General features: G+C 67.1%; 52 protein-coding genes and 2 tRNA genes (1 of these 54 cut by a window edge). 34 read left to right on the plus strand and 20 right to left on the minus strand.

Annotation, left to right across the window (positions count from 1 at the left end):
• Window positions 1-51: 51 nt before the first annotated feature.
• The 3 genes from ROR02_RS17540 to ROR02_RS03730 are packed head-to-tail and all read right to left on the minus strand — an operon-like array spanning window position 52 to window position 2,862.
• Complete coding sequence (locus tag ROR02_RS17540; RefSeq protein WP_170244944.1) at window positions 52-567, minus strand: YgjV family protein; 516 nt, start codon at window positions 565-567, stop codon at window positions 52-54.
• 40 nt (window positions 568-607) lie between these two features.
• Window positions 608-1,894, minus strand: a complete 1,287-nt coding sequence (locus ROR02_RS03725) for an aldehyde dehydrogenase family protein (protein WP_147162672.1) — start codon at window positions 1,892-1,894, stop codon at window positions 608-610.
• Window positions 1,894-2,862 (minus strand): radical SAM protein, encoded by a 969-nt coding sequence (locus tag ROR02_RS03730; RefSeq protein WP_147162673.1) that lies wholly within the window; start codon window positions 2,860-2,862, stop codon window positions 1,894-1,896. Before ROR02_RS03730 ends, ROR02_RS03725 begins: the two co-directional genes overlap by 1 nt.
• Before the next feature lie 251 nt (window positions 2,863-3,113).
• Between ROR02_RS03730 and ROR02_RS03735 the strand changes: the two genes are divergently transcribed.
• The 6 genes from ROR02_RS03735 to ROR02_RS03765 all read left to right on the plus strand — a co-directional run bounded on the left by ROR02_RS03735 (window position 3,114) and on the right by ROR02_RS03765 (window position 9,486).
• Window positions 3,114-3,590 carry a MarR family winged helix-turn-helix transcriptional regulator gene (locus tag ROR02_RS03735; protein WP_147162674.1) on the plus strand — a complete coding sequence of 159 codons (477 nt, stop codon included), beginning with the start codon at window positions 3,114-3,116 and terminating at the stop codon, window positions 3,588-3,590.
• 172 nt (window positions 3,591-3,762) lie between these two features.
• Window positions 3,763-5,043, plus strand: a complete 1,281-nt coding sequence (locus ROR02_RS03745; RefSeq protein ID WP_170244945.1) for an HlyD family secretion protein — start codon at window positions 3,763-3,765, stop codon at window positions 5,041-5,043.
• A gap of 15 nt (window positions 5,044-5,058) precedes the next feature.
• Window positions 5,059-6,594 carry a DHA2 family efflux MFS transporter permease subunit gene (locus ROR02_RS03750; protein ID WP_147162675.1) on the plus strand — a complete coding sequence of 512 codons (1,536 nt, stop codon included), beginning with the start codon at window positions 5,059-5,061 and terminating at the stop codon, window positions 6,592-6,594.
• A 226-nt stretch (window positions 6,595-6,820) separates the two neighbouring features.
• On the plus strand, window positions 6,821-8,518 hold the full coding sequence (locus tag ROR02_RS16795) for an anti-phage dCTP deaminase (protein ID WP_147162676.1): 1,698 nt from the start codon (window positions 6,821-6,823) through the stop codon (window positions 8,516-8,518).
• Between the two features lie 24 nt (window positions 8,519-8,542).
• A complete protein-coding gene (locus ROR02_RS03760) occupies window positions 8,543-9,133 on the plus strand; it encodes a hypothetical protein (RefSeq protein ID WP_147162677.1) in 591 nt (196 codons plus the stop codon).
• Between the two features lie 125 nt (window positions 9,134-9,258).
• On the plus strand, window positions 9,259-9,486 hold the full coding sequence (locus tag ROR02_RS03765; protein WP_147162678.1) for a hypothetical protein: 228 nt from the start codon (window positions 9,259-9,261) through the stop codon (window positions 9,484-9,486).
• 197 nt (window positions 9,487-9,683) lie between these two features.
• Here the strand turns inward: ROR02_RS03765 and ROR02_RS03770 are convergent, their stop codons facing one another.
• The gene (locus tag ROR02_RS03770; RefSeq protein ID WP_147162679.1) at window positions 9,684-10,871 is read right to left on the minus strand and encodes an acyl-CoA dehydrogenase; all 1,188 of its coding nucleotides are present in this window, start codon (window positions 10,869-10,871) and stop codon (window positions 9,684-9,686) included.
• Window positions 10,872-11,303: 432 nt separating this feature from the next.
• On the opposite strand from ROR02_RS03770, the gene ROR02_RS03775 reads away from it, so the two are divergent.
• The 6 genes from ROR02_RS03775 (at window position 11,304) to ROR02_RS03800 (ending at window position 19,441) form a co-directional block, all read left to right on the plus strand.
• Entirely contained in the window at window positions 11,304-12,989 is a 1,686-nt protein-coding gene (locus ROR02_RS03775) for a DEAD/DEAH box helicase (RefSeq protein WP_147162680.1), read from the plus strand.
• 134 nt (window positions 12,990-13,123) lie between these two features.
• Window positions 13,124-13,984, plus strand: coding sequence for an SDR family oxidoreductase (locus tag ROR02_RS03780; RefSeq protein WP_147162681.1), 861 nt, complete (start codon window positions 13,124-13,126; stop codon window positions 13,982-13,984).
• A 40-nt stretch (window positions 13,985-14,024) separates the two neighbouring features.
• A complete protein-coding gene (gene folB, locus ROR02_RS03785) occupies window positions 14,025-14,444 on the plus strand; it encodes a dihydroneopterin aldolase (protein WP_147162682.1) in 420 nt (139 codons plus the stop codon).
• Between the two features lie 202 nt (window positions 14,445-14,646).
• Window positions 14,647-16,713, plus strand: a complete 2,067-nt coding sequence (gene uvrC, locus ROR02_RS03790) for an excinuclease ABC subunit UvrC (protein ID WP_407672575.1) — start codon at window positions 14,647-14,649, stop codon at window positions 16,711-16,713.
• Window positions 16,714-16,804: 91 nt separating this feature from the next.
• The gene (gene pgsA, locus ROR02_RS03795; protein WP_147162684.1) at window positions 16,805-17,410 is read left to right on the plus strand and encodes a CDP-diacylglycerol--glycerol-3-phosphate 3-phosphatidyltransferase; all 606 of its coding nucleotides are present in this window, start codon (window positions 16,805-16,807) and stop codon (window positions 17,408-17,410) included.
• A 420-nt stretch (window positions 17,411-17,830) separates the two neighbouring features.
• Entirely contained in the window at window positions 17,831-19,441 is a 1,611-nt protein-coding gene (locus ROR02_RS03800) for a GAF domain-containing protein (protein ID WP_170244947.1), read from the plus strand.
• Between the two features lie 217 nt (window positions 19,442-19,658).
• Here the strand turns inward: ROR02_RS03800 and ROR02_RS03805 are convergent, their stop codons facing one another.
• Together ROR02_RS03805 and cutA are read right to left on the minus strand one after the other, a co-directional pair.
• Window positions 19,659-19,997 (minus strand): DUF4236 domain-containing protein, encoded by a 339-nt coding sequence (locus ROR02_RS03805; RefSeq protein ID WP_147162687.1) that lies wholly within the window; start codon window positions 19,995-19,997, stop codon window positions 19,659-19,661.
• Window positions 19,998-20,163: 166 nt separating this feature from the next.
• Window positions 20,164-20,484, minus strand: a complete 321-nt coding sequence (cutA, locus tag ROR02_RS03810) for a divalent-cation tolerance protein CutA (RefSeq protein ID WP_147162688.1) — start codon at window positions 20,482-20,484, stop codon at window positions 20,164-20,166.
• A gap of 231 nt (window positions 20,485-20,715) precedes the next feature.
• Between cutA and ROR02_RS03815 the strand changes: the two genes are divergently transcribed.
• The 4 genes from ROR02_RS03815 (at window position 20,716) to scpB (ending at window position 24,019) form a co-directional block, all read left to right on the plus strand.
• On the plus strand, window positions 20,716-20,925 hold the full coding sequence (locus ROR02_RS03815) for a hypothetical protein (protein WP_147162722.1): 210 nt from the start codon (window positions 20,716-20,718) through the stop codon (window positions 20,923-20,925).
• Window positions 20,926-21,125: 200 nt separating this feature from the next.
• Window positions 21,126-21,662 carry a response regulator gene (locus tag ROR02_RS03820; protein ID WP_170244948.1) on the plus strand — a complete coding sequence of 179 codons (537 nt, stop codon included), beginning with the start codon at window positions 21,126-21,128 and terminating at the stop codon, window positions 21,660-21,662.
• A gap of 90 nt (window positions 21,663-21,752) precedes the next feature.
• Window positions 21,753-23,129, plus strand: a complete 1,377-nt coding sequence (locus ROR02_RS03825) for a ribulose-bisphosphate carboxylase (protein WP_147162690.1) — start codon at window positions 21,753-21,755, stop codon at window positions 23,127-23,129.
• Window positions 23,130-23,335: 206 nt separating this feature from the next.
• On the plus strand, window positions 23,336-24,019 hold the full coding sequence (scpB, locus tag ROR02_RS03830; RefSeq protein WP_147162691.1) for an SMC-Scp complex subunit ScpB: 684 nt from the start codon (window positions 23,336-23,338) through the stop codon (window positions 24,017-24,019).
• A gap of 4 nt (window positions 24,020-24,023) precedes the next feature.
• On the opposite strand, the gene ROR02_RS03835 is transcribed toward scpB, so the two are convergent.
• From ROR02_RS03835 to ettA, 3 genes are all read right to left on the minus strand, one after another.
• Window positions 24,024-24,824 carry a PaeR7I family type II restriction endonuclease gene (locus tag ROR02_RS03835; protein ID WP_147162692.1) on the minus strand — a complete coding sequence of 267 codons (801 nt, stop codon included), beginning with the start codon at window positions 24,822-24,824 and terminating at the stop codon, window positions 24,024-24,026.
• Window positions 24,821-26,488, minus strand: a complete 1,668-nt coding sequence (locus ROR02_RS03840; RefSeq protein ID WP_218032760.1) for an Eco57I restriction-modification methylase domain-containing protein — start codon at window positions 26,486-26,488, stop codon at window positions 24,821-24,823. Before ROR02_RS03840 ends, ROR02_RS03835 begins: the two co-directional genes overlap by 4 nt.
• A gap of 101 nt (window positions 26,489-26,589) precedes the next feature.
• Complete coding sequence (gene ettA, locus ROR02_RS03845) at window positions 26,590-28,269, minus strand: energy-dependent translational throttle protein EttA (protein WP_147162693.1); 1,680 nt, start codon at window positions 28,267-28,269, stop codon at window positions 26,590-26,592.
• Window positions 28,270-28,500: 231 nt separating this feature from the next.
• Between ettA and parA the strand changes: the two genes are divergently transcribed.
• The 5 genes from parA to ROR02_RS03870 all read left to right on the plus strand — a co-directional run bounded on the left by parA (window position 28,501) and on the right by ROR02_RS03870 (window position 33,177).
• Window positions 28,501-29,136, plus strand: a complete 636-nt coding sequence (gene parA / locus ROR02_RS03850; RefSeq protein ID WP_147162694.1) for a ParA family partition ATPase — start codon at window positions 28,501-28,503, stop codon at window positions 29,134-29,136.
• Between the two features lie 95 nt (window positions 29,137-29,231).
• Entirely contained in the window at window positions 29,232-29,840 is a 609-nt protein-coding gene (locus ROR02_RS03855) for an NUDIX domain-containing protein (RefSeq protein WP_147162695.1), read from the plus strand.
• Between the two features lie 340 nt (window positions 29,841-30,180).
• Window positions 30,181-32,277, plus strand: coding sequence for a methyl-accepting chemotaxis protein (locus ROR02_RS03860; RefSeq protein WP_147162696.1), 2,097 nt, complete (start codon window positions 30,181-30,183; stop codon window positions 32,275-32,277).
• Between the two features lie 286 nt (window positions 32,278-32,563).
• Window positions 32,564-33,010, plus strand: coding sequence for a cupin domain-containing protein (locus ROR02_RS03865; RefSeq protein WP_147162697.1), 447 nt, complete (start codon window positions 32,564-32,566; stop codon window positions 33,008-33,010).
• A gap of 80 nt (window positions 33,011-33,090) precedes the next feature.
• Window positions 33,091-33,177, plus strand: a tRNA-Leu gene (locus tag ROR02_RS03870).
• A 329-nt stretch (window positions 33,178-33,506) separates the two neighbouring features.
• On the opposite strand, the gene petA is transcribed toward ROR02_RS03870, so the two are convergent.
• On the minus strand, window positions 33,507-34,061 hold the full coding sequence (petA, locus tag ROR02_RS03875) for a ubiquinol-cytochrome c reductase iron-sulfur subunit (RefSeq protein ID WP_147162698.1): 555 nt from the start codon (window positions 34,059-34,061) through the stop codon (window positions 33,507-33,509).
• A 427-nt stretch (window positions 34,062-34,488) separates the two neighbouring features.
• Here petA and ROR02_RS17355 point away from each other — a divergent pair, with 427 nt between their 5' ends.
• Window positions 34,489-38,355, plus strand: coding sequence for a PAS domain S-box protein (locus ROR02_RS17355; protein ID WP_147162699.1), 3,867 nt, complete (start codon window positions 34,489-34,491; stop codon window positions 38,353-38,355).
• Between the two features lie 79 nt (window positions 38,356-38,434).
• On the opposite strand, the gene ROR02_RS03885 is transcribed toward ROR02_RS17355, so the two are convergent.
• A complete protein-coding gene (locus tag ROR02_RS03885) occupies window positions 38,435-38,926 on the minus strand; it encodes a PaaI family thioesterase (RefSeq protein ID WP_147162700.1) in 492 nt (163 codons plus the stop codon).
• 344 nt (window positions 38,927-39,270) lie between these two features.
• Between ROR02_RS03885 and ROR02_RS03890 the strand changes: the two genes are divergently transcribed.
• Window positions 39,271-39,357, plus strand: a tRNA-Leu gene (locus ROR02_RS03890).
• Between the two features lie 148 nt (window positions 39,358-39,505).
• Here the strand turns inward: ROR02_RS03890 and pufA (ROR02_RS03895) are convergent.
• The 4 genes from pufA (ROR02_RS03895) to ROR02_RS03910 form a co-directional block, all read right to left on the minus strand.
• A complete protein-coding gene (gene pufA, locus ROR02_RS03895) occupies window positions 39,506-39,658 on the minus strand; it encodes a light-harvesting antenna LH1, alpha subunit (protein WP_147162701.1) in 153 nt (50 codons plus the stop codon).
• A gap of 89 nt (window positions 39,659-39,747) precedes the next feature.
• Window positions 39,748-39,897, minus strand: coding sequence for a light-harvesting protein (locus ROR02_RS03900; RefSeq protein WP_147162702.1), 150 nt, complete (start codon window positions 39,895-39,897; stop codon window positions 39,748-39,750).
• Window positions 39,898-40,314: 417 nt separating this feature from the next.
• Window positions 40,315-40,467: a light-harvesting protein gene (pufA, locus tag ROR02_RS03905; protein ID WP_147162703.1), complete on the minus strand. Its 153-nt coding sequence runs from the start codon at window positions 40,465-40,467 to the stop codon at window positions 40,315-40,317.
• Between the two features lie 90 nt (window positions 40,468-40,557).
• On the minus strand, window positions 40,558-40,707 hold the full coding sequence (locus tag ROR02_RS03910; RefSeq protein WP_147162704.1) for a light-harvesting protein: 150 nt from the start codon (window positions 40,705-40,707) through the stop codon (window positions 40,558-40,560).
• 487 nt (window positions 40,708-41,194) lie between these two features.
• Between ROR02_RS03910 and ROR02_RS03915 the strand changes: the two genes are divergently transcribed.
• Window positions 41,195-42,916, plus strand: a complete 1,722-nt coding sequence (locus ROR02_RS03915; protein WP_170244949.1) for an NAD-dependent epimerase/dehydratase family protein — start codon at window positions 41,195-41,197, stop codon at window positions 42,914-42,916.
• Window positions 42,917-43,103: 187 nt separating this feature from the next.
• Here ROR02_RS03915 and ROR02_RS03920 read toward each other — a convergent pair whose 3' ends face one another.
• Entirely contained in the window at window positions 43,104-44,456 is a 1,353-nt protein-coding gene (locus ROR02_RS03920; RefSeq protein ID WP_147162706.1) for a benzoate/H(+) symporter BenE family transporter, read from the minus strand.
• A 95-nt stretch (window positions 44,457-44,551) separates the two neighbouring features.
• On the opposite strand from ROR02_RS03920, the gene ROR02_RS03925 reads away from it, so the two are divergent.
• Together ROR02_RS03925 and fldA are read left to right on the plus strand one after the other, a co-directional pair.
• Entirely contained in the window at window positions 44,552-45,994 is a 1,443-nt protein-coding gene (locus tag ROR02_RS03925; protein WP_147162707.1) for an aminotransferase-like domain-containing protein, read from the plus strand.
• Between the two features lie 185 nt (window positions 45,995-46,179).
• A complete protein-coding gene (fldA, locus tag ROR02_RS03930) occupies window positions 46,180-46,662 on the plus strand; it encodes a flavodoxin FldA (protein ID WP_147162708.1) in 483 nt (160 codons plus the stop codon).
• A gap of 106 nt (window positions 46,663-46,768) precedes the next feature.
• Here the strand turns inward: fldA and ROR02_RS03935 are convergent, their stop codons facing one another.
• The 3 genes from ROR02_RS03935 to ROR02_RS03945 form a co-directional block, all read right to left on the minus strand.
• Window positions 46,769-47,119, minus strand: a complete 351-nt coding sequence (locus ROR02_RS03935) for a hypothetical protein (RefSeq protein WP_147162709.1) — start codon at window positions 47,117-47,119, stop codon at window positions 46,769-46,771.
• 447 nt (window positions 47,120-47,566) lie between these two features.
• A complete protein-coding gene (locus tag ROR02_RS03940) occupies window positions 47,567-48,529 on the minus strand; it encodes a bifunctional riboflavin kinase/FAD synthetase (RefSeq protein WP_147162710.1) in 963 nt (320 codons plus the stop codon).
• A 232-nt stretch (window positions 48,530-48,761) separates the two neighbouring features.
• The gene (locus tag ROR02_RS03945; RefSeq protein WP_147162711.1) at window positions 48,762-49,205 is read right to left on the minus strand and encodes a MaoC family dehydratase; all 444 of its coding nucleotides are present in this window, start codon (window positions 49,203-49,205) and stop codon (window positions 48,762-48,764) included.
• 551 nt (window positions 49,206-49,756) lie between these two features.
• On the opposite strand from ROR02_RS03945, the gene ROR02_RS03950 reads away from it, so the two are divergent.
• Complete coding sequence (locus tag ROR02_RS03950) at window positions 49,757-50,323, plus strand: BLUF domain-containing protein (RefSeq protein ID WP_147162712.1); 567 nt, start codon at window positions 49,757-49,759, stop codon at window positions 50,321-50,323.
• Here the strand turns inward: ROR02_RS03950 and ROR02_RS03955 are convergent.
• The gene (locus ROR02_RS03955; protein WP_147162713.1) at window positions 50,262-51,206 is read right to left on the minus strand and encodes a DMT family transporter; all 945 of its coding nucleotides are present in this window, start codon (window positions 51,204-51,206) and stop codon (window positions 50,262-50,264) included. The genes ROR02_RS03950 and ROR02_RS03955 overlap by 62 nt on opposite strands.
• 246 nt (window positions 51,207-51,452) lie before the next feature.
• Here ROR02_RS03955 and ROR02_RS03960 point away from each other — a divergent pair, with 246 nt between their 5' ends.
• The 7 genes from ROR02_RS03960 to rplI all read left to right on the plus strand — a co-directional run.
• Window positions 51,453-51,899, plus strand: coding sequence for an HIT domain-containing protein (locus ROR02_RS03960; RefSeq protein ID WP_147162714.1), 447 nt, complete (start codon window positions 51,453-51,455; stop codon window positions 51,897-51,899).
• A gap of 37 nt (window positions 51,900-51,936) precedes the next feature.
• Complete coding sequence (locus ROR02_RS03965; RefSeq protein WP_147162715.1) at window positions 51,937-52,548, plus strand: hypothetical protein; 612 nt, start codon at window positions 51,937-51,939, stop codon at window positions 52,546-52,548.
• A 45-nt stretch (window positions 52,549-52,593) separates the two neighbouring features.
• Window positions 52,594-54,051: a cryptochrome/photolyase family protein gene (locus ROR02_RS03970; protein ID WP_147162716.1), complete on the plus strand. Its 1,458-nt coding sequence runs from the start codon at window positions 52,594-52,596 to the stop codon at window positions 54,049-54,051.
• Window positions 54,052-54,278: 227 nt separating this feature from the next.
• On the plus strand, window positions 54,279-54,737 hold the full coding sequence (gene rpsF / locus ROR02_RS03975; RefSeq protein WP_147162717.1) for a 30S ribosomal protein S6: 459 nt from the start codon (window positions 54,279-54,281) through the stop codon (window positions 54,735-54,737).
• The gene (gene rpsR, locus ROR02_RS03980) at window positions 54,734-54,970 is read left to right on the plus strand and encodes a 30S ribosomal protein S18 (RefSeq protein ID WP_147162718.1); all 237 of its coding nucleotides are present in this window, start codon (window positions 54,734-54,736) and stop codon (window positions 54,968-54,970) included. Before rpsF ends, rpsR begins: the two co-directional genes overlap by 4 nt.
• Before the next feature lie 41 nt (window positions 54,971-55,011).
• A complete protein-coding gene (locus ROR02_RS03985; RefSeq protein WP_147162719.1) occupies window positions 55,012-55,953 on the plus strand; it encodes a YybS family protein in 942 nt (313 codons plus the stop codon).
• Between the two features lie 87 nt (window positions 55,954-56,040).
• A protein-coding gene (rplI, locus tag ROR02_RS03990) for a 50S ribosomal protein L9 (protein ID WP_170244954.1) crosses the window boundary here: on the plus strand, window position 56,041 shows a 1-nt sliver of it. 572 nt of this gene lie beyond the right edge of the window; just 1 of its 573 coding nucleotides falls inside the window; only part of the start codon is in view: it crosses the right edge, with 1 base visible at window position 56,041; the stop codon falls past the right edge of the window.

Below are 56,041 nucleotides of genomic sequence, written 5' to 3' on the forward strand. Positions count from 1 at the left end.
GGGCGGGGGCAAGGAGGCGGCAGCCCCCCCCCCCCGTTGGGTCATGCTCTGTCATGCTCTGCCATGATCCCCCAAGTGGCCCCTGATGTAATGTCGGTAATAACCGATTATGTTGCTGGTCAGAAAGAGTCCCTCAAGAACAACGGCCATTGGCGATTCGATCAGGATATTATAGTATATATATGAAGATGTTCCGATCATCATGAGTATTCTCATGGTTTTGTTGTTTTTTTGAAAATTTCCGATCATGAAAATCATCGTGCCCGCAAAAATAATTAAATCTATCGATGACTGGTAGGTAAAAAATATCGATACAAAATTTAAAAATAAAAATAAAATCAAAAATTGCTTATTTGTTGTGTAATAGCATACGACAAAGCGACAAACTGTTAAGGCAACTATGGTTCCGGCCGCAATGTTTCCTAGAAGAAAATAATGAATACATATCAATGAGGCTGATATTATAAGGCAAAAATATGTCTTTTTCCTCTCTTTGTACTGAAAGCTCATGAAATCAAATAAAATTGCTATTGAAACAAATATTTGTGATAATAAAAAAGATGACATAATGACCTCTGGGTTGTTTTCTTTCGATTGTTTCTCGTTATTAAAGACGGAGCGGGATCGTCGCTTCGCGCGCGGTTGCCTTGGGGCCCTGGTAGAGCTGGTCGCGGTCCCAGATCCAGCCAGACTTGCCGTACCCGCCGAACGCAGGAGATCCGACCGAGTCCGCGAATGAGTCGACGGACCCAATGCCGAATTTGCCATATGTGATTTCCGCGACCGGCTCGGCATAATCGGTTCCCAGGAGCTGGTCGATCACACGCCGGGCCCCCACGCCTCCCGCCGAGACACGAAGGCCGAACCGGCTGTCGCGCGCAAGCGCGATCGCTTCCTCTTCCGAATCAAAGACACAGATGGCGAAGACCGGAGCAAATGTTTCGTCGCGGAAGATCCGCATTGCGGGCGTCACGCCCGTGACCACCGTTGGATAAACATAGGCTCCTTCCACCCGGCCGCCCAAGAGGATCTCGGCGCCCTTCGCCACGGCGTCGGAGAGCTGAGTTTTCACCAGCGGCGGGATTTTGGGGCTCATCATGGGGCCGACGTCAACATCTTGCTCTCGTGGGTCGCCGACCCGCCGTTGCCCGGCCGCCGACACGAGCAGTTCGACAATCTCGTCGTGCACGCTGCGGTGGATGAGCAGGTTTTCGGGGGCGGTGCAAGTCTGGCCGGAGTAGGCAAATTTGGCGCTTATCAGCGCCGCCGCCACTTCGCGAGGGTGCGCGCCGGGCAGGATAATCGCCGGGTCTTTTCCCGGGCCCTCGAACACGATGCGTTTTTGCTTGCCCCGAGGCAGGCGGGCCAGCAGCTCGTCGCCCAGGGCCTCGCCCCCCCAGGCCATGAAGAAGGGAACGTCGTCGGAGTCCAGGGCACGGGTGACGAAATCCGGGCCGCTCAGAGAGCGTTCCATGTGAACCCGTTCGGGAAGAACCTCGTTGAAGATGCGTTGTATCAACGCGCTGACCAGGCGCGCCCGGCGGGTCATCCGGGCGCGCACCGGGTTGCCACTGAGGGCGGCGCGGGCGATCTCGACGATTGCGTACACGGTGGTGTTCGCGGGGAGCATCATCCAGGCTTCCTTGCCCGCCGGAGCAATCGGGGCGCGTGCGCGCGTGTGCCCGATGACTTCGTTCGCCAGGTGCGCGTCGAGATGATGGATCGTCGCGCTTACTTCATGCGCGGCGTCCGCAGGCAACAGATCCAGATCCTCAACAATCGCCGCGATCATCCGGGCGCCATGCTCCTGCAAATGACGGGCAAGATCCGACGCGATGGATCGCAAGGCAGACGCCGAAGGAAGAGGGGGGTATTCGTTGAAGGAAGACATCATCACCCCGCCAGGGACATGTTCATGGAAATCGCTTGCTTGAGTGATTCTTTTGTATGGCCGGGGTGGGCCTTGTATGTTGTGTTGTTGGTCGCGCGACCTTCCGAGGTGAGCCCAAGATAAACGGGAATGCCACGGGCACGCTTTTCCTTGGCCACCTCGACGACATCCGACAAAAGGGGAGGGGAGTAGGCGTCGCCCGCCGCCATGGCCTCGTCGTGCCAGGGGGTGCCCGTCGCCGCGTACATCGGGTTGAGCCGGATGGTCAGATTGACCCCGTTGCGCTTACAGGCGGCGGCGAGAAAGTCTATGGTGGTGGATGCCTCGATTCTCGCGGCCGAATCCGTCATCAGCGGAGACGGTTTGTAAAGAACATAGGCAATCAGATCCGTCTTGCTGCGCCCCAGGACCTCAATTCCTGATTCAAAAATAGAAACATCCTGGCGCCGACCGAGAATGTTGGATCGTATTTCGGGATCCAGGGTCTCGAATCCGGCGAGAATAGCGATTTTTCGGCGCGTTTTACTTTTTATGTTATTCAGGATTTCGTCGTTGACGAACTCCATGCGCGTTTCCAGGACGATTTTTTTGAGCCCAAGAATTTCTTCTGAATATGTAATGATTTTCTCAAGGGCTTCGCGTGGAAATGTATCAAAATCAAGAACAGATCCTTCATTCGCAATCGTAATGCGGTTTAAGACGCCAAGGGCGTGCCGTGCCTCGTTTATGACATATAAAAATTGAGAAAGAACTTTGTCTTCATCGATCCATGTCAGGCTCGATTGCGCGGGCAAAGCGCAAAACCGGCATTGGTAACGGCACCGCTTTGTGTTAAAAAGAATGGCCAAATCTACTTCGTTGAGAAATTGTCTCACAAGAAAGAAAAGAGGGTGGGCATCGTCAATTGGAGTCACGCCCATGGATTTTGGTGGTCCGAACGTTCTGTATAGGGTCCGTATTTCATCTCTCATCGTCCGGGTCTCCTGCTTTGTTCGCGCGCGAAAATCCTCTGGGGTTCTTTTCTCGTAAAAAAGGATTGTGGCGATAATTCTAGCGTTTAAGGTGTCGTGTTTCAATTAAAAAGTCATTGAGTCAGATAACAAACTTAAAAAGATAAAAATCGTGCCATCCGGAATCCGTCTCCGGCTCGCGTCATCCCATCCTTGTCGATCCCTGCCTGGGCTGCTAATGTAGACGCAGCAAAAACAAAGGCGGTTTCTCCATGTCCTCTTCCCTTGCCGATCCCTCGCCCGTCGATGGCGCGAGGGCCGCGTTTTCCAGCCGGTGCGTGGGGCGCTACCTGGGCGAGGCGAGCGCGCGCATGATGGAAACGCTGGACCGGCAGGCGCGTGGCCTGGGAATCAGTGCCGCCCAGTGGCGGGTGCTGATCCGCATCGCGTTGGACCTCGACAGCACCGCCGCCGACCTGTGCCGCAGCCTGAACTACGACAGCGGCTCAATGACCCGCATGCTCGATCGCCTGGAAAGCCTGGGCCTGATCGAGCGCGAGCGCTCGGCGGAGGATCGCCGGGTCGTGCGCTTGCGCCTGAGCGGGGAGGGCGAGGCCCTGCGCCCCGCCTTGCAACAGGTGGGCGAGGTGGTGCTGGATCATTTCCTGCGCGACTTCACCCCCGCCGAGGTGGCGCTTCTCACCGAATTCCTGAAGCGCCTGGCCTCGGTGCCGCCACTGCCCGACTGAAGACCGCCCCGGGGGCGCCCGGTCCACGGAGGCGTTTCGCGTCGCGAGGTTTTGGCTTGGCCGGAAGGCTGCCAAGGCTGTCACAGCAAGGGCAGGTTTATGGGATCCATTCTCCCGCCGCTTCGGGTTTGTCCGGCCCGGGCGGGGGCCTGCGAAATGGGATTTGTTCGTCATGGCTTCCCCTCCTTCCCCTCCGTCCGCCCCTGGTTCCGGTCCCGGCCCTGGTCCTGGTCCTGGCCCTGGTCCCGGCCCTGGTCCTGGTCCTGGCGGCGCGCCCGGCCCCGGCCCCACGCCCGAGCAGCGCAAGCGGCGGCGGGTGGTGGGGCTGGTGGTGGCAACCGTGCTGATCGCGGCGGCGGGCGCGGGCTACGGGGCCTATTGGCATTGGATCGGGCGGTTCGTGGTTTCGACCGAGGACGCCTACGTGGCCGGCACCCGGATCCAGGTCACGCCCCAGGTTTCGGGCACGATCATCGCGGTGCATGCCGACGACACGGACCGGGTGGCGGCCGGCGATACCCTGGTGATGCTCGACGACACCGACGCGCGGGTGGCCCTGGACCAGGCCCAGGCCACCCTGGCGCAAACGGTGCGCGAGGTGCGGGCCCTGTTTGCCCGGCCCCGGGTGCTGGAAGCCACGGTGGCCGAACGCGAGGCGGTGCTGAAACGGGCGCTTGATGACCTCGACAGCCGCGACTACCTGGCGCGAACCGGGGCGGGATCGAAGGAAACCCGGCGTCATGCCGAAAACGACGTGGCGCAGGCCCGGGCCAGCCTCGCCATGGCAAAGGAGGAGGTGGCGGCGGCCCGGGTGCTGATCGACGCCACCACCGTGGCCGACCATCCACGCGTGCGCCTGGCCGCCGAACGCCTGCGGGCCGCCTATCTCGACTGGCGCCGCACCCGGGTGCCGGCCCCGGCCGGGGGACAGGTCGCCTTGCGCGCGGCCCAGGTGGGCCAGCGGGTCCAGCCGGGCACGGCGCTGATGACCCTGGTTCCCCTGCATGACCTGTGGGTGGACGCGAACTTCAAGGAAGCCCAATTGCCCCGGGTCCGTCTGGGCCAGCCCGTGACCCTGAGCGCCGACCTGTACGGGGGATCGGTGGTCTATCACGGCACCGTGGTGGGGCTGTCGGCGGGCACCGGATCGGCGTTTTCCCTGCTGCCGGCCCAGAACGCGACCGGCAACTGGATCAAGGTGGTGCAGCGCGTGCCGGTGCGCGTGGCCCTGGACCCCGACGAACTGGCGGCGCACCCCTTGCGCATCGGGCTTTCCATGCGGGTGGCGGTGGATCTGCGCGACCAGACCGGCGATACCCTGGCCCCCGTGCGCCCCGACACGCCGGTGGCCGAAACCTCGGTCTACGAGGCCCTGGACCACGATGCCCAGGACCTGATCGACCAGGTGATCGCCCGGAACCTGGGCGAGTCCGCGCCTTCGGGCCTGCGCTAGGGGAGGGCTGATCGCATGGCTCCTCCCCCCGGTGGTCCGCCCTTGCACCCGCCCTTGTCTGGCACTCCCCTGGTGCTGGCGACGGTCGCCCTGTCGCTCGCCACGTTCATGAACGTGCTCGATACCACCATCGCCAACGTGTCGTTGACCCCCATCGCCGGCGATCTGGGGGTGAGCCCCAGCCAGGGGACCTGGGTCATCACCTCGTTCGCGGTGTCGAACGCGGTTTCCGTGCCGCTGACCGGCTGGCTGACCCAGCGCCTGGGGGCCTTGCGCCTGTTCTTGATTTCCACCTCGTTGTTTACCGTGGCCTCGCTGCTGTGCGGGCTGTCGCGCAGCCTGGAAATGCTGCTGGTGTTTCGCATCATGCAGGGCCTGGTGTCGGGGCCGATGATCCCGCTGTGCCAGACCTTGCTGTTGCAGGCTTACCCCCGCGAGAAGGCCGGCATGGCCCTGGCCTTCTGGGCGATGACCACCACGATTGCCCCGGTCATGGGCCCGATCCTGGGCGGCTGGCTGACCGATAACTGGTCGTGGCCGTGGATTTTCTACATCAACATCCCCGTGGGGCTGGCCTCGGTGTGGCTGACCGCCGTGGTCTTGCGCGGGCGCGAAACGCCCACCCGCCTCGCCTCCATCGATTACGTGGGGCTGGTCTTGCTGGTGGTGTGGGTGGGGGCCACCCAGATCATGCTCGATCGCGGCAAGGAACTGGACTGGTTCAATTCCGGGGAAATCATCGTCCTGGCCCTGGTCGCCGGGATCGGCTTCGTCTTTTTCCTGATCTGGGAACTGACCGAGGCGCACCCGGTGGTCGATCTGTCGCTGTTCAGGCTGCGGAACTTCACCGCCGGCAGTCTGGCGCTCAGCCTGGGCTATGCCACCTTTTTCGGGATCCTGGTTCTGATCCCCATGTGGCTGCAACGCTTCCAGGGCTACACCGCCACCTGGGCCGGGCTGGTGACCGCGCCGATCGGCCTGCTGGCCCTCGTGCTCTCGCCCCTGATCGGGCGGTTGCTGGGCCGGGTGGATCCGCGCTGGTTCGCCACCTTGTCGTTTTGCGTGTTCGTGGTGTGCATGCTGTGGCGGGCCACCTTCTCGCCCGACGTGGACGCCGGCACCATTGCCGCCACCCATCTCTTGCAAGGCGTGGCCATGGCGGCGTTTTTCCTGCCCCTGACCGCGATCATCCTGTCGGGGCTGGAGCCGCAGCGCATTCCGGCCGCGTCGGGCCTGTTCAACTTCATGCGCCTGATGGCCGGGGCGTTCGCGGCCTCGATCTGGACCACGATGTGGGAAAACGGCGCCATCCGTCACCACGCGGTGCTGACCGAGGCTCTGACCCCGGCCTCGGCGGCGACCACGCAGGCGGTGCACGGCGCCCAGGCGCTGGGCCTTTCCCCGACCCAGGCCTACGCCCAGATCAACCAGACCGTGACCACCCAGGCCTACATGCTCTCGATCCTCGACATGTTCACCCTGGCGGCGGCGCTGTTCGCGGCCCTGATCGCCCTGGTCTGGCTGGCCCGTCCTTCCCGCCCGGGCAAATAACCGGGCCCCTTCCGTGGGGCCGGAGTGGCGCATGTCCAAGAAGCGTTCAACCGGGAATGCTTGCATCGCGCAAGAAAATCGATTCTTGTGGAGGTTCCACCGCTGCGGCATTTTGCGCAAAAGGGCGTGCACTTTTGCGATTTAAAAATGCAAAAAAAGAAACAGCGGGGCGCGTCGCCTCGTTCTGATCCCCGGCGGCGCGCCGTGGCCGGCAGGAGGATCCACGATGGCCGCAAGCAAAGCCCTGGCCATGCCCCGCACCTTTGGCGCGCCCGCGCCCCTTTCCCCGGGCTATCAGGAAATCGTGATCGGGCTGGTGTACTACGCCGGGGCGACCGGATCGACGTTTTGCGACGACGTGCGCACGCTGCTGGCGGACCACGGCTATCCGGCCTCGGACGTGATCAAGGTCAGCGCCCTGATCGCCGAACGCGCCCCCGAGGGCACGGTGCCGCCGCTCAAGACGGAAGGGCGGGCCCGGGGCCGGCACCGGCTCAAGCGGGTGTTCGCCTTGCAAGATCAGGGCGACGCCCTGCGCCAGGGGAACCCGGCCGTGCTGGCGGCGCTGGCGATCGAACGGATCCGGCTGTTGCGCGGCGGCCCCCCGACCCCGGACGGGCGGCGCGCCTTCATCATTGATTCCCTCAAGCACCGCGACGAAGTGGAACTGCTGCGCCTGGTGTATGGCAGCAATTTCCGCCTGATCGCCATTCATTGCAGCCGCGTTCACCGCAAGGAACGGCTGCTGCGCGAAAAATTTCGCTCGGCCAAGAGGGAGGATGTCGAACGCTTCCTGGACCGCGACGAGCAGGACCGCACCCGCGACTGGGGCCAGGAGGTCAACAAGGTTTTCTATCAGGCGGATTATTTCATCGACAACAACCACCCCCAGGAAGGGGTGAAATACCTGCCCGACCTGAAGCGCTTCATGCACCTGTGCGTGGGGGGCGCCATGGCTCGCCCGACGGTCGAGGAAACCGGCATGTACCATGCCCAGGCCTCGGCGCTGCGCTCGGCGTGTTTGTCGCGGCAGGTGGGGGCGGCGATCCTGAGCCCCGAGGGCCGCTTGCTGGCCCTGGGCACCAACGATGTCCCCAAAAGCGGCGGCGGCCTGTACCACGACGGCGATTCCCCCGACCATCGCTGTTTCCGCTGGGCCGAGTGGTGCGCCTGCCCCGACGATCCCCGTTGGACAACCCTGTACGACGAGTCGCCGGTGGGCACGCCCCACTGCCACAATTCCCGGCGCAAGCACGAGCTGCGCCGGACCATCGGCGACTGGCTGGCCGACCGCCTGGCCCCGGTGCTGGGCGAGCGCGTGGCGCGGGAGATCGGTTCCGGCGGGGGGGGATTATTTGTCAGCAAGGAAAAAGCCCGGATCGAGGCCCTGGTGCGCGAAATCCTGCACGATCCAGCCTTGTTGCGCGACATGCCGGGGATCCAGGATCTGATCGAATACTCGCGCTCCATCCATGCCGAGATGGACGCGTTGATGAGCGCGCTGCGCTCGGGACTGTCCACGGTGGGGGCCACGTTGTATTGCACCACCTACCCCTGCCATCATTGCGCCCGCCATATCGTCGCGGCCGGGATCGGCACGGTGTATTACATGGAGCCGTTCATCAAGAGTCTGGCCCTTGAACTTCATCACGATGCCCTGGTTCATGACGCAGAGGAGGTTCCCGGCAAGGTCTCGATCCTTCCTTTTACCGGGGTGGGACCGCGTTTGTATGGGGAACTGTTCTTGAAGGAAGGCGAGTGGAAAACCGAAACCGGCCGCTTCCAGCCGCCCCGGGGCGCGGGCTTGCGCCGGACCATTCAGCTCGATAGTCTCGACGCCGTGGAGCAGCGCGCGGCCCGTCTGGCCCGCCCGGCCTCCGGGGGCGCCGTGCAACGGATCCCGGGCCGCAAGCCTTCCGCCTGACGTTCTTGCCCGGGACATCGTGTCATGACGGCCTTGCTTTTTTCCTGGCCGGGCCGGAGCCTTTCCGGTCGGGCCGATGAATGGCCCCCCGTTCAGCTCTCGTTGCCCCTGGAACCCCGCGATTTCGTCGGCCGGGTCTGGTATTGCCCCGCCCGGGCCCTCGACACCAACCGCTTCGACCGTCTGGTGCGCTTGCAGGGCGTGCAGACCCTGGTGGACCTGCGCGACACGCCGGTTCTGGGGCCCGCGCGTGCCCGCCACCGCGCCCGCTGCGCGAGCCTGGCCCGCTGGGAGATCGCCTATCTCCGGCTGGACGGCCTGCTGCGCAGGGCCGAGGCAACGGGGCTGGCGCCGTTCGAGGTCCCCGGGGTCCTGGCCGACCTGCTGCAAGCCGATGCCCCGCGCCTTGAGGCCCTGCGCGAGGCTTCCGGGCACGGGGCCATTCTCGTCCTTCATCCCGACCACGGCCCGCGCCTCGCCCATTTCCAGGGGGCTTGCCGCCACCTGGACCTGAACGCGTTCGGCCAGACCTCGGTCCCCCTCCTGGACGGGCGCTTCCCCGGGCCGGTCGGAGAGGAAAAACCCCAGGAAGCGGTGGGAGAGGCCGGGGCCTGAGCCGCGAGGCAGGGGACCCCGGCCGGGGGCGCGTCGTCCTGGCCCAGGGGGCGATCAGAGGGGGCGATCAGGTTGCCCCTCATGGTCTTGAAGATCGCGATCCCGTCTCTTTGTGAATGAAGCGTATGAGCCTGATTCAAAACGAGCGGACCAAGTTGCTGGCAACCGCGCTCAATAACATCGGCGTCGCCATCATTGTCACGGGGGTGGTGGCTCCCGCCGTGGCAACCTTGTACGGTGGCACCTTGCCAGGGGCCGGGCATTGGTGGTTCGTTGTCGCGGCTGGCTGGTTGCTGGCTGGGATCGGCCTCCATATATTGGCACATATAAACCTTGGGAGGCTTAAACCATGACGGCTCTTCAAGCCTACATGCTCGCCGTTCCCTTCGTTTTGCTTGGCCTGGGTGCCGTGGCGACCTGGTGGTGGGGGCGTCACCTCGGCAGGCGCTGACACTCCCCAAAATAACACACCCCGGGAGACAGGGTGTCTCCCGGGGCATGGCGGGCCGGATAAAGGGATCCGGCGCGGGCGTTCGAGGCGGGCCCGGCGTTACCCTGAAAAGGCGTTGAGCCCGGTCATGGCGCGGCCCAGGATCAGGGTGTGGATGTCGTAGGTGCCTTCGTAGGTGTTCACCGCCTCCAGGTTCAGCATGTGGCGGATGACGGGGAAGGCGTCGGAAATGCCGTTGCCGCCCAGCATGTCGCGGGCGGCGCGGGCGATGTCCAGGGCCTTGCCGCAGCTGTTGCGCTTGATCAGCGAAATCATCTCGGGGGCCGCGCGGTTTTCGTCCATCAGGCGCCCGACCCGCAGGCAGGCGTGCAGGCCCAAGGTGATCTCGGTTTGCATGGTGGCGAGCTTGGCCTGAATCAGCTGATTGGCGGCCAGGGGGCGGTCGAACTGGCGGCGCTCCAAGGTGTAGTCGCGCGCGGCGTGCCAGCAGGCTTCGGCCGCGCCCAGCGCGCCCCAGGCGATGCCGAAGCGGGCCCGGTTGAGGCAGCCGAACGGGCCCTTCAGGCCGCTGACCCCGGGCAGCAGGGCGCTTTGCGGCACGAAGACATCGTTCATGACGATTTCGCCGGTGATCGAGGCGCGCAGGCTGAATTTGCCCTCGATCTTGGGGGCGGAAAGGCCGGGCATGCCTTTTTCCAGGATGAAACCGCGAATCACCCCGTCGTCGGTCTTGGCCCACACCACGAACACGTCGGCCACGGGGGCGTTGGTGATCCACATCTTGGTGCCGTTCAGGCGCCAGCCGCCTTCGACCGCGTGGGCCCGGGTGCGCAGCGAGCCCGGATCCGATCCCGAGTCGGGCTCGGTCAGGCCAAAGCAGCCGATCCATTCGCCCCGGGCGAGGGGGGGCAGGTAGTGGCGGCGCTGTTCGTCGCTGCCGTAGGCGTAGATCGGGTACATGACCAGCGAGGATTGCACGCTCATGGCCGAGCGGTAGCCGGAATCGACCCGCTCGATTTCCCGCGCGATCAGGCCATAGGCCACGTAGTTGACCCCGGCGCAGCCAAAGGCCTCGGGCAAGGTGGGGCCCAGGAAGCCCAGATCGCCCATTTCGGTCATGATGGTGGGGTCGAAGGTCTCGGCGCGGAAGGCCTCGGTCACGCGGGGCGCCAAGCGTTCCTGGCAGTAGGCGCGGGCCGTGTCCTGGATCATCCGCTCTTCCTCGCTCAACGTTTCATCGAGCAGCAGCGGATCTTCCCAGGCAAAGGGGGGCTTGGCGGCTGACATTCTTGGCTCTCCGGACTGGATCATCCTCGACGTTCCCGGCCAGGCACGGCGGCCCCCGGGAAAGGGGCGATGGTTACGCCCCCGCGCCTTCGGGTCAACCGCCGTCGCGGGGTTTTCACGGCGAGTATCTTGATGCATCGCACAGAAAAACCCTTTCCATCGGGCGCCGGGCGGTGCATGGTGCACGTGGTCCGGCGCCCCGCGTGGACCGCCCGCGTGCTTTCGTGAAAGCAAAATGGGCAGGGGAGGGGTGCCGGCGGGTGGGTGTGTTCCCAGTGGGACGTGTGTTCCCAGCGGGACAGGCACCCGTCCCCGTCGCGCCCTTTTGGGCGCTTTGCCGGGCGGCTTTTCCATGCAGGCTCCCTTGTTTCGTCCCTTGCGCGCCTCGCAAGGAGTGCCTGCCCGTCCCGGGCCCCAACCGAAAGACCGACGTTGACCGATTTTGCCGCTCTCGGCCTTGCCGAGCCCCTCCTTCGTGCCGTCGCGGCCGAGGGATACTCCGAGCCCACCCCCATTCAGGCCCAGGCCATTCCCCCCCTGCTGGAAGGCGCCGACGTTCTGGGCATCGCCCAGACCGGCACCGGCAAGACGGCGGCGTTCGTCCTGCCCTTGTTGCATCGTCTGGCCACCCACACGGAACGGCCGCCGCGCGGGTTCTGCCGCGCCCTGATCCTGGCGCCGACCCGCGAACTGGCAAGCCAGATCAATGATTGCGTGCGGTCCTACGGCCGTTTCCTGCGCGTGTCCTCGACCGTCGTGGTGGGCGGCGTGCGTCCGGGCCCGCAGATCCGGGCCTTGAATGCCGGGATCGATGTGGTCGTGGCCACGCCCGGTCGCCTGCTCGATCACGTGGGCGCCGGGGTCGTGCGCCTGGAGGCGGTTGAAACGGTGGTGCTCGACGAAGCCGACCACATGCTGGACCTGGGCTTCATTCCCGCCATTCGCCGCCTGATGGGCCGCCTGCCCTCGACCCGCCAGACCGTCCTGCTGTCGGCGACCATGCCGGCGCCGATCCGCACCCTGGCCGACGATTTCCTGCGCGATCCGCGCGAGATCGCCATCACGCCGGCGGCGCGGCCGATCGAGCGCATCGAGCAAACCGTGATGATGGTGGAAAGCGCCGCCAAGCGCTCGGTGCTGACCGAGCTGCTGCGCGAGAACAGCGAGGGGCGCTCGATCATCTTCACCCGCACCAAGCGGGGCGCCGACCGGGTGGCCGACCACCTGTGCGCGGCCGGCCTGCCGGCCGAGGCCATCCACGGCAACAAGAGCCAGGTTCAGCGCGAGCGTGCCCTGGCCTCGTTCCGGGGGGATCGGGTGCGCATCCTGGTGGCCACCGACATTGCCGCGCGCGGCATCGACGTGGACGGCATCACCTTTGTGTATAACTACGAGCTGCCCAACGTGCCCGAGGCCTATGTCCACCGCATCGGGCGCACGGCGCGGGCGGGCGCCAGTGGCAGCGCGATTTCCCTGTGCGACGATACCGAACGGCCGTTGCTGCGCGATATCGAGCGTCTGATCGGCCGCTCGCTGACCGGCGAGGCCGATCCCGAGCCCCGGCGTCGGCCGCGTGGATCGGGACGCCCGGCCAAGGGACCCGGGGCGCGCCCGGCCCCGGCCCGCGACGGCGAGGCCGCCACCCAGGGGCGTCCGCCCCGGGGGCATAACGCCACGGTTTCCCCGCGCGGGGTCCGGGATTCGTTCGAGTCTCGTGCAAACGGTGAGTCCCGTGGGACCGGCGAGGCCCGCGGGGCCGGCGAGGCCCGTGGGGGACGCGACGAGCGCGATACCCGCGACAACCGGGGCTTCCGCGAGAATAACCGGGGGGGACGCGACAACAACCGGGGCCCGCGCGAGGCGCGCGGAACCGGCGGCGATCGGGCGCCGCGCGCGCCGGGTCGGGGTCCTTCCGACCAGGGGAACGCCGAAATCCGGGCTACCCGTGAAGGCGGCGAGGCGCCGGTGCGCCGCTCGCGTCGTCCGGCCCCGTCCCAGGCCGAGGCCCAGTCTGGCGCCGGCCCGCGTTCCGCCGCGCCCCGCGACGGATCGGGCGGACCCAAGCGCTCCCACAACCGGCCGCGCCGGCGCTCGGGTGCGTCGTTCTCGGCGGCGTGATGGATTTTCCGGCCGGGGCGGTCTTATCGTCCCGGCCGACGCTTTTCCCCCCGGGGCGCGCCCCGGGGAGTGACGCACTGCCGGAGGACGGTGGCCCCTTCTTTCGGTTCCGACAGATTGGCGGACGGTGACGCATGCCGGCATCCCCTGAATCCTTCCCCGGTCCTGCCGCGGACGCGTTTTCGGACGACCCCCAGGCCGACCCGCTCATTCCCACGCCGCCCGCGTTGGAAACCCGGCCCCGCGCCGCGCTGGTGACCGGGGCGGCCCGCCGTCTGGGCCGGGCCGCCGCGCTGGAACTGGCGGCGCTGGGCTACGACGTGGCGGTGCACCACCGCGATTCCCCCGACGAAGCCAGGGAAACGGCCGCCTTGATTCAAGCACTCGGGCGGCGTGCCGTCCTGGTGCAAGGCGACCTGAGCCGGGAAGAGGAGGTGGACGCCCTGGCCCAGGCGGCGCTCGCGGCCCTGGGGCCGCTGGGCGTGCTGGTCAACAACGCCTCGGTTTTCGAGCTGGACATGTGGGACTCGGCCACCCGGGAGTCCTGGGATGCCCACATGGAAACCAACCTGCGCGCGCCGTTCGTGCTCAGCCAGGCCATGGCCCGCGCCCTGCCTCCCTCCGCCACCGGTGTGATCATCAACCTGCTTGATCAGCGGGTTTGGAATCTGACGCCCTATTTCATCAGCTATACCTTGTCCAAGGCCGGCCTGTGGACCTTGACCCAGACCCTGGCCCTGGCGCTGGCTCCGCGTGTGCGCGTGGTGGGCATCGGGCCGGGTCCGGCCTTGCCCAGTCCGCGCCAGACCCCCCAGCAGTTTGCCGCCCAGGCCGCTTCGGTGCCCCTGGGTCATGGCACGTCGCCCGAGGAAATCGCGCGCGCCGTGCGTTTCGTGCTGGAGGCGCCTTCCCTGACCGGCCAGATGATCGCCCTGGATGGCGGGCAGCATCTGGGCTGGGCCCAGGCCGGCCCCGTGCGCCGTCTCGATGAATGAGGCCCGGCGTTTCTCCGTCTTGCTTCGAAGGATCTCCCCGTTGACCAAGCGCAAGAATCCCGTCATCGAGCCGTTGCACATCGCCGATGCCCGCAGTGGCTTGCGCCATGTCTTCGTGCGCGACCTCACCGTGACCGCCAGCATCGGCGTTTACGCGCACGAGCATCTGACGCCCCAGCGGGTGCTGATCAATCTCGACCTGGGCGTGCGGGAAGACGGCGCGCCCCTGGAGGACCGCCTGGACAACGTGGTCTGCTACGAGGCGATCATCGTGCGGGTGCGTTCGGTGGTGGCCGATGGCCATGTCAACCTGGTTGAGACCCTGGCCGAGCGGATCGCCGGCTTGTGCTTGCAAGATGCCCGCGTGGTGTCGGTCCGGGTTCGGGTGGAAAAGCTCGATGTGTTCGAGGATGCCCATAGCGTTGGCGTGGAAATCGAGCGCTTCAATCCCCGCGCCTGAGTGTTTTTTCCCCAGCGGCGCGAAGGCCCGGCCCGGCATTGGGTCGGGCCTTCGCGCCGTTTGGTTTTGCACATGAATCCCGACACGGAACGAGAGTCACGAAACCGTCGCGTGCGGCCCGGCCGGAAGCGCGAGGAACCGGGACGCCAAAGATTTTTTCATTGTGGATCAAAGAGATAATCTTTTGCCTATTTTGTAGGCAATGACGGGCAACGCCCCGGAAACCCTGGCTTGCCTCCCTTTGCCCCCGGGGTTGCCCACAGAGTTATCCACAGGGAGCGGGGATTCTTCCTCCCTTGACAGGGGGCCGCCGGCCCTGATCGATTCGAGCGTGCCCGTCTCCTGGAGTTCCCCCTTGTCCGAGCCTGCCGCTCCTTCTTTTTCCGCGCCGGCCCCAGGCGCCGATTCGGCCGAAAGCCTGCCCTTGACCGGTGCCGCGTATCTGCGTTCCCAGATCCGCCTGCTGCCGCTCAGCCCCGGGGTCTACCGCATGCTTGATGCCCAGGGCGCGGTGCTGTACGTGGGCAAGGCGCGGGTGCTGCGCCGGCGGGTGGTTTCCTATACCCAGACCCATCGCCTGCCCGTGCGGCTGCAACGCATGGTGGCGGCCACCGTCGCGCTGGAGGTGATCACCACCCACACCGAGGCCGAGGCCCTGCTTCTTGAATCGAACCTGATCAAGAAACTGAAGCCCCGCTACAACATCCTTCTGCGCGACGACAAGAGCTTCCCCTACATCGAGATCACGCCCGGCCACCCGTTCCCGCGCCTGATCAAGACCCGGGGCGGGCGTCCGCAGCCCGGCACCCACTTCGGGCCCTTTGCCTCGGGCCGGGCGGTCAGCGAGACGCTGGCCGCCTTGCAGCGCGCCTTCTTGCTGCGCACCTGCGCCGACGCGGTGTTCGCGAACCGCACCCGGCCTTGCCTGCTGTTCCAGATCAAGCGCTGCTCGGGGCCGTGCGTGGGGCGGATCGAGCCGGCGGCCTACACCGCCCTGGTCGAGGAGGCCCGCGCCTTCCTGTCGGGGCGCAGCACCTCCTTGCAGCGCGAGCTGGCCCGGCGCATGGAGGAAGCCTCGGCGGCCCTGGCGTTCGAGGCGGCCGCCGTGTACCGCGACCGCATCAAGGCCCTGACCAACGTCCAGGCCCACCAGGACATCAACCTGCCCACCCTGGGCGAGGCCGATGTCATCGCCTTGCACAGCGAGGGCGGCCAGACCTGCGTGCAGGTGTTCTTCTTCCGGGGCGGGCGCAACAACGGCAACCGGCCCTTTTTTCCCGCCCATCCCGCCGACCTGACCACGGCCGAGGTGCTGGAAGGCTTCGTGGGCCAGCTGTACGCCCGCCTGCCGCCGCCGCGCCTGATCTTGCTGGATCAGCCCCTGCCCAATCAGGAACTGGTGGAAAAGGCGCTGGCCTTGCGTGCCGGTCATCGGGTGACGCTGGGGGTGCCCCGGCGCGGCAACCGGCGCAAGCTGGTGGAGCACGCGGCGTTGAACGCCCGCGAGGCCCTGGGCCGGCGGATGGCCGAGGGCAGCGCGCATCGCCGCTTGCTGGAAGGCGTGGCCCGGGCCTTTTCCCTGAAGGCGCCCCCCGAGCGGGTGGAGATCTACGACAACAGCCACATCCGGGGCGCGCACGCGGTGGGGGCGATGGTGGTGGCCGGCCCCGAGGGGTTTGTCAAAAACGCCTATCGCACCTTCACCATCCGTGATCCGGAAACGGTGCCGGGTGATGACTTCGCCATGATGCGCGAGGTGCTGCGCCGGCGGTTTGCCCGCGCGCAAGGCGAGGACCCCACCCGCGAGCGCGGACTGTGGCCCGATCTGGTGCTGATCGACGGCGGTCAGGGGCAGGTGAGCGCGGCCGGGGCGGTGCTGGCCGAACTGGGGATTGACGACCTCGCGGTGGTGGGGGTGGCCAAGGGGCCCGACCGCGACGCGGGGCGCGAGCGCTTCTTCCCCCTGGCCGGGGGGCCGCCGCTCAGTTTTCCGCTCAACGATCCCGTGCTTCATTATCTCCAGCGCCTGCGCGACGAGGCCCACCGCTTTGCCATCGGCACCCACCGCGCCAAGCGCTCGCGCGCCATCGGGTCCTCGCCCCTGGACGCGGTGCCGGGGATCGGCGCGCGGCGCAAAAAGGCGCTGCTGCACCATTTCGGATCGGCGCGTGCCGTCGCCCAGGCCGGGCTGGCCGACCTGGAGGTGGTGGACGGCATCAGCGCGGCCCTTGCAAAAAAGATCTACGAGCATTTTCATGACGCCGGATAGGGTCCCTGGCACCGTCACGCCGCCCGGGTTCCTTCCGGACCCTCTCCCCCTCGGCCGGACCTTGGGGGGCCGCCGCGAAAGGACGTCCTCCGTGCTCACCTTGCCCAACCTCCTGACCTTGGCGCGCATCGTGGTCATTCCGCTGATGGTCGCCTTGTTCTATGTCGACGCCCCCATGGCGCGCTGGATCAATGGCGGCTTGTTCATCGCCGCCGCGATCACCGATTTTTTCGACGGCTGGCTGGCCCGGCGCAGCAACCAGGTCTCGCGCCTGGGGCGCTTTCTTGATCCCATCGCCGACAAGCTGCTGGTGGCCGCCGTTTTGATGATGCTGGTGGGCGTGGGGCACATCAGCCCCTGGAGCATTCCCGCCGCCGTTGTCATCTTGATGCGCGAAATCCTGGTGTCGGGCCTGCGCGAGTTCCTGGCCGAGATCCAGGTGGGCATGCCGGTCACCCGGCTGGCCAAATGGAAGACCACGGTGCAGTTGATCGCCCTGGCCGTGCTGATCATCGGGCCCTTGCCCGGGCTTGATGTCCCCATGAGCCTGCTGGGCGAGTTGCTGTTGTGGGGCGCGGCGGGGATGACCCTGGTCACCGGCTACGACTACCTGCGCGAGGGGCTGCGCCACATGGGGCCCGAGTCCGAAACCCCGGGCGCGCCGTCGGCGGTGCCGGTTCCCCCCTCCCGAGCCTGAGCCCGGATTTCGCTCCTTCGGCCCCGTGGGCCCACCCTGTGCAGAAACTCAAGGCGGTATTGGGTCCATCCGAAAGGGGTTGTCGGGTTTTTCAAACCGTGCCTATGCTGATTGGGAATACGCGGTCGGCGTTTGAGGCAACCGCGAAATAAAAGGTGCGCGACAGGGTTCAAGGGGATGGTGGAGCGACAGCCGCGGCCGGGAGAGAGCCGGCCGCCCGAGGAGGGAGTGCCTGCCGCTCCCCCCCCCAGGCCGGAAGAGCCTTCGCACGGTGAAGGCCCGTGCGCGTGCGCGTCGGTTCAGGCCCCGTGTCCGTCGTCCGGGCAGGGCGTGCCGTTGCCGCCTCCCTTGCCCGCATGGTCGCCCGTGTCTTCCCGTGAATCCGATGGGGTGCCGCCGCGCCTGTTGCGGGAAACAAAAATGGACGCCCAGACTTTTCTCGTCTGGCAAAAGCGTATCTTGGCGTCCATCCTGCAAGGGGCGAACATCCATGCCGCCCTTGACGCCCTGGTGCGCTTCATCGAGGAGATGAACCCCGGTCTGATCTGTTCGATCATGCTGTTGCGCGGGGGACGCTTGTATTTCGGGGCGGGGCCCAGCCTTCCCGAGTTCTATCACAAGGCCGTGGACGGGGTGGAAATCGGGGAGGGGGTGGGCAGTTGTGGCACCGCCGCCTTTCGGGGCCAGACGGTGGTGGTGCCCGATATCCTGGCCCATCCGTATTGGGCCGCGTTCACCGAGCTCATGCGCCCGACGGGCCTGGCGGCCTGTTGGTCCGAACCCATCCGCGCCACCGACGGGTCGGTTCGGGGCACCTTTGCTTTGTATTACCGGACCATTCACACTCCAAGCGTCCAGGAGCTGGAGCAGATCCGGGTGCTTGCCGATCTTGCCGGGACCCTGGTCGAATACTGCACCCATATCGAGGCCCGGCAGATCATTGAGGAGCGTCTGAGCACGCTGGCGGCCAGCATCCCGGGCGCGGTGTACGAACTGCGCGTGAACCCGAACGGCACCATGAGTTTTCCGTTCATCAGCGCGGGGATCCGTGCCCTGCTTGGCAAGCCGTTGGGACCGGTGGTCCCCGACGCGCGGGTGATGCTGGACCTGATCCCCGCGACTCACCGGCCAACCTTGCTCGACAGCCTTCAGCAATCCTCGATAACCCTGGAACCCTGGCGCCACGATTTTCCGGTGGAGGTGGGGGACAAGCTGGGCTGGGTGCGCGCGCATGCCTTGCCCCGGCGCACGCCCGACGGCGCCACGGTATGGTCCGGCCTGATGGTGGATGTCTCGGGCGAAAAGGCGGTTGAAGCCGCGCTGGCCCATGCGCAGGGCGCGCTGGCGCGGGCGGCACGGGACGTGCGAACCTTGTCGGGAGCGGTCGCGAGCCAGCTTCAAGACCCGGTCCGGGTTCTGGCCGGGGTCCTGGCCCTGCTCCACCGGCGCCTTGAGGGGGCGATGGGCCGCGATGATCTGGACCTGCTGGATTATGCCGGCACCGCGACGACCCGCCTGAAGGAGCAGTTGGACGCGGTTCAGACCCTGGCGCGGGTCATGAGCACCACCGCCCCAGGCGAACCGGTCGATCTCGGCCGGGCCCTGGCCGAGGCGACCGAGGCGTGGGCTTCCGAAATGAACCGTCTGGGCGCGGAAGTGGTCGTGGCGGCCGGCCTTCCCACCCTGAACGGGGTGGAAAGCGCCCTGGTCGAGATGTTTCGCAGCCTGATCGGCCTGGCCCTGGACCGCGTTCACCCGGATCGCCCGCTTCGTCTGATCGTCGACACTCGGGAAACCGCCGGGACATGGGAAATATCCCTTGTCGATAATGGAACCGGCCTGTCTCCCTCGCGCCCGGACGAGGTCCCCCTGGAGGCCGACGCGCCCTTTGCGCCGGCCGCGTGGGGGGGGCAGTACCTGGGCTTTGCCCTGGTGGAACGGGTTGCCTGCGGCCACGCTGGCACGCTTCGGGTCGAGCACCGCCCCGGCGAGGGCACCACCGTGACCCTCGCCTTTCGCCGGCCATCCTGAACAAAAGAGGGGCTTGAGTCCGTCCGTTTCACGTTGAAGCGGACAGACTCAAGATCCCTTTATTTGAGTTTGTCTTTTCTGGAAAAGCGATGCCCACTTTTCCCGGGCAAACTCCAGAGCATTTTCAGCCGAAATGGACACCATTTCGGCGGTTCGAAAATGCGATAATTCAAAAAACCAGAGCGCATTCACTGATCCATTTCGATCGGAATGCGCTCTACTGGAGAAGGGCAGGGAGGTGGAGGAGGGAGGAAAGGTCGATCCCCAGCTTTTCCATCACGCTGCTTGCGACGAGGCCGGCGGCCAGCAGGAAAAACACCCCTTGTCCCAGGCGCCGGACCCATCGGGGCAGGGTTCCCGTCGCGCCGCCCAGGGGGCGGACCTTCGTGCTGTACGAAAGACCGGTGCCGGGCAGGCCCACCGTGGCGCGCGCACCCTGGCGGCCCAGGTTGACGCTGGCGCCCGGTCGTCCCACCGTCAGGCTGGTGCCGCGCTTGCCCAGGTTCAGGCGAAGACCCGGAGCAAGCCGGATCGACTGGCGAAAACGAAAACCCATGAGACATTCTCCGGAGTCAGGCAGGGGATCACAAGGCCGTGGTTGCGTTGAACGGGGCCGGATTCTAGAACCAGACCCGAGAAGCGGGAACCGCTTCTCGGATAAGCTGAAAGCAAAAACAAAGAGTTAAAGCATCGTGCCTGAATCAGGTTCAACACACGATGCTCTATGAAAGGGCGGTCTGGCAGGAGATCCAGGCCAGGAAATCGGGCGCGCCCGCCTGAATCGGCAAGGCGACCACGCAGGGGCATTCGTAGCTGTGCAATGCCGTGACCCGCTCGGTCAAGGCGTCGACCCGCGCTTCGTCGGTCTTGGCCAGGAAGGCGATCTCGGTTTCCTCTTGCAGCGTGCCTTCCCAGCGGAAGATCGAGCGGATCGGGCCCAGGATGTTCACGCAGGCCGCCAGCCGCTCCTCGACCAGGGTTCGCCCCAGGCGGAGCGCCTCGTCCTCGCTGGCGGCGGTCATGTAGACCAAGCATTGGGTCATGGACTCCCCTTCCCTAGCTTCGTACCATGGCCCCCCGAGTGTGGACGATCCGGGCCGGTAGAGGCAACCATGAGCGACACGGGCGAGGGGACGCAGCGAGCCGTCGTCAAAACGCACGACGGCCCCGCGCGCCCCGGAAGCGACGACGATTCCGCCAGGCCGGACAGCGGGGCCGACGGTCCGGGCAGCCCTCCCAGGCCGGTCCGGCCCACCGACTCCCAGCGCCGATGGTTGCGCCGGGGCCTGGATCAGCCGGGGGGCAAGCTGCCGTTGTTCGATGAAAACGGCCGGCGGGTTGATAGCCGGGTGGTGCGCGCGTGCCTGGCGCAGGGCTGGGCCGAACCCTGGTTCGCCAATCCCCTGAAGCCCGACTGGCTGGTCTGCAAGCTCACCGAGGCCGGACGCGCGGTTGTCTCGACGGCGGGGCGCCCGGCTTCTTGAGATCCCGGGCGGGCGGCGTTGCCGGAAGGAGTGGCCACACGCCAAAAACCGCCGGGGAAAAATGGGTGCGGCTCCTCCGGAAAAGGCAAGTTTAATCAAATGGATGTAGAGCTAATCCGCTTTCAGGTGAAACGGACGGTCCCTTTCCCGGCGCCCGGATGCCTGTTGTGTCGTGGGACCCACTGCATGGGAGGCCGGCGATGCGGCCGTTGATTTCGCCTGCCTCGTTGCGCGAACGCGACATCCTGGTGGCGATCCTTGACGCGAACGAGCAATCCCGCCAGTTCCTGACTTCCGTCCTGGGCATGCTGGGGGTCGAACGCGTGGTCGATTTCCCAACCCCCCAGGCCCTGTTGACCTGGCTTTCTCCTCGGAACACCCCCCAGGTCCTGCTGGTGGACGCGGGCCTGGCTCCCATGTCCGGAGTCGCCTTCGCCCGCTACCTGCGCACCATCGTGGGCGGACGGGCCGCCTACGTGCCGATTATCCTGATCGGGGCCCGCGTGACCCGTGAAACCCTGACCGAGGCCCGCAACGCCGGCGTCAACGAATTCATCGCCAAGCCCGTCAGTCCGCCGGGCCTGTCCGCGCGCTTGCGGGCGGTGCTGGAGGCCCCGCGTCCCTTTGTGCGCACGCCTGATTATTTTGGCCCCGACCGCCGGCGCCGTCAGGTTGAATATTCCGGAGAAAACCGGCGGGGAAGCGTGCGGAACGACGCGCCGCTCTCCGCTCCATAAGCCTGGCTTATGCTGGCCTCAAGAATAATATATTTTTCCTTATGCGATTCCCTGGATACACTGTGGGCATTCCAACCGAGGAGGACCCCCATGGACCAGTCGGCCCGCTACGTTAATCTCGACCTCAAGGAAGAAGACCTGATCGCTGGCGGCGAGCATGTGCTGTGCGCCTACATCATGCGCCCCAAGTCGGGCCATGGCTTTGTCGAGACGGCGGCCCACTTCGCGGCGGAAAGCTCGACCGGCACCAACGTCGAGGTCTGCACGACCGACGACTTCACGCGTGGCGTCGATGCCCTTGTCTATTTTGTCGATGAACCCTCGGGGTTGATGAAGATCGCCTATCCCCTGGGTCTGTTCGATCGCAACATCACCGACGGCAAGGCGATGATCGCGTCGTTCCTGACGCTGACCATCGGCAACAACCAGGGCATGGGCGACGTTGAATACGCGAAGATGCACGATTTCTATGTGCCGCCCGCGTACCTGGCCCTGTTCGATGGTCCGGCGACCAACATTTCCGCCCTGTGGAAGGTGTTGGGGCGTCCCGAGACCAACGGCGGCCTGATCGTCGGCACGATCATCAAGCCCAAGCTGGGCTTGCGTCCGCAGCCCTTCGCCGATGCCTGCCTGTCGTTCTGGCGCGGCGGAGACTTCATCAAGAACGACGAGCCCCAGGGCAACCAGCCCTTCGCGCCGCTCAAGGAGACCATCCGCCTGGTGGCCGACGCCATGGCCCGCGCCCAGGATGAAACCGGCGAGGCCAAGCTGTTCTCGGCCAACATCACCGCCGACGATCCGTTCGAGATGATCGCGCGCGGCGAATACATCCTGGAAACCTTCGGGACCAACGCGAGCCACGTGGCCTTCCTGGTCGATGGCTACGTTGCCGGCCCGGCGGCGGTGACCACGGCCCGGCGCCGTTTCCCCGACACCTTCTTGCACTATCACCGGGCCGGCCACGGCGCCGTGACCTCGCCCCAGTCCAAGCGCGGCTACACCGCCTTCGTGCTCAGCAAGATGGCCCGTCTGCAAGGCGCCAGCGGCATTCACACCGGCACCATGGGCTTTGGCAAGATGGAAGGCGACCCCGCCGACCGCGCCATGGCCTACATGCTGGAGCAGGACGAGGCCCAGGGTCCCTACTTCCATCAGGCGTGGAACGGGATGAAGGCGTGCACGCCCATCATCAGCGGCGGCATGAACGCCTTGCGCCTGCCGGGCTTCTTCACCAACCTGGGCCACGCCAACGTGATCCAGACCTCGGGCGGCGGCGCCTTCGGCCACCTGGATGGCGCCACCGCCGGCGCGATCTCGCTGCGCCAGGCCTGGGAATCGTGGGACCAGGGCGTTGATCTGGTCACCTACGCCAAGGACCACAAGGAACTGGCCCGCGCGCTGGAATCCTTCCCCGCCGATGCCGATGCCCGCTATCCGGGCTGGCGGGCCGCCCTGGGGATCGCGTAAATCAATAAGGGGCGGGGCTCTTCTGCCCCGCTCCCCGCCGGGGGCTGCGCGCCCTGCGAGGGCTGCGAGGGCTGCGAGCCCTGCGAGCCCTGCGGGGGCGGCGCGCCCTGCGGGGGCGGCGCCCCCTGCCGGGGTTGTGAGGCCCCGGACCCCCTTCCTGGGGCAAAGCCAGGGAGGGGGCGTTCGTTTCAAGGAAACCGTGTTCCGTGTCCAAGCCTGATTTTGACGCTCTCCGGTTGGTCGAGGCCTTGCTGTTCGCCTCGTCCGACCCGCTGAGCGTTGATGACCTGACCGCCCGCGTGCCCGAAGGCCTCGACGTGCCCGCCTTGCTGACCCGGTTGCAAGGCGACTACGCCGGGCGGGGGGTCGTGCTGGGGAACAATGGCGGGCGCTGGGCCTTTCGCACCGCGCCCGATCTGGCGCCGGTGTTGCGGCTGGTCGCGCCCGAACCGCGCCGTCTCAGCCGCGCCGCCCTGGAGACCCTGGCGGTCGTGGCCTACCATCAGCCGGTGACGCGTGCCGAGATCGAGGAAATCCGGGGCGTGGCCCTGTCCAAGGGGACCTTCGACCAGTTGCTGGAAGCCGGCTGGATCCGGCCGTGCGGCCGGCGCCAGACCGTGGGCCGGCCCCTGACCTGGGTCACGACGGCGGCCTTCCTGGATCACTTCGGGCTGGCCGGCCTGGATGCCCTGCCGGGGATCGAGGAACTGAAGGCGGCTGGCCTCCTTGATGCGCGCCCGGCCCTGGCCGCCTATGGCGCGCGCGCGCGCGATGGCGAGGACGCCCTGGAGGACGTGGAGGACGAAGGCACCCTGACCGGGGCCGCCGGCCGCCACGAGGCCGAGGGCCAGCTTGACCTGTTGCGCCGCGAACCGCGCGATTCGGAATAGGCCTTTAAGTTTTTTGCGCTTCCAGGTGGGCGGCAAGGGCGCTTGCGAAGGCTTCCAGGCTGGTGGCGGGGGAAAGGGCGCGAAAGGCCCCGTCCGGCCCCGTCTCCCGCGACGAGGCCAGCAGCGCGGTGGCCGTGTACAGGCCTTCGTCCATCAGCCGCCGGCACAGGTGCTCGTAGCGCTCCAGGTAGGAACTGCCGGCGATGTCGGGGGCGAGCGCGAAGTGGGGCGAGGCCTCGCGCAAGGGGCGGGTGGAGCCCGGCGCTTCCTCCACCAGCATCAGCCAGCCCACGAACGGGGCCGCGCCCGCGCCCAGCAGGCCGTCACGACACGCCAGCCGCAGATCCAGGGCGCTGCCGATCGCCTCCTCGGCGCGGTTGTTGAAGTTGTTGCCGAACGACGGGCCGACGTGGCTTTTGAACTCGATCGCCGCCACCAGCCGCCCGTGTCGCAGCACCAGAAGATCCCACAGCTTGGTCGGGCGCAGGGCCCCGGGCAGGGCCAGCTGGGCGCGCTGGGTCGGGATCACGCACCCGGCGGGACCGTGGGCGTGGACCAGCGCGCTCACCAGGGCGGTGAAGCCATCCATGTTCTTGCCAGCGGTCACGCCCGCGCGCTCGCCCTGATCGGGGCTGGCCCCGGCCTGCTGGCGCTGGCGGGCCTGGTCGCGGGTTTGCCAGAAGGTGCGCACCGCGTCCCGGGCCAGGGCGTTCAGGGTTTCGGGGGCCAGGGGGCCCGGGGCAGGGGAGGGCGCGAACAAGGGCAGATCGGGGAAAAGCAACGGGGATTCGGGGGGAACCGTCATGGGGCGTCGCCTTCGATCGCCTGCCAGTCACGGGCGTCCAGGCCATAGAGAGCCGACACGGCCGGGCGCGCCGCCTCGGGCGGGGCATCGGGGGGGAGCGCGCGCAAGGCGGCCTGGATCGGAGCGGGCACGCTCTCCCAACGGGGCAGGCAAATCCGGCGCAGGTATTGGGCCTGGAAGCGCAGGAACCCGCCGTGCAGCCGTGGGGAATAGGCGGCCACGAACAGGTGCGCGATCCCCGAGGCCAGCACCGCGCGCAGCGCCCGCAGGTCCCAGGTGGTGGCGGTGATGTGATAGAGATTGTGGTGCGGGTAGTAGCGGCCTTCCTCCAGCACCACGTGCGCGTGCCCCTTGATGTCGGGAATCAGGAGCTTGGGCGTGGTCGCCAGGGCGGGATGAATACGGTCAATGGTCCTGTACCAATGGCCGGGCAGGCGCCGGGCCACGTGGCGGGCCTCCAGGCGGGCGCGGTGGGCTTCCAGGTGGGCGGCCAGGCGCGGATAGGCCTCAAGCGCCACCAGCCCGCCCTCGGGCGCGAACGGGTTCACGACCCCCAATCCCCCCCAGGCCACGCGCCCGCTGGCCACGTCGCGGGTCTTGACCAGGGGCAGCTTGCGGTCGGGCTCCACGTCGAGGGCCTCGAAGGGGGCGATGAAAGCGGCGTCGGCGCCGGTGGCGACCCCGATGCCCACCCGGCAGCCGGTTTCCTCCAGGCGGGGGAAGGTGGCTTCCAGGCGCCGCACCAGGGCGCCGCGTTCGGGGGCGCCCAGAATCCAGGGCGCCGCCCCCCCGGGCCCCAGGTCGGTCGGGCGTACCGACACCGCCCCGGCCTGGGGCGGCGCGAGCGCCGACGCGGAGGAGGGGAGTGTTTGGGTTTTCAGATGGCGGGCCAGCGCCGCGAGCCCGGCCGGATCGGGGTCGATTCCGGCCACCAGCGTGGTCGGGCCGGGGGCGGCGCGGGTAATCACGGTGAGGGCCGGATAGGCCAGCACCGGGATTTCGAAGGGGTCGAGCGCGTTCAGGTCCACGATCAGGCGCAGGTGGTATTCCTGGCGGATCAGGGCACGCAAGGGGCCCCCATAGCGGTTCTTCATCCAGCGGTCGGCGCAGATGAAGGCCAAGGTGGCGCCCGGGGCCAGCAGGCGCAAGGCGCGCTCGAAAAACGGCACGTAGAGGTCGGCGCGATCGTACACGGTCGCATAGCGCGCCCGGTAGTCGGCCCGTCGGGCCGGGCACTGGCGTTCGGTGCGCACGTAGGGCGGATTGCCGGCGATCACGTCGAAGGCATCGGGCAGCGGGCACAGCAAAAAGTCGCCCGGCACCAGCCAGCGATCGGCCAGGGCCCGGGCGGGACGCGAACCCAGCCCGTGGGCGCGCAAGGTTTCGACCACGCGGGTCCGGGTGGCCTCGAAGGTTTCGGGATGGATTTCCACCGCGCGGATGGCGTCGGCCAGGGCCAGCGGGTCGCGGTCTCGTCCGGGCTCGCGGCGCCACACGGCCAGCAGGCGCTCGATCGCGGCCAGGAGAATGGTCCCCCCGCCGGCCGAGGGCTCCAGGAAGCGCCAGTCGGGCAGGGGGGCATCCAGGGTGTAGCCCGCCAGATCCAGAAGGAACTCGGCCAGGATCTGGCGGGTGAAGACGGCGCCTTGCGCGGGCGTGGACAAGACGGGCCTTCCGTCGCACGGGCCAGCGGCCGGCGCGGTGAAGGCGTCGCAAGGAAAACAGCTTGCGTTCGCGTGCGCCGGTCGTGGTCCAGGCAAGGCGGTCAACGGGTCAGCGGCTTGTACTTGATGCGGTGCGGCTGATCGGCGTCCGCCCCCAGGCGGCGCTTCTTGTCCTCTTCGTAAGAGGCGAAGTTGCCCTCGAACCACTCGACATGCGAATCGCCCTCGAAGGCCAGCATGTGGGTGGCGATGCGGTCCAGGAACCAACGATCGTGCGAGATGACCACGGCGCAGCCGGCGAATTCCAGCAAGGCTTCTTCGAGCGCGCGCAGGGTTTCCACGTCGAGGTCGTTGGTCGGTTCGTCGAGCAGCAAGACGTTGGAGCCCGACTTCAGCATCTTGGCCAGATGCACGCGGTTGCGTTCACCGCCCGACAGCAGGCCCACCTTCTTTTGCTGGTCGGCGCCCTTGAAGTTGAACTGGCCGACGTAGGCGCGGCTGGGGATCTTGCGCTTGCCCAGGTCCAGTTCGTCGAGACCGTCGGAAATTTCCTGCCAGACGGTCTTGTCGGGGTCGAGGCTGTCGCGGCTTTGGTCCACGTAGCCCAGGCGCACGGTTTCGCCCACCCGGATCGACCCCTTGTCGGGGGTGTCCTGGCCGGTGATCATCCGGAACAAGGTGGTCTTGCCCGCGCCGTTGGCGCCGATCACGCCGACGATGCCGCCGGGCGGCAGGCGGAACGAAAGGTCGTCGATCAGCAGGCGATCGCCGTAGCCCTTGCACAGGCCCTCGGCCTCGATGACCACGCCGCCCAGGCGCTCGGCCACCGGAATGACGATCTGGGCGTTTTCCTGCTTTTGCATCCCGGCTTCGGCGACCAGGGCTTCGTAGGCCGACACACGGGCCTTGCTCTTGGTCTGCCGCGCCTTGGGCGACTGGCGAATCCACTCCAGTTCGCGGGCGATGACCTTCTGGCGGGCGCCTTCCTCGCGCGATTCCTGCTCCAGGCGCTTTTGCTTGTTCTCCAGGTAGGTGGAGTAATTGCCCTCGTAGGGGATGCCCCGGCCGCGATCGACTTCCAGGATCCAGCCGGCGACGTTGTCGAGGAAATAGCGGTCGTGGGTGACGGCCACCACCGTGCCCGGGTATTCGTGCAAGAAGCGCTCCAGCCAGCCCACCGACTCGGCATCGAGGTGGTTGGTCGGTTCGTCGAGCAGCAGCATGTCGGGGCGCGAGAGCAGCAGGCGGCACAGGGCCACGCGGCGGCGTTCACCGCCCGACAGCTTGGTGACGTCGGCGTCGCCCGGCGGGCAGCGCAGGGCGTCCATGGCGATTTCCACCTGGCGCTGGAGGTCCCAGCCGTCGGCGGCATCGATCTTTTCTTGCAATTCGCCCTGTTCGGCGATCAGCGCGTTCATTTCGTCGTCGTCGCTGACCTCGGCGAAGCGGGCGCTCACTTCCTCGAAGCGGTCGAGCAGGGCCTTGAGCGGGCCCACGCCGTCCATGACGTTGCCCATCACGTCCTTGGCCGGGTCAAGCTCGGGTTCCTGGGCCAGGTAGCCCACGCGCACGCCCTCGGCCGCCCAGGCTTCGCCACCGACATCGGTGTCGAGACCGGCCATGATGCGCAGCACGGTGGATTTACCGGCGCCGTTGGGGCCCAGCACGCCAATCTTCGCCCCGGGCAGGAAGGCAAGGGTCAGCCCTTTGAGGATTTCTCGTCCTCCGGGGTAAACCTTGCTCAAATTCTTCATGACGAAGATGTACTGGTAGGAAGCCATGGAGCACTCCGGCATCGTGTCGGGATAAAGGCGGGAGCCCCCCGGGGGCTCGCTGGCCTCGTTGTAGCCCACCCCCCGCCCTGATGCAACGCGCGGCCCCCCGGTCCTTGGGAACGCAAGGAGGCGGGCACCCGGCATTCTCCGCGACATTTCCTTTGTTTTCATGGGCTGGCTTGCGTAGCCTTGCAAGGCGCGGCCCGGCGGGAAGGGGCCCGCGAAACGGGGATCCGGATGGGCGCGCGCATCATCACCATTGCCCAGCAAAAAGGGGGCGCCGGCAAGACCACCCTGGCCGCGCATCTCGCCGTTGATCTGGCGGCGCGGGGCCATCGGGTGGCCCTGGTCGACATCGATCCGCAAGGCAGCCTGAGCGCCTGGCACGCCCGGCGTCAGGCCCGGCTGGGCACGGCCGCCGGCGGCCTGGGCCTGTCGGACATCGCCGGCTGGCGCCTGGGCCCGGAGCTGGACCGCCTGGGCCGCGAAGCCGACCTGATCGTGGTTGATACCCCCCCGCACGCCGAAACCGAGGCCCGCGCCGCCGTGCGCGCCGCCCATGTGCTCTTGATTCCGGTGCAGCCCAGCCCGCTTGATCTGTGGGCCACGGCCGCCACCGTGGGCCTGGCCCGGCGCGAGAAGGTGACGCCCCTGGTGGTGCTCAACCGCGTGCCGGCCCGCTCGCGCCTGCCCGCCACCATGGAAGAGCAACTGCGCGCCCAGGATCTGCCGGTTTCCCCCATCCGCGTGGGCAACCGCACCGCCTTCGTCACCAGCCTGATGGAAGGCCAGGGCGTGAGCGAAAGCGATCCCTCAAGCCCGGCCGCGACCGAGATCCGCCGTCTGGCCGACGATCTGCTGGCCCGGCTGTGACGCCTGGCCGCAGGCCCGCGGACGCGCGGACCAAGGCCCGGTGGCGCCGTTTTTCCCCTCCGAGCATTGTTGCCTGAAAAGGAGTGCATAGCGTCATGCCGCCGTCCCAGGTTGACCTTCTCACCCGCGAGACCGTGTTTCGCGGGTATTTGCGCGTGGATGCCCTGACCTTGCGTCATGAGCTTTTCGAGGGCGGCATGGGGCCCACGGTCCGCCGCGAGATCATCGAACGCGGCCACGCGGTGGCGGTGCTGCCCTACGACCCGGTGGCCGACCGGGTGGTGCTGCTTGAGCAGTTTCGTCCGGCGGTGTGGTCCAGTGGCGAACCCGCCTGGATGATCGAGGTGGTGGCGGGCATCATCGACGGCGACGAAACCCCCGAGGAGGTCGCCCGGCGCGAGTGCCAGGAGGAATGCGGCCTGCTCCCCACCGCCTTGGAGCCCATCGGGCGGGTGTTCGTCTCGCCGGGCGTGCTGACCGAAACCGTGACCTTGTACTGCGGGCGGGTGGACAGCACCGGGGCCGGTGGCATTCATGGGCTGATCGCGGAAGGCGAGGACATCCGGGTTTTTACCCTGGGCGCCGACGAGATGCGGGCCTGGACCGAGGCCGGGCGCTTCACCAACGCCACCGCCTTGATTGCCGCCCAGTGGTTTGCGCTGCACCGCGATGCGCTCCGCCAGCGCTGGGGGCAGGAGCGCTGAAACGAGGGGGGATGTCTTTCGACTTTCCGCGAAATAAGAACAATTTCAGGTAAACCGGCGCGACTGGTTGAGTTTCATGAAAGTGTCGCGCGAGTCCGTTTCTTTTCATCTCCGTTATAAAAATGGTGCGGGCCGACTTCCAGGGGTGTTTCTCCTGAAGGCGGCCCTTTTATTGTGCGGTGTCGTTTCGTTTGAGCAGTGATTATTCACGGAAACGTCCCGTGGATCTTGGCCTGGCTGCTGATAGGGTGCCCCAAACGGGACTTGGTGATCCCTTCGCCTCCCCCCTGGAGGCGGAGGGCACCGGCTTTTGAAACCCCGCGAAGGAGCATGAAAGACAATGAATGGCATGGCAGCGGGCGAAATGGTCCTCACGGCCACCGAGGCAGGCGCGTGGGATGACGAAGCGTCGCGGCCAGCCCCGAAGACGGTCCGTGCGCGTGTGTTCGCGAGGTGGTCCGTGCCCCGGATCTCGATTCCCATCGCGGCGCGAATCGTGGCCCTGGCCGTTGTGGGACTGGTGGCGTTCGCCGGGCTGGTGGTGATCCACGAGCTTGGGGCGCGGGAAAACGCCGAGGCCGACCAGCGGCGCCAGGCGTTCGCCGCGCTTGATCTGGCGCTCAAGGATCTGTCGCGCGAGGTCATGGGCCTGCGCCTGGCCGAACTGTCCCACGAAAAGGAAGGGGCGGCGGCGCTGGAGCGCTTCCAGCAGGGCACGGCCGCCGCGCGCGAGGCCCTGGCCCGTCTTGATCGCCTGACCGGCGAAACCGGGCTGGCCAACGCCACGCGGGCGGAGCTTGCCCAGGTGCACGATCAGGTCCGGGCCCTGGATGGCCGGATGGCCCAGGTGGTCCAGGCCCGCGAAACGGTGGGGCTGAGCGATCAGAGCGGGCTGCGCGCCACCCTCAAGGCGCCCCTGGACGCGATCGAAAAGGAACTGACCTTGTGGCCCAACGTCGGCGCCATCGCCGGCAAGCTGTCGCAGGTGCGTCGGTTCGAACAGGCGTTCCTGATCACCCCCACTCCCGAAACCCAGGGCCATTTGCGCAAGGCCGCCACCGAGGCCGATTTCGCGCTGATGGGCGGCCCCTTCGATGCCTCGACCCAAGCAGAGCTTTCCAGGAAACTGACCACCTATATCCAGGGGGTGGGGCGCTACGTCACGGCGATCGAGGGACGCACGGGCGCCGAGCAGGCCTTGGGCGAAACCCTGGAAGGGATCGACGCCGTTTTGCATGACCTGGCCACCCTCTCCGCCCAGGCCCGGGCGGCGGAACATACCCGCGCGGGGCGTGAGCAGGCGCGGGTCGGCATGATGCTGTACGGCGGTGGCGCGGCGATGCTGGCCCTTTTCGTGGCCTTTTCGATCATCCTGGCCCGGTCGATTTACTGCCCCTTGCAAAAAATCGAAGCGGCCATGCTGAAGCTGGCCGAGGGCGGGCAGGCGGTTGAAATCCCGGGCCTGGGCCGCCAGGACGAAATCGGGCGCATGGCGCGGGCCATTGCCGTGTTCAAGGCCAATGCCGGCCAGGTCGAGGCCCTGCAGGCCGAGCGCCTGGCCGAGGAGGAACGGGCCGAGCTCAGAAGGCGGGCCACGGTGCTGGGGCTGGCCGACGATTTCGAGCGCTCGGTGCGCCACCGCGCCCAGGCCCTTGATACCATGGCCGAGGGCATCCAGGCCCAGGGGGCGGCCGGCGCGCGCGAGGCGGACGCCACCCGCGCGGTGGGCCTGGACGTTTCGAGCCACATCGGCCGGGTGTCGCAAACCATGGCCCAGGTGGTGGCCGGAGCCGAGGGCATGGGACGCGCCACCGCCCTGGCGCACGGCCATCTGGAAGAAGCCTTGCAGGCCCTGGCCGACGCCCGCGCCGGCACCGACGGCACCAACCAAAGGGTCGCGGCCCTGGCCGAGGCCGCCGCGTGCATTGGCGAGGTGGTCGATCTGATCGCCGCGATCGCCGGCCAGACCAACCTGCTGGCCTTGAACGCCACCATCGAGGCGGCCCGCGCCGGCGAGGCCGGCAAGGGGTTCGCCGTGGTCGCGGGCGAGGTCAAGGCCCTGGCCCAGCAGACCAACACCGCGACCGCCGAAATCTCGGGCCACGTCGCGCGCATCCAAGGGGAAATCGACCAGACCGTGCTCGACATTGGCGCGGCCAATCAGGCGGTGATTCGGGTTGACGATCTGGCCCGTGGGTTGCGGGCCTCGATGCAGGCCCAGGACCGGGCGGTCTGTGAAATCGGCGGCGCGGTCGATGGCGCGGCCACCTTGCTGACCACCGTGGGCGGGCATCTGGAAGGCATGGTCGCGGCAATGGAGGCCTCGGTCACGGCGGCCCAGGCGGTCAACGACAGCGGGGTGTCCCTGGTCGCGGCGACTCGCGGCCTGGAAACCGATCTCGACGCCTTCCTGGACAAGGTGCGAAGTGCCGCCTGAGGGCCCGGGCCCCGCTGGTGATCCAGGGCAATCGGGCGAACCGATTACCCTGGCGTTTTTTCGAGGCCCTCACGCGCCGGGCGCGCACTCCGTGCGCTTGGCTCACGCCACACAAGCCGCGCGCCGCCGTCGCGGTGTTGAGGACCCCTCTTCCAAGGGCATCCAGGGCTTCATCCGATTGGCCTGGCTGGTGATCCTCGCCCGTTTCTTGGTATGGTTCTCGGGTGGAAAGAAACCGATCCCTCCGCCAGCGGGGCCGGGGGCGGCTCCTGCAAGGGACAGGGCGATGATGGCGGGCGGACGGCGGCGCTCCGTGCTGGGGGCGGGAATCGGGCTTTGGGTGATGCTGGGCGCCGGGCTGGCCCTGGCGGAGGAAACACCCGCCGTGCAGGTCACGGAGCGGCTGTCTACTCGGGTGACGGCAACCGGCAAGCCCCTGGTGCTGCCCGCCCACGACGCCCGCCTGATCGTGACGGACTACGTGATCGCGCCGGGAGCCACGCTGTCGGTGCACAAGCACCCGTTTTCCCGCTACGCCGTGGTGATGAGCGGCACCTTGCGGGTGATGGTGGCCGAGGGGGGCCCGTCGTTCGACTACAAGGCCGGGGACATCATCGTCGAGATGGTGGACGAATGGCATTACGGCACCAACACCGGAACCGACCCGGTGCGTTTGATTGTTTTCGATCAGGTGGAAGGCGACAGGGGGCCGACCGTGGCCGCGCCCCACTGACAGTTTTTTTGCATCTTCGGCTTGACGGCGTGTGGCAGGGACGGCATAGTCCGCGCCCTGCGAACCTCGCAAGGACGTGTGCCCCTGTGGCGGAACCGGTAGACGCGGCAGACTCAAAATCTGTTTCCCGCAAGGGAGTGGGAGTTCGAGTCTCCCCGGGGGCACCATTCCTTGCTTGCCTTTCCTCCGCTCCGGAGCGAACGGCAAGATGATACGCAACGGTTCATGCAAAAAAGCCGCCCGGGTTTCCGTGGCGGCTTTTTTGTTTCGAGATGCCCGTGCCCCGGCCCGGCTTCGCGTGAAGGAGAGCCGGGAGGCAGGCGCCGCCCGACCCCCTGGGCCCTTCAAGGGCGCGTCGGCCGGGTTGCGGGAGGGCGACGCCCTTTTCCCCCGGGACCTGGAGCACCGTGCGTGAAACCGGATCCGGGCACGGTGCTCCAACTTATTTTCGCGCTCGCCTTATCCGAAAAGCGGTGTCCCCTTTTCGGGTCTCGCTCTATCCGATGCGCACGCGGGCGTCGTCGAGAAAGGCGTAGGGCGGGACGGCCAGGTTGAGGGGTGCCGGTCCCTTGCGCGCCCGTCCGGCGGTGTCGTAGTGCGAGCCGTGGCACGGGCAGAACCATCCGTCGTAATCCCCGCGCGGATCGCCGGGCTTCTGGCCCAGGGGAATGCATCCCAGGTGGGTGCAGATCCCCACGGCAACCAGCCATTCCGGGCGCTGGACGCGCTCGGCATCGGTTTGCGGATCGCGCAGGGTGGAAACGTCCACGGCTTCGGCCTTGGCGATTTCCTCCCCGGTGCGGTGGCGGATGAACACGGGCTTGCCCTGCCAGGTCACCGTGATGGCCTGGCCAACGGCGATGCCGGCCAGGTCAACCTCGGTGGTGGCCATGGCCAGGGTATCGGCGGCCGGGTTCATGGAATCGATCAATGGCCATGCGGCAAGAGCCGCGCCAACGGCTCCCAAGGCGGTCGAGCCGTAAACCAACACGTCACGGCGGGCCAGAAGGCTCGTGGCGGCGGCCAAGGCGGTTTCAGGATGATCAGGCATGGAAGCGCTATCCTTGTTCGGGTGAGCCTTTTCCGTCCTGGAGCATCCCTTCTGCCATCGGGCACGGGCCCGGGGCTTTGCGCCGCTTGCGGCTTGTTTCACGCTGTGCCTGGCCGGGGCGCGCTTTCCCTTGGTGGGTTGGTTGTGGTGTGCCGCGTCCCATAAGCCAATGCCTTCGCTCGGGCATGGGGCCTTGCGAAAGCGGCCCTGATATAAGGCGGTTTTCCTCGCCGGGGAAGGGGAAGGGAGACGCGGACGGTCAAGTTTTTGCTCGAAACCGGCAAGGGCCCGTGGCCTTGCGATTTGTTCGTGACGACTTCGGGGGATTGGGTAGATACTAAAGGGGGGATCTTGCCCTTCAAGGCTATAGCCAGGGGAAGGGGCAGCCCGAACCGACCACCGGGCCAGGGAAAGGGGCAGCGCGATCGTGGCCGACAACGCACAGCGCAGCGCGCCGGGCCGCGCGGGGGAAACGGGGAGAACAGTCCGGCGCGCGGACGGGGTGCCCACCTTGCATGCCGCCGCCCTGGTGATGATCACCGTTGCCAGTCTGGTCTTGATGATCGGAGTCTATGCCGGGTTTGGCTCGCTTCTCGACGACCAGGAAGCGGCTTTGGAAAACCAGCGCAACGCCACCCAGATCAGTGCCATGATCATGGGGGATCTGGAACGCCTGGAAACCGTGATCTACCGCCTGCCCCTGGCCCAGGATGCCCAGGAGCGTTTTGCCTTGCGAGGCAAGATGCGCGACATCCTGGAGGGCATGAACGACGCCTTGCGTGTGTTGCAAGAAGGGGGCGTGCTCAATCGGGTCACCGGGTTTTCCCAGGGAGCCACCGGCCCGCTTCTGGAGCGCCATGTGCCGTACACGCCCGGTGTCGGGGCTTTGATGCCGGAAATCGCCGATGTCCGCTCAAGCCTGGCCGGCGTGGAACGGCTGGGCCAAACCATGACGGCCCTGTTGTCCGAGCGCGAGCGTCTGGCCGAGCAGGCCGACCAGCCCCGTCTTGGCGCCCTTGATGCCCAGGTCCGCGAGCTTCTGGTCCAAGGACCGTTGGTTTTCAAGGCGCTGCGCGATGAGGCGACCCATCTCTTCATCGTCAGCAATACCGCGTTCGAGAAGGATAAGGCCGACCTGGAGGCGCACGAGCACCAGTACGCCACCATCCAGGGCGGGGTGTCGCTGTTGACCATGCTTTTCGTGGTCAGCGCCGGGATGTGGATCTTGCGGTCGGTGACGCGCGCCAACCGCCGCTTGCGTGATTTGACCCGCGATCTGGAATTCCAGATCTTCGCCCTCGACCAGCACGCGGTGGTCACGGTCACCGATCCCGACGGGGTGATTACCTACGCCAACGATGCGTTTTGCGTGCTGTCTGGGTATACCCGCGAGCAGTTGCTGGGGCATACCCATAAGATTGTTAAGTCAGACGAACACAGCCCCGCTTTTTTTCGCGCCATGTGGGAAACGATCACGGCCGGCAAGGTCTGGCATGGCGAGATCAAGAACGCGACCCGGGGAGGCGGGTCCTTCTGGTCGGCGGCCACCATCGTGCCGTGCCTGGACGACAACGGCCGTCCGTTTCGCTATGTCGCCATCCGCACCGACATCACGGCGCGCAAGCGGATCGAGGAAAAGCATCGCGGCACCGCGCGGTTCCTGCGCGGTCTGACCGACGCCATGGGCGATGGGGTGTACTCCCTGGACGACCAGGGGCGGGTGACGTTCGTCAATCCCGAGGCCGAGCGTCTGCTGGGATGGTCGCGCGAGTCCCTGATCGGGCGCTCGATCCACGAGCTGGCCCACGGCCCCCACGAGGCCACGTCGGACAGCTTGCGCGACGGGGGCTGTTCCATCCACCGCGTGGTGACGCGAGGCGCGATCTTCCGCTCGGAAGCCGAGTTCTTCCGCCGGCGCGATGGGGGGCTGTTCCCCGTCGCCATTGTTTCGGTCCCCCTGACCCTGGAGGACCGGATCGTGGGGTCGGTCAGTGTGTTCCAGGATATCACCGAGCGCAAGAAAGCGGAGCAGGCCTTGCGCGAGGCCCGCGACGCGGCCGAATCCGCCAACCAGATCAAAAGCCGTTTCCTCGCCAACATGAGCCACGAAATCCGCACGCCCATGAACGCGGTGATCGGACTAAGTCATCTTGCCCTGCAAACGGACCTGTCGCCCAATCAACGCGATTATCTGGAAAAAATTCATCGGGCCGCCGGCAATCTTCTCGTTCTTTTGAATGATCTTCTTGATCTTTCCAAAATCGAGACTGGCCGCATGACCCTGGAAATCACGCCATTTAGCCTGTTCGAGGTCCTGGAGAATGTCACCGCGCTGATTTTGCCCCGGGTGCGGGAAAAGGACCTGACTTTTGAAATGGACCTGGATCCCGGTTTGCCCGATCGCCTGATCGGGGATCCCTTGCGCCTGGGGCAGATCCTGACCAACCTGCTGAGCAACGCCGTCAAGTTCACCGAGCACGGCACGGTCACCCTGGGCGCGTTTCAAATCGGGCACGGCCGGGACGGGGCCCAGGAAATCACCTTCACGGTCGCCGACACGGGGATCGGCATGACCGAGGCCCAGTTGTCCGGCCTGTTCCACGCATTCGCCCAGGCGGACGGGTCCATCACCCGGCGGTTCGGCGGCACGGGGCTGGGGCTGGCCATTTCGCGCCAGCTCGCGCACCTGATGGGCGGAGACATCGATGTCTCCAGCACGCCGGACGTGGGCAGCACGTTCCGGTTTCGCTCCTGGTTCCGCTGCGCCCCGCCCGCCGAGGACGACACCGACGCCCCGGCCCAGAGCCTGCGGGGATTGCGCGCCCTGGTCGGCGATGACTGCATTCCTGCCCGGGCCACCCTGGCCCTGGCCTTGTCCCATCTTGGGTTAAGGGTGGACGCCCCCGCCGAGCCCGGCGCCACGCGGGCATGCCTGGACGCGGCGGCCCGGGGCGAAGCGCCCGCCTATGACCTGGTGGTCCTGGACTGGCGCTTGCGGGATCTGGAATGCCAGGATCTGGCCAGGGCAAGCCTGTCCCGGCCCCTGCCGGCCGTGCTTGTGGTGACCGACTATGGCGTGCCACCGGAAAAATGCCCTTTCCTCGGCCCGGGAGTCGAGGTTCTGGAAAAGCCGGCCCTGGGCCCCCGCCTGAAGGGGGCGGTTTTGCGCGCCCTTGGGCGCCCGGGCGCGCCACGGGGGTCCCTGGAATCGACCGTTCTGGCCGGGGCGCGCATTCTTTTGGTTGAAGACGACAAAATCAATCAGCAGGTCGCGCGTGATCTTCTGCTGGCGGTGGGGACCGAGGTCACCGTGGCCGAAAGCGGCTGGGCCGCCTTGGATCTTCTGGCGGATCAGGCCTTCGATCTTGTGCTGATGGATGTCCAGATGCCGGGTCTGGACGGCCTTGAAACCACGCGCCGCGTGCGGGGCGTTCTGGAGCAATCCCATCTTCCGATCATTGCCATGACGGCCCACGCCATGGACGAGGACCGGGCCCGGTCACGGGCGGCGGGCATGAATGATCATCTGGTCAAGCCCCTGGATCCTTCCCGTCTGTACGCCTGCCTGGAACGCTGGCTGGCGGCACGGTGTCCGGCCGCCGGGCCCGGCGGAGGCGGAAAAGCCCGGGAAAGGCGGGCCTTGCCCCCGGCGCTCCCGGTTCTGCCCCCGGCGCTGGCCCGGGTGCTGGACCTGGACGCCGCGAGTCGCGCGCTTGGCGGCAATCATGCCTTGCTACGCAGGCTCCTTGGGGTTTTTGCCACCGAGGCGGCCCCGCGCCTTCAAACCCTGCCTGGCCTTCTGGCCGCGGGCGACATCGACGCGGCGCGGCTGCTGATCCATACCCTCAAGGGGACGGCCGCGACCCTGGGCGCTTTTCCGCTTTCGGAGCGGGCGGCCGTCCTGGAAGGGTTTTTGGAAGCCGGCGACGAGGGGCCGGGCCGGGAGGCTGCCCTGGCCGCCCTTCTGGAGGACGTGGCCCCGGTGCTGGAGGCCATCAGGGCCGTGGACACGGCGAGTCCCGAGGTCGGGGGAGCCGGCCAGTCGTCTTCCCGGCCGGAGGATCCCGAAGGCATTCCGGCCGCCATGGAGCAGCTCAGGGCGCGGCTGGCGGCTTGCGATCCCCTGGCCGAGGAAGAGGCCCGGGATCTGGCGCGTCGCGTGAAAGGCCTGCCCGGTCTTGATCAGGCCATGCCGCGCGTGGTCCGCGCCGCCGCCGCCTTTGAATTCGAGGATGCCCTGGCCATCCTCGACGCCATGCCCGCACCGCCTTCTCCCTGCATGCCGGCGGACTAGCAGTCTGTCGGATTTGGGAAGAGACTGCTTTTGATATGTAGGATCATCGAAACGAAAGGCGTGAAAGAATGGCCGTGCCTCAGGCGGGCGGGGGAGGCGCCATGCTGGCGGGGAGACGCACGGCGACAACCCGGCCGGTCGCGCAAATCTGATCCCCCGCCGCCACCGACAGGCTGACCACCACCTTGCGTTCCTTCACCTCCTCGATGCGGCCGCGCACGGTGAGCGGCGGGCCGAGCGGTGTCGGGCGCAGGAAGTCCACGTGCAGCGAAGCGGTCACGAAGCGCAGCGCGGGGTCGCTGCCCGGCGCGCGTCCCTCGGCCCGGTACGCGGCGGCCGACGCCGATCCCGTGCCGTGACAGTCAATGAGGGAGGCGATCAGGCCGCCGTACACGAATCCCGGCAGCGCCGTGTGGTACGGCTGGGGGGTGAACGTGGCCACGGTTTCGTCGCCATCCCAGGTGCTGCGCAGATGCAGGCCATGGGGGTTGCTGGAGCCGCAGCCATAGCAATGGCTCAATTCCTCGGGGTAGGTGTCCTGGAACGCGTGATCGGTCAGGAGATCGGTCATGGATCGGGGTTTCCATCTGCGAGGGGCGCCCGTCCAGTATCCCGGGTTTCCCTTCCGGCATGTCAACCAGGAAAGTGAGCCTCTCGGGCGATTGATACGCGCGACAGGCGATTTGGGAAAGGAAAGGCACCCGGACGCGGCCAGGATCACCCCTGTCCCGGGGGAAGGAGGAAGGGGGGGAGGGGGGCAAAGGGCAGAGGGCAGAAATTCCGGAGGTCCTGCCGGCTCCCGACGGTGCTTTCAGAGCAGGGCAATCGGTTCTCGGTTCACCCGATTTCCCTGGCTTTCAGACCTCTTGCTCTTGGCTGCGACACAAGGTAGCGTCCTTCCCCTGCGCGCCTTGTCCGGGCGTGGCGGAATTGGTAGACGCAAGGGACTTAAAATCCCTCGGGGCTTGCCCCGTGCCGGTTCAAGCCCGGCCGCCCGGACCACGAGGCCCCTCGCGAAAGGCGCCCTTCTCAACAGCAGGACCGGCATAAAAAAAACGCCAGGGGCGAAGCTGCCCGGCGTTTGGATTCTTGAGCCAGAAAAAGCACACCCCGCCCGAAGGCGGGGTGGCCTGAAGAACCGAAAAAAGCCTTAGAGGCCCTTCTCGATGAACTTCTTGAACAGGTGCTCCGAAAGGGGGCCACCCATCACGAACAGGTGAATGATGGTCACGAGGGTGACCAGGATGCCGGCGCTCGCGAACAGGGCCTGAGCCGGGTTAACCAGGAGCCAAACTCTCCACATGGTCTCTTCTCCGATAATGGGGTTATACCGTCAACGCTGGGTCTGAAACAAACGGGGTGTGGAAAAACCAAGAACCCCGGTTCGTTTTCTTAGAACCAGGGCAGGTAGTGGTAGGTGAAGACGTGCGCGAAGGCGGACAGAACCACCCACACGAACAGGCCCTTGGTGTACCAGGAATGGAATTCCTGGGCTTCCACTTCCGTCAGACCCGACGGATAAACCTTGGTGTTATCGGCCATGGTATTCCCTCCAGATGGTCGTAAATCGCAGCCCAAAAACGAAACCTCTTCCGGATCTCCGGAGAGAGGAACACCGCCCCGTGGGCAGAATGGGTCTTATGGTGGATCCACCTGTCCTTCAGGGGGGAGTCACGTGGTAGAAGAGGTCTGACCGCGTGTCCTGGACGTCACCTTAGCAGACTTCCGAAGGGTGTCAATGGGGGATTAAGAAATCAGGCAGCATAAAAACCCATGGCGGACTAACGTAAAACGCAATTGAACAAAGGGGGAGGCTGCCTTTGTGGGGCGGTCCAATAGCAATGGATAAAAGAGGCAGAATAGGGAAAAGGCCGCCCAACGACAATACGTCGGGCAGCCTCTCTTCCTGGTTCCCACGCCTCACGAAGAGGCGCGGGAGATCCTGGCGTCGAGAAAGCCTTAGAGGCCCTTCTCGATGAAGTTCTTGAACAGGTGCGCCGAGAGCGGGCCACCCATGGCGAACAGGTGGATGATGGTCACGACGGTGACCAGGATGCCGGCGCTCGCGAACAGGGCCTGAGCCGGGTTAACCAGGAGCCAAACTCTCCACATGGTACGATCTCCGTAAAGGTTTAGTTGCCGTCAGAAAGGGTCTTGAGAATCCCGGATCCCGACTACGTCAGTGATCCGATCAATGGATTCTTAGAACCAGGGCAGGTAGTTGTAGGTGAAGACGTGCGCGAAGGCGGACAGAACCACCCACACGAACAGACCCTTCGTGTACCAGCCATGGAATTCCTGAGCTTCCGCTTCGGTCAGACCCGACGGGTAAACCTTCGTGTTGTCGGCCATATTAAACCCTCCAAAGTGCAATAGCACGATAGCCCAATGAATGGTACCGCAATTCACCGGTAGTGAACTCGGCTCCTTGACCCGAACAAGGAAGATGCCAGGATCTTCAATTCTGTTCAGGTTCGATGCGCCTTGGAACCAATTCCGTCGGCGTGTCGATGGGCAGGACAATACCAGGGCGGAGACTTCTGTCAAGGCGCTTTCCCACAATCAGACCACGGGGTTGCCACATTTGGCGCGATTGGTGGGCGTCCCCAGGCCTGGGTGGGGTATTCAAGTGTGGCGAGTGCCGGAGCGGGGGAAACCCGTCGGGAAGGAACGGCTCCTGCCGGCTCGCGCGCGGGGCGACGGCCGGGAGCCGGCCCGTGGCGCGCGCGGGGGGCCAAGCGGGGTCTGGTCAAGGCGGACGGCTCATGGTTATGTGACCGGACTTTTGGGCCGGCGGCCCTTGCCGGCAACGAGGATGTGCAAGAGGGGACACGAGGACATGCCAACCATTCTAGTCACGGGGGCCGGCGGCTTTCTGGGCAGTCGCATCGCCCGATTCCTGGCCTCGCGGCCACAGACGACGGTGCGGGCGGGAATCCATGGCGGTGGCCGGCCGGCGCCCGAGGGAGCTGGTCTGACCCCGGTGATTGCGGACGTGCGCGATATCCGCACCCTGGACGTGGCGTGCGAGGGGGTGGACGCCATCGTGCATTGCGCCACCGGGGACCGCTGGGTCACGGTGAACGGCACGCAGGCGGTGCTGACGGCGGCCCGCCAGCACAAGGTGCCCCGCGTGGTTGTCCTCAGCTCCGTGGTCGTCTATGGCCAGGCGGCGGGGGAGGTGAGCGAGGACACGCCCCTCGACCCCATGGCCGACGATCCCGAGGCCCTGCTCAAGGCCGAGGCCGAATCCTTGTGCCGGCAGGCGATGGCGGAAGGGCAATCGGTCATCGTGCTGCGCCTGCCCATCCTGTTCGGGGCCGAGTGTCCGCAGTGGGCGGGCACGACCGCGCGCCGGCTGGCCTCGCGGCGCTGGGGCACCTTGGGCGACGCGGGCGAGGGCGTGTGCAATCCCCTGGATCCGCGTGATCTGGTCGAGGCGGTGGCGGCCGCGATCGAGGCCCGTCCCGGGCTGGCCGGCGCCTACAACATCCGTGGCCCCGAGACCCTGACCTGGAACGCCTTCTTCGAGCGCTTCAACGAGGCCCTGGGCCTGCCCGCCCTGGTGGAACAAAATCTCAACGGCTTTGGCCTGCGCTTCCTGATGGGCACCCTGGTGCGCGAAACCGTGGGGCGCCTGCCCCAGGCGCAGCCGGCGGCCGGGGCGGTGATGACCGAGACCCCCACCTTCCGCGAACTCGATTTCTTCCGCCTGTCTGCAACCTATCCGATTGATCGCGCCCAGGCCGATCTGGGATGGCGCCCGGGCGTGTCGCTGGACGACAGCCTCGCGGCCGCCGCCGCCTGGGCCAAGGCCGGCGGCATGGCCGAGCTGCGCCAGCCCGTGGCGCGGGTGGTGGCTCCCGCCGCCGAGGCCGGGGAGGGCGCGGCCCCGGGCGCCGATGGCCCGGTGTCCCTCATGGGCTGGAGCCCCTCGTTCTTGCAAACCGAGACCTTCCGGGCCCTGCTGCCGCCCCAGGGCGCCAAGGGATCCGGCGCGTCGGCCGGCGCCCAGACCGAAGGAAACGCGGATTCCGGCAGCGATCTGGACAAGGTGCCGGAAGGCTTGAGCAGCAAGCTCTTCCCGGCCCACATCATTTTCAAGCCCATGCCCGACGAGGGACCCACCGTCTCGGTCGCCGAGACCATGAGCGAGATCAAGGACAGCTTCGCCGCCATCGACAACTTTGGCGCGTCGGTCAAGCGGCGCCTGGGCGGGCTGGTCGGGCGCGCGGGCGAACGCAGCTCGGCCCTGTCGGGCGACGGCGCCGAGGCTCCCAAACCCGGGACTTCGGACGAGGCGCTCAGCCGCAAGTTGTTCCCGGCCCACATCATCTTCAAGCAGATGCCGGAAAACGGCCCCACCGTTTCCGTGTCTGAAACCTGGGCCGAAATCAACAAGAGCCTGCCCATGGGCAAGGCCAAGTCCAAGGCCGGGGAAGAGGGTGCGGCCGGAGCCGAGCCGGAAAACCCCATGGCCGCGCGGGACCTGGCGCGCAAGATGTTCCCCGCTCACATCATCTTCAAGAAGGCGCAAGGCCGGGAACCCGGCCAGGAGTAAGAGTTCGGGAACCCGGCCAGGAGTAAGAATTCGGGAACCCGGCCAGGAGTAAGAGTTCGGGAACCCGGCCAGGAATAAGAGGCCGGGAACCCGGCCAGGAGCAAGGGGAGCGGCTCGCCGTTCCCTGTCGAGGGCACGCGCCGGGAAGCAGGGCTTCCCGGCGCTTGTTTTTGGGGGAGGGGGCGCTTCAGGGCGTGAGATGTCCCTTTTTCTTGAAGCGCAGGTGCAAGAAGGCGTAAGCCCCCAGGCCCAGCACCAGGCCCCAGAAGGCAGCGCCCAGGCCCAGGAACGACATTCCCGACGCGGTCACCAGGAAGGTCAGCAAGGCCGGTTCGCGCTCGGAGTCGTTTTTCATGGCTCCGGCCAGCCCGCCCTGGATCGCGCCCAGCAGCGCCAGGCCGGCGGTGGTGGCGACCAGGGGCGCGGGAAGGGCGGCGAACACGGCGGCCAGCGTGGCCCCGAAGGCGCCGATCACGAGATAGAACACGCCCAGGGCCACGCCGGCGATCCAGCGTTTGGCCGGGTTGGGATGGGCGTCGGGGCCGGTGCAGATGGCGGCGGTGATGGCGGCCAGATTGATGCCGTGGCTGCCAAAGCAGGCCAGCGGCACGGCCAGGGCCGACGGCCCCCACACCAGCGGCCCCGAGGGGGTCTGATAGCCAAAGGCGCGCAGCACGGCGACCCCGGGCACGAACTGGCCGGTGAGGGTGATCAGGGCCAGCGGCAGGCCCAGACTGACGATCGCCTCCCACGAAAAGACCGGAGTCACCCACACCGGGCGGGCCAGCTCGATTGAAACCCCCTGGAAGGCCAGTTCACCGGAAAGACCGGCGATGAGCGTCCCCACGGCGAGAACCCCGGCAATGGCGTAGCGCGGGGCGAGGCGGCGCAGCACCAGATAGGTGGCGATCATCGCCCCGACCAGGCCCGGTTCGTGGGGCAGCTCGGTGAAGACCTGAACGCCGAAACGAAACAAGATGCCCGCGAGCAAGGCGGCCGCGATCGACTGGGGCAGGCGCGCCGTCACCGCCTCGAAAAGCCCGCTCAGGCCCAGAAGGGTCAGCAGGCCGGCCGCGACCACGAAGGCGCCGATGGCCTCGGGCCACGGGACCAGCGGCAAGGCGGTGACCAGGAACGCCGCGCCTGGCGTCGACCACGCGGTGATGACCGGGGCGCGGGTGCGCCACGACAGCCAGATGGCCGACACGCCCGAGCCCACCGCGATGGCCCAGATCCACGACGACAGCGCGTCGGGCCCCAGGCCAGCCGCGCTGGCGGCCTGGAAAATGAGCACCGATGGCCCGGCGAACGACACAATCACGGCGATGAAGCCGGCGACGATGGCGGAAAGCGGCAGGGAGTCTTGCAACGGGGCCTCCGTTTTTAGAGTGAGACCCGAAAAGGGGGAAGCGCTTTTCGGATAAGTCGAACGGAAAAACAAAGAGTTAGAGACCCGAAAAGGGGGAACCGCTTTTCGGATAAGTCGAGCGGAAAAACAAAGAGTTGGCGCATGGTGCCTGGGCCCGGGTCCAGGCACCATGCTCTGGACGGGATAGCCGGGCCCTGTCTTAAAAGGATGGCGGGGTGGCGCACAGGAGCAGATTTCGCCAAAACGAGCGGGACAGGGGAACGGGGATGGGCGGACAGGATCGGGAGCACGACGCGGGCGCGTCCTATCGCTATCAGGCGATGACCCGGGAGCTGATCGCGCGCATCGAGGCCGGGCATTATGCCGAGGGCGAGCGCCTGCCCTCGGTGCGGGCGCTGATGCGCGCGCACCAGGTCAGCATGACCACGGCGTCGCGGGTGCTGGTCGAGCTGGAAAGCCAGGGCTACGCGTTTTCGCGCGAGCGGTCGGGTTTTTTCGTCCAGCCTCGGCCGCCCCGGACCGGCACGACCCCCACCACCCCCACCCCCACCCGCACCGCCCGGCCGGCCGTGGTGTCGATGAACGCCCTCGTCGCCAGCCTGTTCAGGGCCCAGGCCGGGGAGGGGCAGCTGTCGCTGGGCGCGGCCGAGCTGGCGGCGGAGCTGCTGCCCACCCGGGCGCTGACCCAGGCCATGATCAAGGTGGCCCGCGCAAGCGGCGCCGAGGGGATTCTGTATGGCCCGGCCGGCGGCGAGCCGGCGTTGCGCCATCAGATCGCGCGGTGGATGGGCACCCGGGGGGTGGTGGTGGCGCCCGAGGAAGTTTGGATCACCGAGGGGGAAAGCGGGGCCATGGGCGCGGCGCTCAGGGCCCTGACCCGCCCGGGCGATCTGGTCGCCGTTGAATCTCCCACCTATTTTGGCCTGCTGCGCTGGATCGAGGCCCTGGGCCTGCAAGCGGTCGAGATCGCCACCGACCCCCGCCTGGGGGTGGATGTGGAGGAACTGGAGCGGGTCCTTGAGACGCTTCCCGTGGCCGTGATCGCCGTCAATCCGGTGTTTCACAATCCCTTTGGCGGCACCGTGCCGCCCGAGCGGATGCAGGCCCTCATCCGGCTGGCGGCCCGCCACCGGGTCCCGGTCATCGAGGATGACGTGTATGGCGCCTTGTCCTTCGATTCCCACGGAGTCGCCCCCTTGCGCGCGCACGACGAGGCGGGAGGGGTGCTGTACTGCTCGTCGTTTTCCAAGACCGTGGCGCCGGGCTACCGGGTGGGCTGGTGCCTGCCCGGGCGCTGGGCGGAGCGCCTGGCCCTGTTTCCGTTCGGCGGCGCGGTCCTGCCCCAGCGGGCGCTCGCCGTTTTCCTGGCGGGGCGGGCCCATGCCCGCCACCTGGAGGGCCTGCGCGCCTTGTTCGCGGGGCAGGCCAGCCGGATCCGGGCCCTGGTGCTGGAGGCCTTTCCCGAGGGCACCCGGATCAGCGACCCCCGGGGCGGCTATGTGTTTTGGGTCGAGGGACCGGCCTCGTTCGATGCCCTGGGCTTCCATGCCCGGGCCCGGGCCCATGGCATCGGCATCGCGCCCGGGCCCTTGTTCTCGCCCACCGGCCGCTTCGCCAACGCGTTTCGCCTGAGCGTGGGCCGCCCGCTCACGCCAGGGGTGGAGGAGGCGATTCGCACCTTGGGACGGCTGGCGCGGGGCGGCGACTGATCCGGGAAACCGCGTCGGGAATCGGGTTTTTGTCGGGAAACGCAAACAAGGGGAAATCTTGAGAAAGGCGGGGTTCGCTGCGATACTAAGACGCAATCGCGATATCGTGCCCCAAGAGAGCCACTCAACGAGCCGGCCTTGGGGCAGGCGCCCGGCGCGGACGGCCCCAAGGAAGGATGATCCCCATGAGTGTTCACGTGATTTATGGCTCCGACGGAGGAACCACCCGTGCCCTTGCCCAACGGCTGGCAAGCCGGCTTGGCGGGCGCGCGATTGATGTTGCCCAGGCCCGGGTCGAGGATTTCGAAACGCCCAGCCTGCTGGTCCTGGGGTCGCCCACCTATGGCTTCGGCGACCTGCAAACGGACTGGGAAGACCGTCTGGCCTTGATCAAGGAGGCCAACCTGTCGGGCAAGCGGGTGGCCCTGTTCGGCACCGGCGACCAGGGCATGTACCCGGATACGTTCGTTGATGCGATGGGGGTGTTGTACGACGCGGTCGTGGGGCGGGGGGCCGAGGTGGTGGGATTCACCGCGACCGACGGATACACCCACACGGCTTCCACCGCCGTGCGTGACGGGCGTTTCGTGGGCCTGGCCCTGGACGAGGATCAGCAGCCGAAGTTGACCGAAAAGCGCCTGTCGGCGTGGGTCGATCAGATTCGATAAGATCGGGCGGGGGCGGCTGGTCGGGGCCCGTGTCGATCTGTTTCATCCGCTCCTCCAAGGCCCGCTTCTGGCCTTGGGGAGCGAAGGGGAGGCGGTGGCGGACGCCTTACACCAGGTCGGGACGGGTAAAGAGGTAGCCTTCCTCGTCCTTCCACTGGGTCTTGCCCATCAAGGCATGGCGCACGGGGCAAACATAGGTGCGCTCCAGGCCTTGCGCGCGCTCGACGATCGAGCACAGTTCCTCGAACGCGACCGGATGACCGTTTTCGTCGACGATTTCGCCGCCCTCGGCAATCCGCTGGCGCCAGTCGGCCCACGAGGTGATTTCCTCGTTGCCGTAGAACAGGAACTTCCAGCCCCATTTTTCACTGCCCAGCGGCAGACGGATGGCATTCGCGTCACGGCCCGAGGCCTGCACGGAAGCGGGGGTGGCTTGCAAGAAATATTGGGTTTCCATGACGCTTCTTCTTTGTTCCAGGGGGAGGGCGGGTTGGCTCCGGAGGAGATTTCCAAGGGGGAGGGTCCCACGCCGCTTGTTGAAAAGAAGAATACATCCACCCAAAAGGATAGGTAAAGGGGGTATCTGAGGGGTGCCGTACAAACCTAAGGCTGTAAATTTCGGAACCGTAACAAAATATATCCGTACTGCGTGTTCGGGGGAGATTTAACGCCTCTTGCGTTTTTTCTTGGTCCTCCTTTGGTAAAAATTTTACCAAATTAAGCGGGAAAGCCTCAAAAATAGGGAAAAAGCAGGGTATCCGGGGGGCTCGAAAGCGCCCCCAGGCGTGTTTTGTGTCTTGATTTTCTCTCGGGTGGGGGCGACTCGACGTCGGCTCGCCCAGGGAATCAGGCGAAACCCCGCGCCCCGCCGGGGGGATTGGTTTTTGTTTCTTTCAAGAAATAATCAGGCCGGAGGAAACATCAGGCCATCGGCCTGAAGCAGGGCTTTCGTCTGGTCCACGTCGTGCCTGATCTGGGCTTGCAGGGCTTCCAGCCCGTTGAACGCCTGCTCCGGGCGCAGGAAGTGGTGAAACCGTACCCGGACGTGGCGGCCGTACAGATCGGGGGCCGCGTCAAGCAGGTGGACTTCCAGCACCGGTTCGCCGCCGCCGAAGGTGGGGCGACGGCCGAAGTTGGCCACGGCGGGCAGGAATTTGGTATCCAGCCCGCTGTCCACCCCGGCGGTGACCGCGTAGACTCCGGCCCGGGGGTGCTGGTAGGGCCCCAGGCGCAGGTTGGCGGTGGGAAAGCCCAGGGTGCGGCCGCGCCGGTCCCCGTGTTCCACGCGCCCCTCGATTTCCCAGGGGTGGCCGAGCAGGCTGGTCGCCTTGTCGAGCTCGCCGGCCATCAGGGCCTCGCGCACCCGGGTCGAGGAGTAGACCAGCCCTTGCGGATCGCGCACCGGGGCCACGGCCGTGACCCCGAAGCCGCCGTCCAGGGCCATGGACTGCAACAGGGCAACCGTGCCCGCCCGCCGGTGGCCAAAGGCGTAATCCTGGCCCACCACCACGTGCGCGACCCCCAGCCCCTTCAGCAGGACCTCGTTCACGAACCATTCGGGCGTGCCCTGGGACAAGGGAATGTCGAAGGCCTGCACATACAGGAAATCGGCCCCCAGTTCGGCGATCAGGTGCGCCTTCAGGCGAAAGGGCGTGAGCGTGAAGGGCGGCAGGTCGGGCTGGAAGAAACGCCGGGGGTGGGGTTCAAAAGTCATCACCCCCAGGGGACGCCCCTGGTCGTGGGCGATGGCCCGCGCCGCTCCGATCACGCGCTGATGGCCCCGGTGAATGCCGTCGAAGTTGCCCAGGGCCACGGACCCCCCACGCAGGGAAGCCGGCAATTCCGAGTAATGGCGCAGCACGCGCATCGATCAAAGGACTCCACACCAAAGCCGGCGCCCGACCCGCCGGCTCCCGATCACGGGAACACCCCCGTCAAACCGTCGCGTCGGGCAGCGCCGGAAGCCTGTGCCGTTCGATTCCTCGCGGGCAAGGATTCGAAGGAGACTCCCCGGAAAACTACGGTTCCCGGTCAGACCTGGATCAACCCGACCAGGGGGGCGTGTCGTCGCTCGCCCCCCAGGGATGGGCGAAACGCCCTCAGGCGGAAGCCGGGCGGGCGGGAACCATCACCGTGGCCTCGCCGTCCACCACCACCTTGCCGGCGACGGTGCAGAAGGTGCGCAAGGTCACGAACCGCTTGGCCGGCACCAGGCTGGTGACCTCGGCGGTGGCGGTGACCGTGTCGCCAATGCGCACCGGCGCCTTGAAGCGCAGGGACTGCCCCACGTAGATCGCGCCCGGCCCGGGCAGGCGGGTGCCCAGCACCGCCGAAATGAACCCGGCCGCCAGCATGCCGTGGGCGATGCGTCCGCCGAACGGGCTGGTTTTCATGTACTCTTCGTTCACATGGGCCGGATTGGTATCCATGGTGACGCCGGCGAAAAGATAGATGTCCGACTCGCTGACCGTTTTGGCCAGGCTGGCGGTCATGCCTTCCGTCAGGTCCTCGAAATAGTAAAGCGTGGGATCGGCGGCGCTCAATGGCTGTCTCCTGGAACGGCGCGGAACAAAGCGGACGACAAAGACGCCCTTTCCCATTCGCCCGCTCCTTGTGCCTTGCGGGCACGGCCGGACAAAATGGACGCATTGCGCACTATACCCGTGCTCCGGCCTCAGTGAAAGGCCCCCGCCCTCTCCTTTGTGCGGCGCGTCGAAGGAAGGCGGAACACGCGGGGGGCAGGTGGCCGGTCCCGGGGGGAGAGCCCGGGGAAGCCCGTGCTCCAAGGAGCGAGGCCCCCGTCAGGGGCTGGCGGCGGGGGGCTGGCGGCGGGGGCACGGCCGGGTCGTTCCAGGGAACATCCTCTTCGAGGTGGCGTGTTTAAATTCAGTCTAATCTCGCGTGGGCTTGGCGAAATCGATAAAATTCCTTGAATCTCTCGTGTCCCGGCCCGGCCGGTCTTGCATTGATTCGCCGGCCGGCGATCCCATTTTAAGCAGGGAGCCAGGCGGCTTTTGTTTTCCCCTTTGGGAGGCCTGTCCTCCTGGCTCCTCGCTTTCCATTCGTTATTACCGACCGAAGGGGGTTCGCTCCGATGGTCCATCATCTTGCTTACGTCAGCCATGACATGGGACTCAGCGCGTCCGATTTCGCGTCGTTGACCGCGACGTCGCGGGTGCGCAACCGTCATCATGCGATCGGGGGATTCCTGCTGAAGCTGGACGGGATTTTTTTCCAGGTGCTGGAGGGAGAAAGCGGCCCCGTGCACGATCTCATGGGGCGGATCGCCCTGGATCCTCGCCACCGCGACCCCCGGATCGTGCTCGATCAGGAAGCCCCCGCCCGCTTGTTCGTGGGGTGGGGCATGGCCGAGGTGAACGCCATCCCCCGGGTGCTGGGAAGCATGGGGCGGGCGGCTCTTCCCTGGGGAGAGCGGCTGTACGAAGCCCTGGTCGAGGATCCGCTTCTGGCCAGCCAGATGATCGCGGCCGGGGCCTTGCTCCACGATCTGGCCGCCCAGCCCGGCGCCGAGGTTCTGGCCGCGCCGGGCAAGATGGGGGTCCCCACCCCTCCGGTGCCGGGGATGGGGGCGGTGGTGCTCAGCCTGAACGATCCGGGCGTTTCTTCTCCCCACCACGGGGGCGCGCGCTTACCAGGGTGATTCCCCCCAAGATCGCGACCAGGGCCACGCCGTGGTACCAGGCGATTTGTTCCCCCAGCACGGCCACGGCCATGAGCGCGGTCAGGACCGGGATCAGGTTGGTGTAGATGCCGGCAATCCCGGGACCAACGGCGGCCAGGCCCCGGTTCCAGCAGCCAAAGGCAACCAGGGCCGGAAACACGGCGGTGTAGGGCAAGATCCAGGCCGTGGTCCAGGTCAGCGGCATGCCGCTTCCCGAGGCCCCCTCCCAAACGGCGAGGGGGGTCAGGATCACGAGGCCGCCGATCATCTGGGCGGTGAGGAACTCCAGGGCGCCGAGGCCGGGCGGATGGCGGCGCAGCGTGACCGAGTACGCGGACCACGACACGGTCGCGAGCAGCATCAGCCCATCGCCCGGGTTCAAGGTCAGCGAAGCGGCCAGGGCCGGATCGCCGCGCAGCAGCACCAGCACGACGCCACACAGGGAAATCCCGATGCCGGCCCATTGCAGCACGCGCAGGCGATCGCCCAGAACCAGGCGGGCCATCAGGGCCATGATCACCGGCATGGACGCGCCCACCAGCGACACATTAAGCGCGGTCGAGTGGTTGAGGGCGGCGTACATCAAGGCGTTGTAGGCCCCGGCGCTCAGCGTGCCCAACGTCAGCAGCAAGGGCCATTGCCGGCGCACCACCGCGCGCTGGCGCCACAAGGCGCGCCCGGTCAGGGGCAGGATGAACAGCACCGCCAGCGTCCAGCGCCAGAACGCGAGGCTAATGGGCGGAATGCCGGCCGTGGCCGCGATCTTGCCGACGATGGCGTTGGTCGCCCAGAAAAACGCGGCCAGACACAAAAGAACGGGCGGCGCGAACAAAAGCGCCCGAAAGGGAGAAGAACCGGCCATGACCCGGACCTTGTTGCTGGAAGGTGGAGGTGCCGGGGCACCGGGATGGGAGGGGAGGGAAGAGGAGGGAGGGGGAATGGCCCCGATCGCGGCCCGGGGGAGACGGGACCGTCCGCGAGACGCGCCACCCTTGTTTCAGGTGACGGCGGGCCGGGGGACCTTATATTAAGGGCGAGGCAAGGCGGCCCGCAACCATGCGCCGGGTCGCCTTGCCGGCCCTTGTTTTGGTGGATCAAGGAAACCCCCATGGAGAGGTTGGATCCGGTTGACCTGGACCCCAGGCTGGCGGCCGACACGGTCTTTGTCGCGCCCTGGCCCCTGTGTGACGTGCGCCTGATGAACGACGCCCGCTATCCCTGGCTGGTGCTGATCCCGCGCTGCCCGGGCGCGAGCGAGCCCTTCGACCTTGATCCGGCCGTCCAGGACCGTCTGTGGCGGGAAGTCAGCCACGCGGCCCGCGTCCTTAAAACGTGGAGTGGCGCCGACAAGATCAACGTGGGCGCCCTGGGAAACGTGGTTGCCCAGCTGCATGTTCACGTGGTGGGGCGTCGGGTGGGAGACGAGGCCTGGCCGGGGCCGGTCTGGGGGCAGGGGACGGCCACGTCCTACCCGGACGCCGAGCTTTCCTTGCTGGTGGCGGGGCTGCAAGCCGCCCTGGGCCAGCCCGAGGACGAGGGCCCCGCCCCGTGTTGATCGTTCGTGTTTCTCTCCAGTCCTGGGACATCCGTGGATGAGCCGTCCTGTCCGCTTGTTGCGTTGTCTTTTGCCGTGCGTGGTCTTGCTGATGGCGCTGATCGGGGCCATCGGGCCCGTGGAGGCCGCCTCGCCCACGCCGCCGGGCCAGAAGCCTTCCCCCACCGTTGCCGAGGCCCAGCCGCCGGGCCTGGGTCTGCGCTTCCGCTATCCCGCCGGGTGGACCGTCGCCCGGGTGGACGGGCACACGGTCCTGGTGTCGGGGCCGCAGGGCACCGAGGACTGGCTGACCACGCTCACCATCAGCAACCAGGAACTTCCGGCCGCCGGGGGCGCCGACCAGAAGGCGGGCGCGATGATCACCGATTACCTGGCGGCGATCCGCGCGCGCAGCGGTCAGCACGAGGTGCTGCAAGAAGCGCCGTTCCAATTCGAGGGCAGCGGGCCGGGGCGCGGCGGGGCCCAGGCGGTGGTGCGCTTCCAGGGGGATGATGGCCCGGTGCGCCAGTGGATGGTGATCGTGCCGCGCACCGACATCCCCGTGGCCCATGTCCTGCTGTACAGCGCGCCCGACGACGCGTTCGAGCGCGGGGTGCCGGTGGTTCAGCGCGTGCTGGATTCCCTGGTCTTGCTGCCGGCCCGGCGCTGAGCCTTTCGCTTTCCTGGTCTTGTTTTCTCGCGGAGCCGTGCCCTCATGACCGACCCCGTGGTGCTGTGGTTTCGTCGCGACCTGCGCGTGGAGGACAATCCGGCCCTGGTCGCCGCCGTGGGCTCGGGCGCGCCGGTCGCGGCCGTGTACGTGCATGACGACGCGCGCGAGGCCCTGGCCGGAGGGGCCAGCCGCTGGGCCCTCGCCGGGGCCCTGGAAAGCCTGGGCCGGGCCCTGGCCGAACGGGGCGGGCGCTTGCTGCTGCTGCGGGGCGAGGCGGCCACGGTGCTGCCCGCCCTGGCCCGCCAGCTGGGGGCGGGGCATGTGCATGCCATGCGCGCGGTCGGCCCCGAGGCCCGGGAGGAAGAGGCGGTGGCCCGTGCCCTGGAAGGCGCGGGGCGGAGATGCACGTTTCACGACGGTGCCCTGCTGCACGATCCCCGCTCCCTGACCACCCGGACCGGCACCCCCTACCGGGTGTTCACGCCGTTTTGGGGAACGCTGGCCCGCACCTTGGACCCGGGGACCCCGCTGCCGGCCCCGGCCCGCGTGCCCGCTCCCGAGTCCTTGCCGGAGGGCGAAACGCTGGCGGCCTGGGGGCTGCGGCCGCGCGATCCCGATTGGGCCGGGGGCCTGCGCGCGACCTGGACCTGTGGCGAGGCGGCGGCCCGGGCCCGGCTCGCGGCGTTCGTGGACGGAGCGCTGGATGGCTACGACGCCGGGCGCGATCGTCCCGACCGCCCGGCGACCTCGGGACTGGCCCCGGCCCTGGCGCTGGGCGAGCTTTCGCCCCGTGAGGTGTGGGCCGCCTGCCGGCTCCATCCCCCCGGCCCGGGCGCGGAGGCCTTCTCGCGGCAACTGGGCTGGCGGGAGTTTTCATACCACCTGCTCCACCACGCCCCCGACATGGCCCGGCGCTCCTTGCGCGCGCCCTTCGAGGCCTTCCCCTGGCGCGATCCCGCCACCGACCCGGACACCGCCGCCGCCCTGGCCGCGTGGCGCCGGGGACGCACCGGCGTGCCGTTCGTCGATGCCGGGATGCGCGCCCTGTGGCACACGGGAACGATGCACAACCGGGTGCGCATGGTCGTGGCCTCGTTCCTGGTCAAGCATCTGCTGATCGACTGGCGGGTCGGGCTCGCCTGGTTCGACGATACCCTGGTCGATGCCGACCCGGCCAACAATCCGGCCGGCTGGCAGTGGGTGGCGGGCTGCGGGGTGGATGCCGCGCCCTATTTCCGGGTGTTCAATCCCGTGGCCCAGGGGGAGAAATTCGATCCCGACGGGGCCTACGTGCGCCAGTGGGTGCCCGAACTGGCCCGGTTGCCGGCCCCCTTGATCCATCGGCCGTGGACAGCCTCGCCGGTGGAACTGGCCGCCGCCGGGGTCCGGCTGGGCGAGACCTACCCGCGCCCGCTCCTCGACCTGGCGCAAGGGCGCCTGCGGGCCCTGGCCGCCCATGCCACGCTCAGGGAGGGGCCATTCCGGGATAGTAATAATTAATAGTCCGAAACGAACCGACCGCGCAGTGAAAAATCTGCGATCGCAGCAGGGATTCGCGGGGACAATGCTTGCCCGAGGGGCGAAAGCGTGTATAGTGCGCGCCTCTTCCAACCCTTGCCGGTGACCCCGAGCGGGTCAGCCGGCTATGCCTCGTTGTGTCTGGCGCTGTTCTTCGGACCGCGCGGGGCACCGTCGGGGAAGAGAAAAGCCACAAGGGACCACAGCACATGGCCTTTTATGAATGCGTGCTCATCGCGCGCCAGGATATTGCGACCACCCAGGTGGACGCGCTGGGCGATGAGGTGACCTCGATCGTCTCCGAGGGAGGCGGCACGGTCAGCAAGCGGGAGTACTGGGGGCTGCGTAGCCTCAACTTCCGCATCAAGAAGAACCGCAAGGGACACTATCTCCTTGTGAACATTGATGCGCCGGCGCCCGCCGTCCACGAGCTGGAGCGTCGCTTGCGTCTCAATGAAGACGTGATCCGCCACATGGTGATCCGGGTTGACGCCCTTGATGAAGGGCAGTCGGCCATGATGCAGAAGAACGATCGTCCGGAGCGGCCGAACCGTCGTGGCGAGCGCTTCGGCGACCGTCCGGAGCGGGGCGAGCGCGGCGAGCGTTTCCCCCGGGGTGATCGCCCCGACCGTGGCGAGCGTCGTTCCCAGCGTGAAGGAGCCGAATAATGGCCGCTCCCCGTCGTCCGTTTTTCCGCCGGCGCAAGACCTGCCCGTTCTCGGGCGCCAATGCCCCCAAGATCGACTACAAGGACATCAAGCTGCTGAGCCGCTTCGTGTCCGAGCGCGGCAAGATCGTCCCGAGCCGCATCACCGCCGTGTCGGCCAAGAAGCAGCGTGAGCTGGCTCGTGCCATCAAGCGCGCCCGCTTCCTGTCGCTTCTGCCTTACGTGCTGAAGTAAGCCCCACGGCCGCCCCCCGGGGCCCGAACCGGAGAGACGCCATGCTCAGGACCCTGCCGCACGCGGCCGTCGCCGGACTGGCGGGGATTCTGATGTTCGCCTCGTTCCTGTACGTCCCCGTTCTGGGCGTGCTGATCACCCAGGCGTCCATCCTGCCCCTTCTGGGGGTAGGGCTGCGCTTCGGCCTGCCGACTGTTCTGGTCGGGGCCGGGGTGGCCCTGGGCGGCGCGGTGATCGCCCTGCCGCTGGCCATGGCGCCGGTGCTGACCTTGCTTGACCTTCTGCCCGCCGTGCTGGTCACAAGCCTGGCCTTGCGTCCGGCACCGGGGGGGGGAGATCAAGGAGGGCCGGCGGCATGGTATCCGCCCGGCCGGGTGCTGGCCTGGCTGTCGGTGGCCTCCCTGGGGCTGCTGGCCCTGTTCGCGGTGGGCATGCCCCCCAGCGAGCAGGGGTTGCAACACCAGGTGGCAACGATGGTTCAGGCCGCGCTGGACACGGTTCTGGCGGCGGCTCCCGCCGATACCCGGGCCCAGGTTGTGGCGAGCATGCCGGTCTATCTTCCCGGTGTGTTCCTGGCAACGTGGGTGGTGCGGATCGCCCTTTGCGCGATGGTGGCCCAGCGTCTGCTGAGCCGGCGCAAGATGGCGCGCCGTCCCACGCCGGTTTATGGCGCCCTTGACCTCCCTTCCTGGTCCGTTGGCCTGTTCGTGGCCGCGGGCGTGGCGGGCGTGGTTCTGGGCGGCGACGGGGGATACCTGGCGGCCAACGCCTTGTTGGGGCTGTCCGTGCCCCTCATGGCCATGGGCTTGGTTCTGGTGCACAACGCTGCCCGCGCGCTGCCCCATCCCGGGATCGCGCTGGGGGCTTTTTACGCAACGATGGTCCTCGGATCGACGCTGGCCCTTGCCGCCGTCGTCGCTGCTGGACTGGTGGAAGTGATGATCAAGCGGGGCTGGTTCCAGGGGCAGGCGTCGCGAGGCTGAGCAAGGCATCGCCGCGCGGGACTCCCACGGTCGGGGAACCGGGTTTCGCATCAAGGGTCGCAAGCCGACCCGGGGAGGCATGAAATGA

The sequence above is a fragment of the Pararhodospirillum oryzae genome (assembly GCF_007992075.1).
GTDB classification, from domain to species: Bacteria; Pseudomonadota; Alphaproteobacteria; order Rhodospirillales; family Rhodospirillaceae; genus Pararhodospirillum; species Pararhodospirillum oryzae.

Coding starts and splice junctions, on each gene's coding strand:
- ROR02_RS03805 (WP_147162687.1), bottom strand. CDS start 19,997: ATGGGTTTTCGTTTTCGCCAGTCGATCCGGCTTGCTCCGGGTCTTCGC.
- ROR02_RS03925 (WP_147162707.1), top strand. CDS start 44,552: ATGGGCGGACAGGATCGGGAGCACGACGCGGGCGCGTCCTATCGCTAT.
- ROR02_RS03750 (WP_147162675.1), top strand. CDS start 5,059: ATGGCTCCTCCCCCCGGTGGTCCGCCCTTGCACCCGCCCTTGTCTGGC.
- ROR02_RS03960 (WP_147162714.1), top strand. CDS start 51,453: ATGGAGAGGTTGGATCCGGTTGACCTGGACCCCAGGCTGGCGGCCGAC.
- petA (WP_147162698.1), bottom strand. CDS start 34,061: ATGCCTGATCATCCTGAAACCGCCTTGGCCGCCGCCACGAGCCTTCTG.
- fldA (WP_147162708.1), top strand. CDS start 46,180: ATGAGTGTTCACGTGATTTATGGCTCCGACGGAGGAACCACCCGTGCC.
- ROR02_RS03865 (WP_147162697.1), top strand. CDS start 32,564: ATGATGGCGGGCGGACGGCGGCGCTCCGTGCTGGGGGCGGGAATCGGG.
- ROR02_RS03730 (WP_147162673.1), bottom strand. CDS start 2,862: ATGAGAGATGAAATACGGACCCTATACAGAACGTTCGGACCACCAAAA.
- ROR02_RS03835 (WP_147162692.1), bottom strand. CDS start 24,824: ATGACGGTTCCCCCCGAATCCCCGTTGCTTTTCCCCGATCTGCCCTTG.
- ROR02_RS03855 (WP_147162695.1), top strand. CDS start 29,232: ATGCCGCCGTCCCAGGTTGACCTTCTCACCCGCGAGACCGTGTTTCGC.
- ROR02_RS03970 (WP_147162716.1), top strand. CDS start 52,594: ATGACCGACCCCGTGGTGCTGTGGTTTCGTCGCGACCTGCGCGTGGAG.
- ROR02_RS03825 (WP_147162690.1), top strand. CDS start 21,753: ATGGACCAGTCGGCCCGCTACGTTAATCTCGACCTCAAGGAAGAAGAC.
- ettA (WP_147162693.1), bottom strand. CDS start 28,269: ATGGCTTCCTACCAGTACATCTTCGTCATGAAGAATTTGAGCAAGGTT.
- ROR02_RS03935 (WP_147162709.1), bottom strand. CDS start 47,119: ATGGAAACCCAATATTTCTTGCAAGCCACCCCCGCTTCCGTGCAGGCC.
- ROR02_RS03760 (WP_147162677.1), top strand. CDS start 8,543: ATGACGGCCTTGCTTTTTTCCTGGCCGGGCCGGAGCCTTTCCGGTCGG.
- ROR02_RS03860 (WP_147162696.1), top strand. CDS start 30,181: ATGAATGGCATGGCAGCGGGCGAAATGGTCCTCACGGCCACCGAGGCA.
- ROR02_RS16795 (WP_147162676.1), top strand. CDS start 6,821: ATGGCCGCAAGCAAAGCCCTGGCCATGCCCCGCACCTTTGGCGCGCCC.
- cutA (WP_147162688.1), bottom strand. CDS start 20,484: ATGACCCAATGCTTGGTCTACATGACCGCCGCCAGCGAGGACGAGGCG.
- rpsF (WP_147162717.1), top strand. CDS start 54,279: ATGGCCTTTTATGAATGCGTGCTCATCGCGCGCCAGGATATTGCGACC.
- pufA (WP_147162703.1), bottom strand. CDS start 40,467: ATGTGGAGAGTTTGGCTCCTGGTTAACCCGGCTCAGGCCCTGTTCGCG.
- ROR02_RS03745 (WP_170244945.1), top strand. CDS start 3,763: ATGGCTTCCCCTCCTTCCCCTCCGTCCGCCCCTGGTTCCGGTCCCGGC.
- uvrC (WP_407672575.1), top strand. CDS start 14,647: ATGACGGGCAACGCCCCGGAAACCCTGGCTTGCCTCCCTTTGCCCCCG.
- ROR02_RS03780 (WP_147162681.1), top strand. CDS start 13,124: ATGCCGGCATCCCCTGAATCCTTCCCCGGTCCTGCCGCGGACGCGTTT.
- ROR02_RS03900 (WP_147162702.1), bottom strand. CDS start 39,897: ATGGCCGATAACACCAAGGTTTATCCGTCGGGTCTGACGGAAGTGGAA.
- parA (WP_147162694.1), top strand. CDS start 28,501: ATGGGCGCGCGCATCATCACCATTGCCCAGCAAAAAGGGGGCGCCGGC.
- ROR02_RS03770 (WP_147162679.1), bottom strand. CDS start 10,871: ATGTCAGCCGCCAAGCCCCCCTTTGCCTGGGAAGATCCGCTGCTGCTC.
- ROR02_RS03940 (WP_147162710.1), bottom strand. CDS start 48,529: ATGCGCGTGCTGCGCCATTACTCGGAATTGCCGGCTTCCCTGCGTGGG.
- ROR02_RS03920 (WP_147162706.1), bottom strand. CDS start 44,456: ATGGTGCCTGGACCCGGGCCCAGGCACCATGCGCCAACTCTTTGTTTT.
- pufA (WP_147162701.1), bottom strand. CDS start 39,658: ATGTGGAGAGTTTGGCTCCTGGTTAACCCGGCTCAGGCCCTGTTCGCG.
- ROR02_RS03735 (WP_147162674.1), top strand. CDS start 3,114: ATGTCCTCTTCCCTTGCCGATCCCTCGCCCGTCGATGGCGCGAGGGCC.
- ROR02_RS03915 (WP_170244949.1), top strand. CDS start 41,195: ATGCCAACCATTCTAGTCACGGGGGCCGGCGGCTTTCTGGGCAGTCGC.
- ROR02_RS03950 (WP_147162712.1), top strand. CDS start 49,757: ATGGTCCATCATCTTGCTTACGTCAGCCATGACATGGGACTCAGCGCG.
- ROR02_RS03885 (WP_147162700.1), bottom strand. CDS start 38,926: ATGACCGATCTCCTGACCGATCACGCGTTCCAGGACACCTACCCCGAG.
- ROR02_RS03955 (WP_147162713.1), bottom strand. CDS start 51,206: ATGGCCGGTTCTTCTCCCTTTCGGGCGCTTTTGTTCGCGCCGCCCGTT.
- ROR02_RS03985 (WP_147162719.1), top strand. CDS start 55,012: ATGCTCAGGACCCTGCCGCACGCGGCCGTCGCCGGACTGGCGGGGATT.
- ROR02_RS03965 (WP_147162715.1), top strand. CDS start 51,937: ATGAGCCGTCCTGTCCGCTTGTTGCGTTGTCTTTTGCCGTGCGTGGTC.
- ROR02_RS03725 (WP_147162672.1), bottom strand. CDS start 1,894: ATGATGTCTTCCTTCAACGAATACCCCCCTCTTCCTTCGGCGTCTGCC.
- ROR02_RS03800 (WP_170244947.1), top strand. CDS start 17,831: ATGGACGCCCAGACTTTTCTCGTCTGGCAAAAGCGTATCTTGGCGTCC.
- ROR02_RS03820 (WP_170244948.1), top strand. CDS start 21,126: ATGCGGCCGTTGATTTCGCCTGCCTCGTTGCGCGAACGCGACATCCTG.
- ROR02_RS03910 (WP_147162704.1), bottom strand. CDS start 40,707: ATGGCCGACAACACGAAGGTTTACCCGTCGGGTCTGACCGAAGCGGAA.
- ROR02_RS03765 (WP_147162678.1), top strand. CDS start 9,259: ATGAGCCTGATTCAAAACGAGCGGACCAAGTTGCTGGCAACCGCGCTC.
- ROR02_RS17540 (WP_170244944.1), bottom strand. CDS start 567: ATGTCATCTTTTTTATTATCACAAATATTTGTTTCAATAGCAATTTTA.